The following is a 49742-nucleotide window of genomic DNA, read 5'->3' as shown; positions in this document are numbered from 1 at the left end:
ACCCTCGACCAGGGCCTCACCGACACCATCACCTGGTACCGCGACAACCGCACCTGGTGGGAACCCCTCCAGACCAAAGCCGAACTCCCCCGATGACCGGATGGCTGGTCACCGGCGCGGGCGGGATGCTCGGGCGGGACCTCACCGACGTGCTGGGCGCGACCGCGGGCGTGCGGGTGACCGCCGCGGCGCGGGACCGGCTGGACATCACCGACCCGGACGCGGTCGGTGCGGCGGTCGCCGGTCACGACGTGGTGGTCAACGCGGCGGCGTGGACCGACGTGGACGGCGCCGAGTCCGACGAGGCGGCGGCGACCCGGGTCAACGGCCAGGGGGCGCGGGTGCTCGCCGAGGCCTGTGCGAAGAGCGGCGCGGCGCTCCTCCAGGTCTCCACCGACTACGTCTTTCCCGGCGACGCGGCGCGCCCGTACCCCGAGGACGCCCCGACCGGTCCGGTGAACGCCTACGGACGCGGCAAGCTGGCCGGCGAGCGGGCGGTCCTCGACCTGCTCCCCGAACGCGGCTTCGTGGTGCGCACGGCCTGGCTGTACGGGGCGCACGGCCGCAACTTCGTCAGCACCGTGCTGGGTCTGGCGGCGCGCCTGGAGACCGTCGAGGTGGTCGACGACCAGCTGGGACAGCCGACCTGGTCGCGTGCGCTGGCGGTTCGGCTGGCCGAGCTGGGCGCCGCGGCGGCCGGCGGCCGGGCGCCCGCCGGGGTGTACCACGGGACCGCCTCGGGAGAGGTCAGCTGGTACGGGCTGGCGCGCGCGGCGTTCGAGCTGTCCGGGCTCGACCCGGAGCGGGTGCGGCCGACCACGTCCGACCGCTTCCCGCGGCCCGCGCCGCGCCCCTCCTACAGCGTGCTCGGCCATGACGGCTGGTCACGGGCGCGGTTGGGGCCGATGGCGCCGTGGCGGGAGCAACTCGCCGACGCACTGCCGATGGTGCGGCAGGCCGTCTCCGGCTCTGCCGGCGGGACCGCGTAACGCCCCTGTCCCCCATCGGACTTGGCATGACCTTTGCCGATCGTTTGCGCTGCCCGGGTGCCACCACTCCGAGTGTTGTCTGCACACTGACAAGCATGCAACTCGCGGCGCGTACACCCCACCTGTGCCTGCCCGTTGCACCTGCATCTCGAGTCCCGCGAGAAGGAGCAGCATGTCGGCAACGAAGCGTTTCACCGCCGTCTCAGCAGTAGCGGCCGCAGTCCTGTCCACCCTCGCCACCGCCCCCGTCGCGGTCGCGTCGGCCGACTCGGTCCTCCAGACCCCGCTCGCCGGCCACCACCTGGTGGGCCACGGCGGTCTGGTCCTGCACAGCACCAGCGGCAACTGGGCCGGTTACGCGGCCACCGGCAGTACGTTCAACAGCGTCTCCGCGAGCTGGGTGCAGCCCGCGGTGACCTGCGGCAGCGCCACCACCTACTCGTCGTTCTGGGTCGGCATCGACGGCGACGGCAGCAACTCCGTGGAGCAGACCGGCACCGAGGCCGACTGCTCCGGAGGCCGCGCGTACTACTCATCGTGGTACGAGATGTACCCGGCCTACCCGGTGAACTACAGCAACACCGTCAGCCCCGGCGACCACTTCACCGCGACGGTCTCGGCCAGCGGCAGCACCTTCACGCTGAAGCTGTCCGACACCACCAAGGGCTGGACGAAGACCACGACGAAGTCGTCGAGCAGCGCGAGCAAGGCCTCGGCCGAGGTCATCGCGGAGGCCCCGTCCAGCTCCAGCGGCGTGCTGCCGCTGTCGAAGTTCGGTACCGCCTCGTTCACCGGTTCCACCGCGAACGGCCAGGCGATAGGCAACTACAGCCCGGACAAGATCAACATGGCGACCGGCAGCACCACCAAGGCGACGACGTCGGCACTGTCCGGCGGCGGCAACTTCAGCGTCACCTGGAACCACAGCTGACCACGGCTCCCCGTCAGGGGCCGGCGACCCGCCGGCCCTGACCCGGACACCGGTGCGCCCGGCCGCCTCGCGGCCGGGCGCGCTGCCGTCGGCGCCGCCTGCCCGTGGCGCCTGCTGCCGCCGGTGGCGTCAGTCCGTCGCGAGACCGGTGATGACCGGCTCGCCGAGCGGGGCCGACTCGGCGGGGATGCCCGCGGTGCCCAGCGCCCCGGTGGCAAGTCCCACCGCGCGCTCCCCCGCGGCGGGCGCGGTGTCCGCCTCGACCTCCAGCTTCAGGCTGAAGGCGGGCGTGCCCGGATAGACGGTGAGGATGTCGAGGTGTTCCGCCTCGCCGAAGCCGGTGCCCTGCGGATCGGCCGGGCGCAGCGCCCGCACCAGCGCTTCGCGCGCCGCGTCGGAGGGCGCGTCGAGGAAGGTGCCCGGCACGGTGACGACGTAAGTGCTCATGCGGTGCGCCTGCCCGCCCTTGCCGCGGGAATGCACGGCTCACCCGACCGGTGGCTGCCCCCCCCGGGCCCAGGGGCGGCGGCCACCGGTCCTGTCGTGGTCCGTTTCGGGGCGATCTGGCCGGGTACCCGTCCGGACCGGAACGTCCTGGCCGGGATCGGGGCGGTGCCCGCCGAAGGCGGCCGACGCCGCGCCCGGGACCCGGCCGCGCACGACAGGAAGGTCACAACCCCATGGCAGACCAGGGAAGCAACAAGACCGGATCGGTCCGCGACGACGAGCTGAAGAGGGAGATGCAGGACGAACTCAAGGCGGGGCGCGCGGTGCGCCCCGGCCAGGAGTTCGGCCCCCGGCCCTCGGACCTGGACAGCCTGGCCGGCGCGGAGAGCGCGGCCGTGCCCAGCGGGGCGGCGCCGTCCGGGATGACTCCCCAGGACGTGCTCGTCCGCAGCGATCTGGCCCGGCACCTGGAGCGCGGCGTCTTCCCGGCGCACCGGTCCGCGCTGCTCGGCGCGCTCCACCGCCACCAGGCCCCTGACGCCCTGCTGGACCGCGTGTCCGCGCTGCCCCACCACGAGGAGTATCCGAACGTGCAGGCGGTCGTGCGGGCGCTCGGCCTCGGCGTCGAGGACCGGCGGGACTGACCGCCTCGCCGTCCCTGCGACCGCCGGCGGTCGCAGGGACGGCCGGCGCGACGACGGCCGGAGGGGGCTCCCGGCCCGCAGGTGCGGGCCGGGAGCCCCCTCCGGTGCGGACGACGGCGTCCCAGCCGCGGTCGGCGGGCACCCGCGCCGGGGCGAGCGGGCCGGCCAGGGTGGGCGGGGACGGCCCGCGGAGCGCGGGCCGCGGCGTTCCAGGCCAGCGGGGACGAAGGCCAGCGCCAGGGCGGAGGCGGCGCGGGCCGCGCCCACCCAGTTCGCCGAGGTGCAGTCGTGGCCCGCGGAGATCAACTGCCGGCCGCGGCGCAGGAGGTGCGGCGCCGTTGTGCCACGTGCCGATCGAGGACATCGCGCCCGGTGTGGTCCGCCTCGCCCGATCCGCGGACCACGACACCCCGCTGGTAGGGGAATCCGCCGACCTGGCCGAGTCGTGTGGGGGCCGGGCCGAGCCGCGCGCGGACGGCCCCGAGGGCGGCGCGGGACCTCGGGGCACCTCGACGGGCGTCGACGGGCGTCAGCTGAGGCCGAGTTGGCGCAGCATCCCCAGCTCGTCGCTGCTGCCCCAGCGCTCGACGAGCTTGCCGTCGCTGTCGAACCGGCTGATCTGCATGCCCCGGTACCTGACCGTCCTGCCGGTCGCCGGGTGGCCGAGCAACTCGCCCAGGTGCGTTCCGCTGATGGTGTAGGCGAAGGCCAACTCGTCGTCGGTGGCGAGCAGATGCTCCACCTCGACGTGCAGGTCGGGGAACGCGGTCCGGAGGTCGCCGAACATGGCCTTGTACCCCTCGGGTCCCGGCCCCTGGCCGGGGGCGGGATCGTGGTCGACGGAACCGGGGGCGACGATCCGGTCCAGGACGTCGAGGTCCCCGGTGGCGACGGCCTCGCCGAACGCGGTCTGTGCCGCGATGTTCATCTGCTGTGACATGGGCGCTCCTCGGTCGCGAGCCGGCCTCCGGCCCCCGCCCGGCGGCTGCGACATCGACGCAGTTGTGCCGTAATGCGACCGTACACCGGCCTCCGGGCCCCGGCATGTCGCGGCCCCGGCACTGGGTCGCCCTCGGGTCGGGGTCGGGGTCGGGCGCCGGGGCCGGGGCCGGCCGCCCGGCACCGGGCAGGCCCGGCATGAAGCTGTCGGAGCACGTGCGCACCGAGGCGGCGCAGAGGACCTGGCCTGGCTCTACCCCGGCCGGGACCCCGCCGAGTCCGCCGCCGGCTGGGCGACGGCCGCCGGGACGCGGGGCGGCGGGCCGGCGCTCGTCGTGCTGACGATGGGCGCGCGCGGCGCCCGCGCGTGGTGGCGGCACGGCACGGTGGCGCTGCCGGCGCCCCGGGTCACGGCGGCCGACACCGTCGGCGCGGGCGACGCCTTCACCGCCGCCCTGCTCAGCGGCCTGCTGGCGGCCGGCCCGCTGGGCGCGGGCGGCGCTCCCCGCGCGGCGCTCGCCGCCGCGACCGCGGGCCCCGACCTCGCCGCCCCGGTGCTGAACGCCCTCACGCTGGCCGCCCGCGCCGCCGCGATGACCTGCACCCGCGAGGGCGCGGACCCGCCCACCGCGGCGCAGCTCGCACCGTGACCGGCCGCGGCGCACCGGGCGCGCTGACCGGCCGCGGCCGGTCAGCCGGACAGCCGGACAGCCGCACCTGCGGGTCGCGCGGCGAGGGCCGCTCCAGCAGTCCGCGGTCGTCGCGGTCGCGCAGCGCGCGGTCGGAAGAAGGCTGCGCGGTAGGCGCGGGCCGCGGCGACGGCCTGCCGGGGGCTCGACGGCGCCGATGTTCGCCGCGACGGTCGCGGACGGCAGCCGCAGCCGCCGGGCGAGCTGCGGGAGGACCACCACCGCGTCGTCCGTACGTGCCGTGCGCCGCGCCCCGTACGGACAGCCCGGTGCGCGGGCCGGCGCTGCGGCGCCAGAGGGCGTCCCAGGAGCGAACCGTACGGCGGGTGTTGCCGTCCTTGCCGACCAGCAGGAACGGCCGCCGCAGGCCGTCCCCGCCGAGCGGCGGCAGATAGCCGTGGACGCCGTCCTCCTGGACGTAGGCGGTGACGCCGTCGAAGGTCGCCGCGGCGGCGATCCGCTGGTCGCCGTGTGCAGCCTGCAGTGCGGTGAAGCCGCCCGCCGACTGGCCGAAGGCGCCGGTGCGGCTCCACTCCAGCGCCGCGTGCAGCGGCGCCGGCAGCGCCGCGCGCAGCAGGTCCAGGACGCTGCGGACGTCGGCGGACCGGCGTCCACGGGTTTCCCTCAGCGGTGGCGCCACCCTCGCCGAAGGCGGACGGGGGCTGGGGGACGCCGCGCCGGACCGGCCGCCGGTCCGGCCGGTGAGGCCGGTGCGGCGGCCGCCGCACCGGGTGGGGATGCCGCGTGCGGACCCGCGCGATTCGGCGAGTCGGGGGGACTTGCCCGCCGTGGCGCATCGTGCCCCCCGGATGCGGGCACAAGCGCCACATGACGGAGATCGGCCTGCCCAGCGGTGTACGTGCCTGCCTGTTCGACCTCGACGGTGTGCTGACGCCGACCGCGCTGGTCCACGCGGCGGCCTGGAAGGAGATGTTCGACGACTTCCTGAGACAGCGCGACGGCGACGACTTCCGGCCGTTCGACGCGACCGCGGACTACGACGCCTACGTGGACGGCCGGCCGCGCGCGGACGGCGTGCGGACCTTCCTCGCCTCGCGCGACACCCAGCTGCCCGAGGGCGAGGAGGACGACCCGCCGGACGCGCAGACCGTGCACGGCCTGGGCAACCGCAAGAACGAGCTGGTCCTGGAGAAGATCCGGGTCGAGGGCGTGCAGGCGTATCCGGGGTCGGTGCGCTACGTGGAGGCGGTCAGGGCCGCCGGGCTGCGCACCGCCGTGGTGTCCTCCAGCGCCAACTGCCGGGACGTGCTGGTGTCGGCCGGCATCGAGCACCTGATGGAGGTGCGGGTCGACGGCACCACGATCAGGGAGCGGGGTCTGCGGGGCAAGCCCAAGCCGGACACCTTCCTGGAGGCCGCGCAGGACCTGGGCGTCGACCCCGCGCAGTGCGCGGTGTTCGAGGACGCGCTGGTCGGCATGGACGCCGGCCGGGCCGGCCGGTTCGGCTACGTGGTGGGCGTGGACCGGGTCGGGCAGGCCGAGGAGCTGCGCAAGCACGGAGCCGACACGGTCGTGACGGACCTCGCGGAGCTGATCGGAGTGCCCGCGTGATCACCGACCCGGCGTACGAGGTCGCGCCCTGGACGCTGCGCGAGAGCGAGCTGAACCTGGACCTGCTGCCGCAGAGCGAGTCGGTGTTCGCGCTGTCCAACGGGCACATCGGCTGGCGCGGCAACCTCGACGAGGGCGAGCCGAACGGCCTGCCCGGCTCCTACCTCAACGGCCTGCACGAGCTGCACCCGCTGCCCTACGCGGAGGCCGGCTACGGCTATCCCGAGTCGGGGCAGACGGTCATCAACGTCACCAACGGCAAGCTGATCCGGCTGCTGGTCGACGACGAGCCCTTCGACCTGCGCTACGGCACCGTCCGCAAGCACGAGCGCGAGCTGGACATGCGCGCCGGGGTGCTGCGCCGCAGCTGCGAGTGGGTGTCGCCGGCCGGCCGCGCGGTGCGGGTCACCTCGGTGCGGATGGTCTCCTTCAAGCAGCGGGCGGTGGCCGCCATCTCCTACGAGGTGGAGCCGCTGGACAGCCAGGTGCGGGTGGTGGTGCAGTCGGAGCTGGCCGCCAACGAGGAACTGCCGCGGCAGGCGGGCGACCCGCGGGTGGCGGCCGCGCTGGAGTCGCCGCTGCGGCCCGAGGAGCACTTCGCCGACGGCACCCGGCTGCGCCTCATCCACGCGACGACGCGCAGCGCGCTGCGGCTGGCGGTCGCCGCCGACCACCGGGTCAGCGGCCCCGAGGGCACCACGCAGATGTCCTCCGAGTCGACCGCCGACGTCAGCCGGCTGACGGTCACCTCGGTGCTGGAGGTCGGCCAGCGGCTGCGGCTGGAGAAGTTCGTCGGATACGGCTGGTCGGCCGCCCGCTCGCTGCCCGCGCTGCGGGACCAGGCGGACGCCGCGCTGGTCGGCGCCCGCGACACCGGCTGGCAGGGCCTGCTGGACCAGCAGCACGCCTACCTGGACGACTTCTGGGAGCGCGCGGACGTCGAGGTCGACGGCGACACCGAGATCCAGCAGGCGGTGCGGTTCGCGCTCTTCCACGTGCTGCAGAGCGGGGCTCGCGCCGAGGAGCGGGCCATCCCGGCCAAGGGCCTGACCGGCTCGGGCTACGACGGCCACACCTTCTGGGACGCCGAGACGGTGGTGCTGCCGCTGCTGGGCTTCACCGCCCCGCAGGCCGCCGCCGAGGTGCTGCGCTGGCGGCAGAACACGCTGCCCGCGGCGAAGACGCGCGCGTCCGACCTGGGCCTGAGCGGCGCCGCGTTCCCCTGGCGCACCATCAACGGCGAGGAGGCGTCGGGCTACTGGCCGGCGGGCACCGCGGCGTTCCACATCAACGCCGACATCGCGGACGCCGTGGTGCGCTACGTGGCGACCACCGGCGACACCGCTTTCGAGGCCGACACCGGGCTCGAACTGCTGGTGGAGACCGCCCGGTTGTGGCGTTCGCTGGGTCATCACGACCACGCCGGCGCCTTCCACGTCGACGGCGTGACCGGACCCGACGAGTACAGCGCGATCGCCGACGACAACACGTACACGAACCTGATGGCGCAGGCCAACCTGACCGCCGCGGCGGACGCGGCGGAACGCCATCCGCGCCACGCGGCGGCCTTCGGGGTCACCGACGAGGAGACCGCGGCGTGGCGGGACGCGGCGGCGGCGATGACGCTGCCGTACGACGAGGAGCTGGGCGTCCACGAGCAGTCCGCGGGCTACACCCGCCACCAGCGCTGGGACTTCGACGGCACCGCCGCCGACCGCTACCCGCTGCTGCTGCACTACCCGTACTTCGACCTGTACCGCAAGCAGGTGGTCAAGCAGGCCGACCTGGTGCTGGCGCTGTACCTGCGCGGCGACGCGTTCACGCCGGAGCAGAAGACCCGCGACTTCGCCTACTACGAGCCGATCACGGTGCGCGACTCCTCGCTCAGCGCGTACTGCCAGTCGGTGGTCGCCGCGGAGGTCGGGCATCTCGCCCTCGCCTACGACTACCTCGGCGAGACCGCGCTGATGGACCTGGAGGACCTGGAGAACAACGCGCGGGACGGCCTGCACATCGCCGCGCTTGCCGGCACCTGGACGGCGCTGGTGGCCGGCTTCGGCGGGATGCGGCTGTTCGACGGCGACTCGCTGCGGTTCGCGCCGCGGCTGCCGGGGGCGCTGAGCCGGCTGGCGTTCCGGCTGCTGTTCCGCGGCCGCAGGCTGCGCGTGGAGGTGAAGGAGACCACCGCCACGTACACGCTGGCGGACGGCGCGCCGCTGGAGATCCTGCACTACGAGAAGCCGTTCACGCTGACCGAGGGGACGCCGGTGGTGCGGGAGCTGCCGAAGGTGCCGCACCGCCCGCAGCCGCCGCAGCCGCCGGGACGCGCGCCGCTGCACCGCCCGCACCACAAGGGGTGACGCCAAGGGGTGACGGCCAAGAAGTGACGGCCGGCCCTGTCCCCGCGGCCGGTTCCGGCCGGGGGGACAGGGCCGGCCGGGCGCTCAGAGCCAGCCGCGGCGCTTGAACGTCAGGTACAGCAGGGAGACGGTCACGACCATCAGGCTGAGCGCCGCCGGGTAGCCCCAGACCTGGCCCAGCTCGGGCATGTGGGTGAAGTTCATGCCGTAGATCCCGGCGATCATCGTCGGGACCACGGCCATCGCGGCCCAGGCGGAGATCTTCCGCATGTCGTCGTTCTGCCGCACCCCGACCTGGGTGAGGTGGGCGGCCAGGATGTCGGTGAGCAGCCGGTCGAGGCCGTCCCCGGCCTCGTTGACCCGGCTCAGGTGGTCGGCGACGTCGCGGAAGAAGGGCCGGGTGCCGTCGCCCACGAACGGCGTGCCGCCCGCGGCGAGGCGGGCGAGCGGCTCGGCGAGCGGGTTGGCGGCCCGGCGGAACTCCAGCACCTGCCGCTTGAAGGCGTAGATCACGCCGGCCAGCCGGTTGGACCGGTAGGACTCGCCGCCGCCCGGCGCGAAGACCCGCTCCTCCAGCTCCTCGAGGTCGACCTGGAGGTCGGCCGCGATGTCGAGGTAGTCGTCGACGACCGAGTCGCAGATGGCGTAGAGCACAGCGCCCGGGCCGTGCCGCAGCAGCTCGGGGTGGTCCTCCATCCGCTTCCTGACCTCGGCGGCGGTGCCGGCCTCGCCGTGCCGGACGGTCACCACGAAGGACTCACCGGTGAAGACCATCAGCTCGGACGAGGTGACGGTGGCGGCGGCGTCGTCGTACGACAGCGGTTTGACCACGGTGAACAGCGCCTGCCGGTACACCTCGATCTTGGGCCGCTGGTGGGCCTTGAAGGCGTCCTCGACGGCCAGCGGGTGCAGGCCGAACTCGGACGCGAGCAGGTCCAGCTCGTCGGCGGTCGGCTCGCTCATGCCGATCCAGACGAAGGCGTCCTCCGTCTCGCGGGCCAGCGCGATCGCCTCGTGCGCGTCCTCAGGCGTGGCCGCCCGCCGCCCGTCGCGGTACACCGCGCAGTCCACGATCACCGTTCGCCTCCGTCCACCCCGTCGCCGCTCCTGCCGGACGCCTGCCCGCTCCGCCGCGGCGCATGACTTCGGCGGTTCCGGCCCACCCGTCCGGCTGCCGCGGCGACCGCCAGGGCGTCGGCGTGCGCCGGGACGCCGCGCGGGCATTGACAGGGTGACCGGCGAGCCCAAATATGGGAGCGCTCCCATGTGTGCGCACCCCCCACATCCCGCCTTCCGAAGGTGAGAACCGCCGTGCACCTGCCATCAGTCCGCCCCCGCCCGCCCCGCCGGGCCCGCCCGCGCGCCGCGCTGGTCACCGCCGCACTCGCCGGCTTCGCGCTCGTCGCCTCCGTGGCCGCCGGCGGCGCGCCCCACGCGAGCGCCGACCCCGGCGCCGCCGCGGTGGACGTGACCGTCAACGCCGCGGAGGGCCTGGGCACCATCCCGGCCACCGCGTACGGCCTCAACAGCGCGGTGTGGGACGCGCAGATGAACGCTCCCGACGTCCAGGACCTGCTGCAGTCGGCCCATATCGGCGCGCTGCGCTACCCCGGCGGCTCCTACGGGGACATCTACCACTGGCAGGACAACACCGCGCCCGGCGGATACGTCGCGCCCGGCACCGGCTTCGACGCGTTCATGGGCACCGTGCGCAAGATCGGCGCGCAGCCGATCCTGATCGCGGACTACGGCTCCGGGACACCCCAGGAGGCGGCCGACTGGGTGCGCTACGCCAACGTCACCAAGGGCTACGGCGCCAAGCTGTGGGAGGTCGGCAACGAGCTGTACGGCAACGGGCACTACGGCTCGGGCTGGGAGCACGACGACCACGCCGACACCTCCCCCGCCGCCTACGCGCGCCACGTCGGGGAGTACGCGGCGGCGATGAAGGCCGTGGACCCCTCGGTGAAGGTGGGCGCGGTGCTGACGCTGCCCGGCAACTGGCCGGACGGCGTGATGGCCGCCGGCGAGAGCGCCGACTGGAACCACACGGTCATCCCGCTCATCGCGGGCAAGGCCGACTTCGTGATCGTGCACTGGTACCCGGGCGGTTCGGACGCCGCGCAGATGCTCGGCGAGCCCTCGCAACTGTCCGGCGAGATGGCGCAGTTGCGGGACGAGCTGGACGCGGCAGGCGCGGCCGGCACACCCGTCGCGCTGACCGAGGTGAACTCCGAGGTCGACGAGGACACCCAGCCGAACGCCCTGTTCGGCGCGGACGTGTACGCCACCGCCCTGGAGAGCGGCGCGTTCACCGTCGACTGGTGGGACACCCACAACGGGCCGCAGTCGATCGGCACCGCGCCGGACGGGGCCACGGACTACGACGACTACGGGATCCTGTCGAGCGGCACCTGCGTGGGCAGCGTCTGCGAACCGCCGCTCGACACGCCCTTCCCGACCTACTTCGCCATCAAGATGATGAGCGAACTCGGCCGTCCCGGCGACCAGTTGGTCGGCGCCGGGACCAGCAGCCCGCTGGTCTCCGCGCACGCGGTGCACCAGGCCGACGGCGACCTGAGCGTCCTGCTCATCAACAAGGACCCGGCCGCGGCGCGCCAGGTGGCGCTGCACTACGCCGGGTTCACCCCCGACCCGGCCTCGGCTACGGTGGCGACCTTCGCCGACCTGGCCACCTCGATCGCCACCACGACCTCGGCCGGCGCCACCGGCTGGACGCTGCCGCCGTACTCGCTCACCACGGTGACGCTGCACCCGGCGTCCGGCACCGGGTCCGCGCTGTCCGCCCCGACCGCGGTGGCCGTCACCGCCGCGACGGACACCACCGCCACCGTCGCCTTCGCCCCGTCGACCGGCGGCGCGGCGACCCGATACGAGGTCTACCGGCAGTACGGCACGACCAGCGAGCTGCTGGGCAGCTCCACCGGCGGCCCGGTCACGGTCCGCAACCTGACGCCCGGCACCACGTACACCTGGAACGTGCTGGCGCGGGACGCGAACGGGCGGCTCTCCCGGCCCTCGGACCCCGTCACCGTGCGGACCGGCACCCCGGCGAACGCCCCGTGCAGGGTGAGCTTCCAGACCACCGCGGGCTGGGGGAACGGCTACAACGCGAACGTCACGCTCACCGACACCGGGCCCGCGCCGATCACCGGCTGGACGCTGGCCTTCAGGTTCCCGTCGGCCGGCGAGACGGTCAGCGGCTTCTGGAACGCCGAGGTCACCCAGCACGGCCAGGACGTGGTGGCCACCCCGGTGGACTGGAACGGCGAACTGGCGGCGAACGGCGGCAACTCGGTGAGCTTCGGCTTCACGGGCGCGAACAGCGGCGCCTACCCGCCGCCGACCGTGTTCACCCTGAACGGCTCGGTCTGCACGACGACCTGAGCGGGCACGACGACCTGAGCGGGCACGGCCGCCGGCGTACGGCGGCCGGACGCACGACGAGGCGGGCCCCTCCGGTCTCTCCGGACGGGGCCCGCCTGTGCCGCACTTCGAAAAACCGGCCGCCGGACGCTACCAGCGGTACCAGCGCCCCCGGCTGCCGCCGGTTCCCGTCCCGCGCATCACGAACCCGAGCAGCCAGACCACCAGCACGACGACAGCCACCCACCAGAGGATCTTCACGGCGAACCCGACGCCGAAAAGGATCAGAGCCAGCAGCAGCACCAAAAGCAATGGACCCATGGTTATCAACCTCCTGAGCTGCCGTTTGCCCCTGCCGGCCGCACCTATGCACGCGATTCGCGCGCGAGGGGAGGCGTCCGCGGCGGGCGGCTGCGATGATCCCCGCATGCTGCAGGTCTGCCTGAACGGCGCGCGCGAGCGGTCCGCGTGCGAAGCGCTCCCGGTGGCCGCCAGGGAACTGGGCGACGCCGCCGCGGAGGCGGTCGCCGCGGGGGCCGCGGACATCCATCTGCACCCCAGGGACGACGACGGCCGGGACACCATGGAACCGGCGTTCGTGGACGCGGCGGTGGCCGCGGTGCGGTCCGCCGCGCCCGGCGTCCCGGTCGGGGTGACCACCGGCGCGTGGACCGAGCCCGACCCGCTGCGGCGGGCCGCGCTGGTGCGGTCCTGGTCGGTGCTCCCCGACCACGCCTCGGTCAACTGGCACGAGGAGGGGGCCGAGGCGGTCGCCGAGGCGCTGCTCGACACCGGCGTGCGCATCGAGGCGGGCGTCTTCTCCGGCACCGACGCGGCGGCGCGGCTGCGCGCCTGGCCGCACGCGCACCGGGTGCTGCGGGTGCTCGCCGAGGTCACCGACCCCGACCCGGGCACCGCTCGGGACACCGCCTGCCGGCTGCTGGACGAGCTGGCAGGCGACAGGCGTCCCGCAGGGCCCGCGGGGCCGGCCGGCAGGCCTCGTCCGCGGCTGCTGCTGCACGGCGAGGACGGCGGCGCCTGGCCGGTGCTGCGGCTCGCGGCGGAACGCGGCCTCGACGCGCGGATCGGCCTGGAGGACGTGCTGCTGCTGCCCGACGGCGCGCCGGCCGCCGACAACGCGGCGCTGGTGCGCGCCGCGCTGCGCCTCATGGGGTGCGACGCGTCCGGGTCCAGGCCAGCAGCTGGTCGGCGGTCCAGGTGGTGAGGACGCGCTCGGCGGGGATGCCGGCCTCCTCGGCCCGCGCGCAGCCGTACCACTGCCAGTCGAGCTGACCCGGCGCGTGGGCGTCGCTGTCGATGCTGAACAGCGTGCCCGCGTCGCGGGCCAGCGCCAGGAGCCGCCGCGGCGGGTCCAGCCGGTGCGGGCTGCTGTTCAGCTCCACGGCGGTCCCGCCCGCGGCGCACGCCGCGAAGACGGCCTCGGCGTCGAAGGCCGACTGCGGGCGCTGCTTGCCCTCGCCGATCAGCCGGCCCGTGCAGTGCCCGAGCACGTCGACGAGCGGATTGGACGCGGCGGCGACCAGCCGGCGGGTGAAGGCGGGCGCGGCCATCCGCAGCTCGGAGTGGGCCGAGGCGACCACGACGTCCAGCCGGTCCAGCAGGTCGTCGCGCTGGTCGAGGGAGCCGTCCGGGAGGATGTCGCACTCGATGCCGGTGAGCAGGCGGAAGGGGGCGAGGCGGGCGTTGGCCTCCTCGACCGCGTCGAGCTGGCGCAGCAGCCGCTCCGCGGTCAGGCCGCGGGCGATCCTCAGCCGCGGACTGTGGTCGGTGAGCACCGCCCACTCGTGGCCGACGACGTCGCGCGCGGTGCGCGCCATCGCCTCGATCGGGCTGCCGCCGTCCGACCAGTCGGAATGGGTGTGGCAGTCGCCGCGCAGCGCGGCACGCAGCCGCGCGCCGCCCTCGGTGAGGGGGCCCGCCGTCTCCTCCTCCAGCCGGGCGAGGTAGCCGGGGACGGCGCCGGCCTCGGCCTCGGCGATGACCTGGCCGGTGGTGGCGCCGATGCCCGCCAGCGCGGTGTACGAGCCGTCCCGGCCCCGTGCCCGCCGCTCGTCGGCCGGCAGCGCGGCGAGCACGGCGGCGGCGTTGCGGAAGGCCCGGACCCGGTAGGCGGGCGCCCCCCGGCGTTCGAGCAGGAAGGCGATGCGTTCCAGCGCGTCGATGGGCTGCATGGTCAGCGCTGTTCCCCGTCGTGGCGCCCGCTAACGGGCGGGCGGCCCGGCGTCACCCGCCCGGCAGGCGGGCCCGGGGGCGGCCGCGGCCGCCCCCGGGCCGGGCGCGCGGGCTCAGACGTTGGGCACCTTCAGTGCGTCCCAGGTCTCCTTGCCGGGCGGCCACTTCAGCGCGGCGCCGGTCCAGCCCTTGTGGTGCTCGGTGTTGTACTTGCGCTGCCACGCCTCGTACGAGGCGACGTCGCCGGAGCCGATCACGTCCTTGTTCGCCGAGCTCGCGTAGTGGTTGCAGCCGACGGCGACCAGCCGGGCGTGCATCGCGGCGACGACGGGCGAGCGGCGGCCGAGGGTGAACCAGGCGACCCCGGGGAACGGCTCGTGGGCGGGGGCGGGCGTGCCCTTGGCCGCCCACGCCCGCAGGGCGGCCGTGTTCGCGAAGTTCGCCACGTCGCGGTCGAGGCCGCCGGTCTCGCTGTACTGGTGGATCGTCCAGTGGAAATCGACCCGCGGCCGGCCGGCCGGGGCGCCGGGGTCGGCGATCCACAGGCCGTCGCCGGCGAAGGACGTCGGGTCGCGGTGCAACCAGAAGTCGCGGTTGCAGTAGAGCAGGACGCGGTTGCGCGGGGCGGCGGCCTGGACGTGCTCGATCCAGGCGTCCTTCTGCGCTCCGGTGACGCCGGTGTCCTCCCAGTCCAGCGCGAGCACGTCGCCGGCCCGTGCCGCGGCGTGCTGCAGGAAGTACGTGGCCTGGGCGGTCATCGAACCGGGCCGCACGAAGTGGTAGTGGCCGACGACCAGGGAGTGCCGCCGGCCGGTGGCGATCTGGGCTGCGTGCCGGGGGTTGGCGTATCCGGTGCCCTCGGTGGCCTTCACCAGCACGAAGCCCAGACCGGTGGTGCTGTAGGTGTCGCTCTGGTAGGAGGCGACGTCGATTCCGCTGACGGTCATGTGGGCGGTCCTTGTCCCCGGGCACGGCCCGCGGGGGCGTCGCCGGATGGTTCGGTGGTTCGGTCGGAGCTAGTGGATCGCGCCGACGTCGAAGGTGTCGCCGCACACCACGGGGTTGGCGGTGGCCAGCGTCATCGCGTCGGTGGAGCCGGGCGGGTATGCCTTGAGGAAGGTGGGCTTGCGCCAGCAGCCGCCGTCCTTCACGCCCTGGTTGAGGGTGTGCAGGTCGGCCTCGACGGTCGCGCCGGGAGCCAGCCGCACGGGGGCGCCGCCGGCGCCCTGCCGGTCGGCCGGCCGTCCTATGACGCTGCCGTCGCCGCGGATGAGGGACACCCCGGGAAACCCGTCGAGGGTGCAGGTGCGGTGGCCGGTGTTGGTGAAGCGCAGCGGGTAGTAGACGTTGCCCGCGCCGGGGTCGCCGGTGCCCAGCCGCATCCGCAGCTCGGTGACCGTGCAGCGGGCGGAGGCGGCGTTCGGGGCGGCGGACCGGGTGGGCGCGGTGGCGCCGGGCGCGGTCCGCGGGGGCGCCGAGGTGGCGCTGGGCGGCGGATTCGTCGGCGACGGCTGCCCGGGGGTGGCGGACGCCGGGGACGTGCTGCTCGAACCGGCGGGCGAGACCGACGGTCCGTCGGCGTTGCCGCAGCCGGCGGCGGCCGCTGCCAGGAGCGTCACGGCCACCGCGGCCAGGGGCACGGAACGGTGGCGGCGCGGGGACGTCGGGAGGTGGTGCGACGAAGTACGCATACCCTTCGGCTACTCTTCCGCGGCCCGCTTCGAACCTCTGCCGCGGTGATTGTTGCCGATCCCGCACATTCGACGGACGACGGGCCGGGCGTGTCGCGAACACCCGTACGGATCAGGACTGTTCGTCCGATTTCGACGGCGTCTCGTTCTCCCGGCGCCTGCGCCGCACATGCCACACGACGAAGGCGGCGACCACGATGACCGCGACCACCACCGCGACGGCGGTGCCCGCGGTGCGCTCGACCTTCTGGTAGGCGGAGCCGGCGAAGTAGCCGAGGAGGGTGAAGCCGGTCCCCCACACGATGCCGCCGGCGGCGTTGAACAGCAGGAAGGTGCGGTAGGGCATGCGGGAGATGCCGGCCAGCGCGGGCATCATCGCCCGGAAGAAGGCGACAAACCGGCCGAGGAACACCGCGGCAGGTCCGCGCTTCCTGATCAGCTCCTCGGCGTGGCCGATGCGCTCGTGGTGCGAGCGCAGCGCCCGGGTCTCCAGGATGCGCGGCCCGAAGCGGCGGCCGACCTCGTAGCCGACGCTGTCGCCCGCCACCGCGGCGAGGGCCACCACCACGCACATCACCACGACCGAGACGTTGCCCTGGGAGGCGGCGACGCCGCCGAGCACCACGGCGGTCTCGCCGGGCAGCACGAAGCCGAAGAAGAGGGCGTCCTCGCAGAAGACCAGGGCGGCCACCACGCAGTAGACCGCGAGGCCGGACGATCGGGCGAGCCAGTCGGTGATCGCGTGCATCAGGGCGCCGGCCGGCTCACCTCACCGGACGGCGGCGGCCGCGCAGCAGCCGGTAGCCGAGGAGCAGGTCGGCGGCGAACACCAGAATGCCGATGACCAGCAGATAGCCGAGTCCGCCGGCCACCGCGCCGATCAGGCCGAGCACGAGGGCGACGATGATCAGCAGCAGGAAGAGCGTCATCGTCCCAATCCTTCCCCTGGCCGCCGCGCGGAGCGCCGCGGCGGCGTGGTGAGCGCCCACCGGGTCCCGCGCCGGCGGAGCGGGCGGGACCACGGCGGGTGCGGGAATCAGCGGCGCGCGAGCATGCGCACCCCGTCGGCGCCCGGCTTGTACGTGAGTCCGTAGTGCTGGAAGATCGCCTCCTCGTCCTCGACGGGCAGGACGTCGTCCGTGCCGATCGAGGGGGCGGACTTCACCAGCGTCCTGTCGTACGGGACGCGTACGTAGCCGGGTCCCGCGGTCACGTCGCCGACCGGCACGAACACCAGCCGGTGGCGGGTGGGCAGTCCGGTACGGACGGTGGCCATGGAGGGCTCGTCCGTACTGGTGTCCACGTAGACCGCCTCGAGAACACCGATCTTGTTGTCCGCCTCGTCGACCACGTCGTGGTCGCGCCATTCGCGGAGATCGGCCGGTCTGATCATCTCTGCCCTCCTCGTACGGCGCTGTGCGGACGCCCTGGTGCGATGTCCTCGCCGGTCGCCTTCCCCGAGCGGGTCCGGGTACGCGCCTCACCCCGCCGGTACTTCGTTGCGCTCGCCGCCCCAGAGGGTGTGGAAGGCGCCGTCGCGGTCGGTGCGCCGGTAGGTGTGGGCACCGAAGAAGTCGCGCTGGCCCTGGGTGAGGGCGGCGGGCAGCCGCTCGGCGCGCAGCGCGTCGTAGTAGGCCAGCGCGGCGGAGAAGCCCGGCACCGGCACGCCGTCGGCGACCGCGGCGGTGATCACCGCGCGCCAGTCGTCCTGGGCGGCGCCGATCTCCTCGGCGAACCGCTCGTCGGAGAGCAGGCTCGGCAGGTCGGGGCGGCCGTCGTAGGCGTCGGTGATGCGGTCGAGGAAGGCGGCCCTGATGATGCAGCCGCCGCGCCAGATCGCGGCCACCTTGCCGAGGTCGATGTCCCAGCCGTACTCGTCGCTGCCGGCCTGGATCTGGTGGAACCCCTGCGTGTAGGAGACGATCTTCGAGGCGTACAGCGCCTGCTCGACCTGGTCGGCGAAGGCCGCCGCCTCCTTCTCGCCCAGCGCGCTCCCGGTCGGCCCCGGCAGGTCGCGCGAGGCGGCCCGCAGGTCGGCGTGGCCGGACAGCGAGCGGGCGAAGACCGCCTCCGCGATGCCCGAGACCGGCACGCCGAGGTCCAGGGCGGTCTGCACGGTCCAGCGTCCGGTGCCCTTCTGCTCCGCCTCGTCGGCGACGACGTCCACGAAGGGGCGGCCCGTCGCGGCGTCGGTGTGGGCGAGGACCTCGGCGGTGATCTCGATGAGGTAGGAGTCCAGCCGCCCGGTGTTCCAGGTCCTGAAGGTCTCGGCGATCTGCCGCGGCTCGTACCCGGCCACCGAGCGCAGCAGGTGGTATGCCTCGGCGATGAGCTGCATGTCGGCGTACTCGATGCCGTTGTGCACCATCTTCACGAAGTGGCCGGCGCCGTCCGGGCCGATGTGGGTGGTGCAGGGCGTGCCGTCCTTGGCCTTGGCGGCGATCTGCTCCAGCAGCGGGCCGAGCGACTCATAGGACTCGGCGGAGCCGCCGGGCATGATGGACGGCCCGTTGAGCGCGCCCTCCTCGCCGCCGGAGATGCCGGTGCCGACGAAGTGGATGCCCTGCTCGCGCAGTTCCTTCTCGCGCCGCCGGGTGTCCTCGAAGTGCGCGTTGCCGCCGTCGATGATCACGTCGCCGGCTTCCAGCAGCGGCGCGAACTCGGCGATGACCGCGTCGGTCGGCTCACCGGCCTTCACCATGATCACCAGCCGCCGCGGCCGCTCCAGGGCGGCGACGAACTCCTCGGCGGTGCCGGTGGGGACGAAGACGCCCTCCTCGCCGTGCGCCTCCATCAGGGCGTCGGTCTTGGCCTTGGTGCGGTTGTGCAGGGCCACGGTGAACCCGTGGCGGGCGAAGTTCCGGGCGAGGTTGCTGCCCATCACGGCCAGCCCGGTGACGCCGATGTCCGCCGATCCGCTCATTGCCCGCTCCCGGGGTCGGTCCATGGTCCCGCTTCCGACAGTATGCGCACGCGGGCCGCGGCGGGCCTTCTCCCATACCGCCGAACGGGGTTCGCCGTGCCGGGCTCGCCGTGGAGGTCGCGGTCCGCTCGCGCCCGGCCGCGCTCAGCGGGCGCCGGCCGCCGGGTCCCCGGCGGGCAGCGCGAGCGTGGCGATGACGCGCTTGCCGACCGGCTCCGGGCGGACGTCGACCGCCTCGCAGACCGCCAGCACGATCTCCAGTCCGTGCCGGCCGACGACGGCGGGCCCCGTCCGCCCGATCGCCGGGAGCTCGCCGCAGGTGTCCCACAGGCTGATCTCCACCGACGCGCCGCGGATCTCCAGCGCCAGCGCGGTGGGGCCCGGCGCGTACTTGCACGCGTTGGTGACCAGTTCGCTGACCACCAGCTGCATGTCGGCCAGCAGCCGGTCCCGCGCGCCGCCGTACGCGGGCGGGCCGGCGCCGCGCTCCACGGCGTGCAGGAAGTCGCTGCAGAAGTCGCGCGCGGCCGCGATCGACTCGCTGCCCCCGTCGAAGGCGGCTCCGGCGCGCAGGGGCAGGCGCCGCGTCTGCGTCTGCGTCTGCCGGTGGATAGGGCCGCTCGCTGTCATGTACGCCATTCTGTCTCCCGCGTCCCCCGTCGCTGCCGCGTTCTGCGCCGACGCAGAAGCACCTACCCGGCGCGCCGCGGCCCATGCCTCCGCCGTTGCGCCGTACCCCGCGGGGGTGGTGCGCGGGCGTGCGGCAGCGCCGGGCACCTCGCGCCCAGGTGGCGGGCCGAGCGCCGCCCGCCACCTCGGGCGGGGGCGTGATCGGCCGGGCAGCGGGCAGCAGACCGGCATGATCACGCTCGGGGTGGAAGAGGAGTTCTTCCTGCTGGACGCGGAGACGGGGCTGCCCGCGCCACGGGTGGACGCGGTGCGGGCGGCGGCCGGCCTGCAGCCGGCCGCGGAACCGCACGAGGTCCAGGAGGAGCTGCTGCAGGCGCAGGTGGAGGTGGCCACGCCGGTGTGCCGGACGCTGGACGAGGTGGCCGGCCATCTGCTGCGGCTGCGGTACGCGCTGGGCGCGGCGGCCGAGTCGGCGGGCTGCCGGCTGGCCGCGTGCGGGGCCGCGCCGCTGGCGGCCGCGGAGCCCGTGCCGGTGTCCGGCGCGGCGCGGGCCGGTGCGACCCGCGAGCGCGCCGCGCAGCTCGCGGACGAGCAGCTGATCAGCGGCATGCACGTGCATGTGGCGGTCCCCGACCGGCCCACCGGGGTGGCGGTGCTCAACCGGATCCGGCCCTGGCTGCCCGTCCTGGTGGCGATGTCCGGCAACTCGCCGATCTGGCACGGCAAGGACACCGGCTTCGCCAGCTGGCGCACGATCGTCTTCGACCGCTGGCCGGTGAGCGGTCCTCCCCCGGTCTTCGCCGGCGCCGCCGACTACGACACCAGGATCCGCGACCTGGTGGACACCGGCACGGTGCTGGACCGCGGCCAGGTCTACTGGCAGGCCCGGCTGTCCGACCGGTATCCGACCATCGAACTGCGCCTGCTCGACGCGCAGTCGCGGGCCGACGAGGCGACGTTGTTCGCGGGCCTGGCGCGGGCCCTGGTGGCCACCGCGCTGCGCGAGCACGCCGCCTCGATCCCGTACGTGAGCATGCCGCAGGAGCTGCTGCAGCTCGCCGACTGGCATGCGGCGCGGTACGGGCTGACCGGGACGCTGATCGACGGCGAGGGGCGGCGCGGCCAGGCCCGCGACGTGGTGGCGGGCCTGGTGAACCATCTGACGCCGGCGCTGGACGCGGCGGGCGACACCCGGCAGGTGCTGGCGCTGGTGCACCGGCTGCTGGCCGAGGGCGGCCCGGCGCAGCGCCAGCGGCGGGTGTTCGCCGAGTCGGGCATGCCGGGGCTGCTCGACCTGATCACCGAGCAGACGGCCGCCGTCGGCCGCTGACCGGCCGCCCGCGACGCCACCTGTTTGCCCTGCCGCGGTTGCGGGCGGCGCCGGCGGCTGTGTGGACTGGGAGCGCGCTGTCCAAGATCGCTGACGGAGAGAGCCAGGTCATCGTATGCAGAAGTGGGCCGGTCATCCCTTTCCGCTGGGGGCCGATCACGACGGCTCCGGCACCAACTTCGCCCTGTTCTCCGAGGTGGCCGAGCGCGTCGACCTGTGCCTGGTGGACCAAGCGGGGCGCGAGGAGCGGGTCGCGCTGGAGGAGGTCGACGGATTCATCTGGCACGCGTACCTGCCGGACGTCGGCCCCGGGCAGCGGTACGGGTTCCGGGTGCACGGCCCCTACGACCCGGCCGCCGGGCACCGGTGCAACCCCGCGAAGCTGCTGCTCGACCCGTACGCCAAGGCGATCGACGGCCAGGCCGACGGGCATCCGGCGCTGCTCGGCTACCGGCTGGACGACCCGGACCGCCCCGACGGCGCGGACAGCCTGCCGCACACGATGCTCTCGGTGGTCGCCGACGCGTCCTTCGACTGGGGCGACGACCGGCCGCTGAAGCGCCCGTACCACGAGTCGGTGATGTACGAGGCGCACGTGCGCGGGCTGACCCGCCGGCATCCGGCGCTGCCGCCGGAGCTGCGCGGGACGTACGCGGGGCTGGCGCATCCCGCGGTGCTCGACCACCTGACCGGGCTCGGCGTCACGGCGGTCGAGCTGATGCCGGTCCACCAGTTCGTGCAGGACGGGCACCTGCTGGACCGGGGCCTGCGCAACTACTGGGGCTACAACACGATCGGGTTCTTCGCCCCGCACAACGGCTACGCGGCGACCGGCGGCCGCGGCGGGCAGGTCGCCGAGTTCAAGTCGATGGTCAAGGCGCTGCACACGGCCGGCATCGAGGTCATCCTCGACGTCGTCTACAACCACACCGCGGAGGGGAACGAGCGCGGCCCGACGCTGTCCTTCCGCGGCATCGACAACGCCTCGTACTACCGGCTGGTGGACGACGACCCGGCGCACTACTTCGACACCACGGGCACCGGCAACAGCCTGCTGATGCGGCACCCGAACGTGCTGCAGCTGATCATGGACAGCCTGCGCTACTGGGTGACCGAGATGCACGTGGACGGCTTCCGCTTCGACCTGGCGGCGACCCTGGCGCGGCAGTTCCACGAGGTGGACCGGCTCTCCGCGTTCTTCGACCTGGTGCAGCAGGACCCGGTGGTCTCCCGGGTCAAGCTGATCGCCGAGCCCTGGGACGTCGGCGACGGCGGGTACCAGGTCGGCAACTTCCCGCAGCTGTGGAGCGAGTGGAACGGCGAGTACCGCGACAGCGTCCGGGACTTCTGGCGCGGCGCGCAGGGCGCGCTGCCGGAGTTCGCCTCCCGGCTGACCGGCTCGGCCGACCTGTACGAGGGCGACAACCGGCGGCCGCGGGCGGGCGTCAACTTCGTCACCGCCCACGACGGGTTCACGCTGCGCGACCTCGTCTCGTACAACGAGAAGCACAACGACGCCAACGGCGAGGACGGCCAGGACGGCGCCGACGACAACAGGTCGTGGAACTGCGGCGTGGAGGGCCCGACCGACGATCCCGCGGTTCTCGCGCTGCGGGCCCGCCAGCAGCGCAACCTGCTGGCGACGCTGCTGCTGTCGCAGGGCGTCCCGATGATCTGCCACGGCGACGAACTGGGCCGCACGCAGGGCGGCAACAACAACGCCTACTGCCAGGACAACGAGGTCTCCTGGGTCGACTGGGGGGCGGACGGCGGGGTGGACTGGGAGGCGGGGCGGCGCCCCGGCCTCAGCGGGCTGCCGGACTTCGCGCGGCGGATGATCGCGCTGCGCCGCGAGCACCCGGTGCTGCGCCGCCGCCGCTTCTTCCGCGGCCGCCCTGCGCACGGCACGTCAGGGGTGGCGGACCTGACCTGGCTGCGACCGGACGGCCGGGAGATGACGGACGAGGACTGGGAGCGCGGCGACGCGCACGCGGTGGCGGTGCACCTGGACGGCGACGGGATCGCCGAGCCGGACGCCCACGGCTCGCAGGTGCGGGACGAGTCGATCCTGGTGCTGTTCAACGCGCACTGGGAGCATGTGGCGTTCCGGCTGCCGGGCGTCGCCTTCGGGGCGCGCTGGCAGGTCGAGGTCGACACGGCCGACGAGACGCAGCCGGGCGGCGCCCGGCCGGACGGGCGGCCGGACGGGCGGCCGGACGGGCGGCCCGGCGCGGGCGGGAGCACGGGCGCGGGCGGGCAGGTCTTCGCCGCGGGCGAGTCGGTGAAGGCGCAGGCGCGGTCGCTGGTGGTGCTGGTCAGCGCGTAGGGCCGCCGGCGCGGCGGGCGCGGGGCTCAGGTGGGCGCCGCCCGGCGCCGGGGTCAGGAGGCGTCGGTGCGCGGGAAGACGAACTCGTCCAGCACCATGCCGAGGGCCGCGGCGGCCGGGATGGCGACCAGGCCGCCGATGATGCCCAGCAGCGAGCCGCCGGCCAGCACCGCGACCACGGTCACCACCGGGTGCACGTTGACCGCGAACTTCATGGCGCGCGGCATGATCAGGTAGTCCTCCGCGACCCGGAAGGCGATGTAGAAGAGGGTCGTGGCGACGGCGACCGGCAGCGACACCGACAGCGCGGCCAGGCTCACCACCACTCCCCCGACGGTCGAGCCGACCACCGGGATCAGGTCCATCAGCGCCACGAAGAAGCCCAGCGCGGCCGGGTACGGCAGGTCGATCGACTCGCACCACACGAAGGTGGCCAGGCCGGCGATCGCCGAGGTGGCGATGTTGCCGAGCATGAACCGGCCGACCCGGCCGAGGACCTCCTCGGTGATCCGCCGGGCGCGCTCCCGGCGGGTGCCGGGCACGAAGCGGTAGCTGAACCGCTTGATCGCGGGCAGCGCGGCCATCATGTAGAGGGTCACCGTGATCACGATGACCGTCGAGGCGAGCGCGTTGACCACCAGCTGCCCGGCGCCCAGCACGCCGCCCGCCACGTCGGACGCGCCGCCGCCGGAGCCGAGTTGCGCCCTGGCCTTCTCGATGACGTGGTAGCGGTCCTCCAGCCGGCCGAGGGTCGAGTGGTGGTCGTGCAGCTGCCGCCGCCAGCGCGGCACGCCCTTGGTGAGCGCGGAGACCGCGGCCGTCACCGGCGGGATGACCAGGGCGACGAATCCGGCCAGCACCGACGCGAAGCCCAGCACCACCAGGGCGACCGACCAGCCTCGGGCCAGTCCGCGCCGGCACAGCCAGGCGACCACGGGTTCCAGGCTGACCGCGATGAAGAAGGCGAGCATCAGCAGCGTCAGCAGCTCGCTGATCTGCAGCACGGTCTGCACCAGGAGCCAGGCCAGGATCGCGCCGAGCCCGGTGCCGAAGCCGACGGCGAACCAGGAGCGGTCGCCGGGGGCGGCGGCGAGGGCCTGCTGCAGCCGGCGCGCCGGGCCCGGGTCGCCGGGGCGGTCGGGACCGGCCGCGAGGCCGGCGGTGGCGCCGGACCCGGCGTCAGCCGTGGGGGCGGGCGCAGGGGCGGGCGCGGTGACCGCCGCGGCGGTCACCGCGTCGGCCGGTGTGTCGGTCATGGCGGTGTCTCCTCCGGGCGATGGACCGCGTCTGCCCGCACAACGGCCGTGACCGGCCGACGTCACCGCCGTGACCGCCAGTCAGGTGGCGCGCGCCCTCGCCGGGCGCGCCACCATCGGCCGGCCGCGCGCCGCCGCTCCCCCCGGCCGGCCGAGCGCTCAGGGCGCCGGGCGCTCCCCGCCCGGGTCCGCTTCCGCCTGCTCCTTGAGCAGCCGCAGCCGCTCGTCCCAGCTCTCGGCGAGGTGCGTCATCCAGGACGCCGCCGCGAGCAGCGGCTCCGTCCGCACGGTGAAGAGCACCTCGCGGCCCGAGCGCCGGGCGGTGACCAGGTGGGAGCGTTCGAGCACCCCGAGGTGCTGGACGACGGCCTGCCGGGAGACGGTGACCTCGGCCGCCAGCGCGGTCGCGCTGGACGGCCTGCGGCCGGCCAGCAGGTGGAGCAGCTGGCGGCGGGTGGGGTAGGCGAGCGCGCCCAGCACGCTGTCGAGGTACGGGGGCGCCGTCATGCCGCCTGTGCGAGAGTGCGCAGCTCCCCCAGTTCCAGCTGCCGGCCCTCGGTGCTGCCGGTGCGCCCCTGCTCCTTGACCTCGTCGGGCGCATCGAGCGAGGGCGAAGCCGCTCTCCGTGACGGTCACCCGCACCGCGCCGTCGTCCAGGGCGGCGACGTCGAACTCGTCGAGCGTGCTGCGCCCCGCCCCCGGGTCCGCGCCGGGGAACTCGCTGGCCCAGCGGAAGGCGGCGTAGGTGCGCGGGTCCAGGCGGTCGCTTGCACTTCGACGGTGACACGGCGTTGCGGCGATGTGCAAGCATCTGCCTGCACATCGCTCAGCGGCTGCCTCCCCGGCCGGGGCCGTACAGGTCGCGGTAGGACGGGAAGACGCCGCCGGGGCCCGCCACGGTCTCGGCGGACAGGACGGCGTGCAGCACCGCGCGGGTCAGCACGTCGGCGCCCGCGGCGAGGATCTCGTTGACCGCGCCCGCCTCGACGTGGACGCCGAACGCCGGGTCGGCCGGGGCCGGCCGGTCCTGCGGCAGCAGCGGCCGCGCGCCGGTGGCCACCGCGAAGACGGTGTCGCCGTCGGAGAGCAGGTGCACCGGACGGACCGCGCGGGCCAGCCCGTCGTGGGCGGTCCCGGCCAGCTTCTGGGCCTGCGCGCGGGTCAGCGCCGCGTCGGTGGCCACGACGGCGAGGGTGGTGTTGAACGGCCCCGGGGCCGGGTGGAGCGGTCCCGGCGCGTGGCCGCCGTCCCCGCCGGCGGCTCCCTCGGCGCCGGTCCCGCCAGCGCCCGCCGCCGCCTGGGCGGCAGCCAGCCGCTGCCGGGCGCGCGCCACCGCGTCCGGTGGCAGCGGGCTGCCGTCGAACCCGAACTCCCCGGCCCAGCCGGCGAGGGCCCCCCACAGCGCCCCGGTGGCCGGATCGGCGACCGCGCCCGCGGCGTTCACCACGACGAGCGCCGCGACGGTGGCGCCGGAGCCGAGCACCGTACTCGCCGACCCGACACCGCCCTTGAGGCCGCCGGCCACCGCGCCGGTGCCCGCGCCGACGCCGCCCTGCGGCACCGGCTCGCCGGGGCCGCTGGCCGCGGCCGCCTCCACCGCTTCCCGGCCCATCGCGGCGTCCGGCCTGGCCCGCCAGTCGCCGCCGCGGCCGAGGTCGAACAGCGCCGCTGCCGGGACCACCGGCACGACCCGGCCGGGGCCGCCGACCGGGAAGCCGCGGCCCTGCTCCTCCAGCCACGCCACCACGCCGGACGCCGCGTCGAGCCCGTACGCGCTGCCGCCGGTGAGCACCAGCGCCTCGACGCGCTGGACCAGGTTGCGCGGATCGAGCGCGTCGGTCTCGCGAGTGCCGGGACCGCCGCCGCGCACGTCCACCGCCGTGACCGCGCCGCCCTCGGGCGCGAGCACCACGGTCACGCCGGTCAGCCAGCCGTCGCCGGCGCGCTGGGCGTGGCCCACCCGCAAGCCGGCCACATCCGTGAGGCCGTTCGCGGGCCCCGGCCGCTCCCGGTCCGGCCCCTGCCCCGGTTCCGGCCCCGTCACGTGCCCGCCCCGCTCGCGTCCGTGCCCGCCGCTCATGCCCCGCCGTCCCTTCCGCCGGGCCGGCGCGGCCCGCAGCAGGGACGATCATCGCGTGTGCGGCGGGTCGGCGGCGGGCTACAGGGCCGAGCGCTGCACCGCGTCCTCGCCGGCCTCCAGCAGGGTGGCGGCGGCGCCGACGATCAGCGGGTCGGGGGTGCCGACCACCTCGTCGTCGCGGTCGGTGTAGTCGAAACGGGCCAGGACGCTGCGCATCGCCTCGACCCGGGCCCGCTTCTTGTCGTTGCTCTTGACCACCGTCCAGGGCGCGTGCTCGGTGTCCGTCTCCTGGAACATCGCCACCTTGGCCTCGGTGTACTGGTCCCAGAGGTCGAGCGAGGCCAGGTCCATCGGGCTGAGCTTCCACTGCCTGACCGGGTCGACCTGGCGGATGGTGAAGCGGGTCCGCTGCTCGTCGCGGGAGACCGAGAACCAGAACTTCACCAGGTGGATGCCCTCGTCGACGAGCATCCGCTCGAACAGCGGCGCCTGCCGGACGAACCGCTGGTACTCCTCGTCCGAGCAGAATCCCATCACCCGCTCCACGCCCGCCCGGTTGTACCAGGACCGGTCGAAGAGCACGATCTCGCCCGCGGTCGGCAGGTGCGCGACGTAGCGCTGGAGGTACCACTGCCCGCGCTCGCGCTCGGTGGGCTTCTCCAGCGCGACGACGCGGGCGCCGCGCGGGTTGAGGTGCTCGATGAAGCGCTTGATGGTGCCGCCCTTGCCGGCCGCGTCGCGGCCCTCGAAGACGATCACGATCCGCTGGCCGGTCTCCTTGACCCAGTTCTGCAGCTTCAGCAGCTCGATCTGCTGCAGCCGCTTGTGCCGCTCGTACTCCGGCCGCTCCATCCGCGCGTCGTACGGGTAGTTCTCCCGCCAGGTGTCGACCTGGCTGCCGTCCGGGCGGATCAGCACCGGGTCGTCCTGGTCGGTGTAGTCGACGCGCAGGCCGGCCGAGAGCGGCTGCCCGCCCTCGGCGTCCACCACCGCCGGCGCGGCCTCCGTGCCGGTCACCGCTCCGTCGCCCGCACCCGTGCTCGCGCTCACGTGTCTCGTCCGCCTTCCGCCGCCGCCTAGTGGAACTGGGGAATGATCAGGTACAGCCCGTACAGCACCGCGCCCGCGCAGGCCGCGAAGCAGGCGGCCGCGCCCACCAGCGGCACGGTGGCGCCCGCGCCCTGCTCGCGTGCCTCTTCCCGCTCGGCCAGCGCCCACACCCCGAGGGCGAAGACCACCACCACGCCGACGGTGGCCCCGATGCTCACCGAGGCGACCTCACCGAGGGCTCCCCATTTCACGTTCATCAGATCTCCCAGTCTGCTGCAGGTGACTCGTGGGTGCCGGAGCCGCCTGCGGCCGGACGTGCGCCCCGCCGGCGGCTCGGACGGCGGTGACTCAGACCGCCGCGCCGGCCGGGGACGCGGGACGCAGCCGCGTGGTGGGGGCGCTGTTGACGTTGTCGGCGTGCACCGGGTTGCGCCGCGACAGCACCACGATGACCAGCGCCACGGCCACGGCGGCCAGCGCGATCAGCACGGTGCCCGCGGTGCCGCCGTGCACCACGACGCCTGCGGCCAGCGCGCCGACCGCCGCGGCGGCGGGCAGCGTCACAAGCCAGGCCAGCGCCATCTGGCCGGCGGTGCCCCAGCGCACCTCGGCGAGCCTGCGGCCGATGCCCGCACCGAGGATGCCGCCGGAGCAGACCTGCGTGGTGGACAGCGCGAAGCCGAGGTTGGCGGAGGTCAGGATGACGGCGGTGGCGGCGGACTCGGCGGCGAAGCCCTGGGGCGACTCGATGTCCACGATGCCCTTGCCCATCGTCCGGATGATCCGCCAGCCGCCGATGTACGTGCCGAGGGCGATCGCGGTGCCCGCGGTGAGGATCACCCAGACCGGCGGCCCCGCGTCGTGGCCGAGCGCGCCGCAGGAGATCAGCGCGAGGGTGATCACGCCCATGGTCTTCTGCGCGTCGTTGGTCCCGTGCGCGAGCGAGACCAGCGACGCGGAGGCGATCTGGCCGGCCCGGAAGCCCTTGGAGACGGTGCCGGGCCTGGCCCGCCGGGTGATCCGGTACGCGAGGTACGTCGCGCCGAGGGCGGCCAGCCCCGCGACCAGGGGCGACGCGACCGCCGGTATGAGGATCTTCTCGACCACCTTGTCGAAGTGGACGCCGTGGCGCCCCGCGCCCACCCATACGGCGCCGATCAGGCCGCCGAACAGCGCGTGGGAGGAGCTGGAGGGAAGCCCGAGCAGCCAGGTGCTGAGGTTCCACAGGATCGCCCCGACCAGGCCGGCGAAGATCATGCCCGGAGTGACCAGGGTGTCGTCGACGATGCCGCCGGAGATGGTTTTGGCCACCTCGGTGGAGAGGAAGGCGCCGACCAGGTTCAGCGCCCCACTGATGGCCACAGCCACCTTCGGGCGCAGCGCGCCGGTCGCGATGGAGGTGGCCATCGCGTTGGCGGTGTCGTGGAACCCGTTCGTGAAGTCGAAGGCCAGCGCCGTGACGATGACCATTGCCACAAGGAAGGTGATGTGGTCCATCGCCCCAGGGAAGCAGGGGCAGGCGTACGGGCAGGGACATGCGCGTGAAGGTGCGGTACGCGTGGGCGGCCATTGGCAGCGCGGCGCCGGACGCGCGGCGGGATGGTGCCGGCGGTGCGCGACGGCGGGGCGCGGGCCCTCAGCGGGCGCCGGGCGGGGCCGCGAACACGGTGGGCGGGATGCCGAAGGCGTCCAGCTGGGAGCGGAGTTCGGCCTCCTGCTCCGGTGTGACGGCGATCCACAGCGCCGTTCCGGTGTCGCTCGCCGAGAAGATGCCGCGGCCTCCCGACGAGCCCTCGGCGTGGATGGTGTGCGCGGCGAGGTCGAGCAGCACCGCGAACTGCGCGTCGTCGCGCACGTCGATGTCGATCCCCATGCCGGGGTCGGCGCGCCGTCTGCGGGTGCCGGCCGCCACCTCCTGCCGGGCCAGAGCCAGCGCCTGCTCGTACGAGGGCAGCACCTCGGGCGGCCAGAAGTCGCCGCTGTAGGCGTCGACATGGGCCGCGTCGAGGGCGGGGCGCAGCACGGTGAGCGCCGCCCGGTGCGCGCGCACGACGTCGGCGCGGCCCAGCGCGCCCACCAGGACGAGTTCGCGCGGCGGCCGCCCGGCCGGCGCGAGGCGCGCGGGTGTGCCGGCGCACCCGCGCAGCCACGGCACTCGCGAGCGGTTGCGGCCGCCGAACAGCAGCAGCCACAGGATCGTGACCGGTCCCAGGATCAGCGCGAGGAAGCTCCAGTCCGCCGCGCTGGCGCCGCGGCGGGGCGCGACGCGGGCCGCGACGACACTGGCGGCGATGTTCACGGCCACGCCGAGCGCGATGAGCGGGTAGTGCACGGCTGGTGCGTCTCCCTCCGGGTCGACGTGCGGGCCTCTGCCCGCGGGGTGGGTCAGCGGTCCCGGTATCGGGACCGTCGAACGCGGACGAGTACCGCACCGCGGTCGGCGGACCATATCAGCAGGTGAGGGGCGTACCCGAGGGCGGGAGGCGCAGCGAGCGGGAACCGGACCGGCCACCGCGGCCGGAGGGATGGGCGGACCGCATTCCCACGCGGGGCCCGGCGGGTCGTGCGGCGCCGGGACGGCGCACCGGACCACTCGGCGCGGCTCGCGCCGAGAAGCGCGTCCAGCCCCCGCGGACGCCGGCGGTGCCCCGCGCGGCGGTCGCACGGCGGCGCCGGGGCGCGGGGAGACCCGGCGGGTCAGTGCCCGGAGGTGGCCTTCAGGCCGACGACGGCCACCAGCAGCAGGGCCACGAAGAAGATCCGCGCGGCGGTCGCGGGCTCGCCGAGCAGCAGCATGCCGACCAGGGCGGCGCCGGCCGCGCCGATGCCCACCCACACGCCGTAGGCGGTGCCGATGGGCAGCGACCTGGCGGCGCGCGACAGCAGCAGCATGCTCGCGACGATGCCGGCGGCGGTGAACACGCTCGGCCAGAGCCGGCTGAAGCCTTCGGTGTACTTCATGCCGATGGACCACGCGACCTCGAGCAGGCCGGCGGCGACGATCAGGATCCATGCCATGGCGGCACCTCCGTGGGTTTCGTGCTTACGGGGGTGCGTCGTCTTGTCAGGGTCCCGGTACGACGCGCTCGTCGGGTCACTTCCCACGCTAGCAAACCGGCCGACACCTCCGACGTCACAGCGATGTCAGACGCGTCACCCGGACTTTTCGGCCGCCAGGGGCGGACTTGTCCGCCCAGTCATCCGAACTATGGGACCGCACAGGGGGATTGGCGCGGCCCGGGAGCGGCGCTACAGTCCAGGCTCCGGGCCTCCCGCCGCCCGTCACTCCCCCCACTCGCCCCTCCCTCCCACTGGAGACACCGTGCGACGACACGTGCACGCTCCGCGCCGCCGGGCCCTGCTCGCGGCCGCGGCGCTCACCCTCGGGACGACCCTCCTCGCCCTGCCCTCTCCCGCCGCGTCGGCGGCCGCCCCGGACGGCTGGACCGGCACCTGGTCGGTGTCCCCGCAGTCCGGCGGGCCCTCGTACGGCGGCCAGACGCTGCGGCAGATCGTGCACACCGGCATCGGCGGCGCCTCGGCGCGGCTGCGCGTCTCCAACGTCTTCGGCTCCTCGCCGCTGACCGTGCGGGACGTGCACCTGGCCCGGCGCACCGCGGGCGCCGCGGTCGACACCGCGACCGACCGCGCGGTGACCTTCGGCGGCCAGACCGCGGTGACGGTGCCGGCCGGCCAGTCGGCGGTCAGCGACGCCGCTGCCTTCACGGTGGCCGCGCAGTCCGACGTGGCGGTCAGCTTCTACCTGCCGAACGCCACCGGCCCTGCGACCTACCACCAGCAGGGCACCCAGACCAACTACGTGGCGAGCGGCGACGTCAGCGCCGCCGGGACCCTCAACAACCCGAGTACCACCGGAAGTTACGCCTTCCTCAGCAACCTGGACGTGCAGAACGCCGCGGCGCAGGGCGCGGTGGTCGCCTTCGGCGCCTCGATCACCGACGGCGTGGCCTCGGCGCAGGACTCCAACCGCCGCTGGCCGAACGACCTCGCCGCGCGGCTGGCCGCGGGCGGCCGCACCGTCGGCGTCCTCAACCAGGGCATCAGCGGCAACCGGCTGCTCGCCGACGGCGCGGGACCGAGCGCACTCAACCGCTTCGACCGCGACGTGCTGGGCCAGCCCGGGGTGCGCTGGGTGATCTTCTCCGACGATCCGCTCAACGACCTGGGCGGCGCGAACCCGCCGACCGGCGCCCAGCTGATCGCCGGGCTGCAGCAGCTGATCTCCCGGGCGCACCAGGCGGGCGTGGCCTTCCTGTGCTCGACGCTCACCCCGTTCGAGGGCGCCGGCTACTGGACGCCGGCCGGCGAGACCGGCCGGGAGGCGCTCAACGCCTTCGTGCGCGGCGCCGACAGCGGCTGCGACGGGGTCGTCGACCAGGACACCGCCACCCATGACCCGGCGCACCCCACCCGCTACCTGCCGGCGTACGACAGCGGCGACCACCTGCACCCCGACGAGGCGGGGCTGCAGGCGATCGCGGACGCGGTGAACCTGAACCTGTTCGGCGCGCAGCCGCCGACGGGCTCCTTCGTGGCGCTGCGCTCCCACGCCAACGGCAGGTACGTGACGGCGGAGAACGCCGGGGCCTCGGCTTTGATCGCCGACGGCGACGCGGCGGGCGCGTGGCAGCAGTTCGACGAGGTCAACGAGGGCAACGGGCTGATCGCCCTGCGCGCGCACGCCGACGGCATGTTCGTCACCGCCGAGAACGCGGGCGCCGCGCCGCTGATCGCCAACCGCGCCGCGGCCGCGCTGTGGGAGACGTTCCAGCTGGTCCAGAACCCCGACCACAGTGTCAGTCTCAGGGCGCAGGTGAACGGCAGGTACGTCACCGCGGAGAACGCGGGCGCCGCGCCGCTGGTCGCCAACCGCGACGCGGTCGGCCCGTGGGAGGAGTTCGACCTGGTCCAGCCGTGACCGCGCTGGGCGCGGCGGGCAGCCAGGCCGGGCGGCGCACGGCGGTCACGGCGGCGGTCAGAGATGTAACGAGCCGAAACGTTTTCCGCAACACGCGACGCGTCACCGCAAGCCGCCGAGGTGGCCGCGCGTCGGTATCCGCACCCGGCAGGGCTGCACAGGGCAGTCGTGGACGGATAGGGTGCCCGCATGAAACGAGAGCGTGAAACACGTGCCTAGGCCGCAGGGTTCACGGGCGACCGTGCGGGCCATCGCCGCCGAGGCCGGCGTGTCCATCGCCACCGTGTCACGCGTGATGAACGGGCACGCCCACGTCGCCCCGGAGACGCAGGAACGGGTGCGCAAGGCGGTCGCCCGGCTGGGCGCGCCCGCACCGGCCAGACGCGGCAGCGCGGGCGGCGCGATCTACGTGCGCTGCCCGTACGTGCTGACCGACTACTTCGGCGTGATCGTGTCCTCGATCGCCGAGACGCTGGACCTGTACGGCCGCCGCCTGGTGCTCAGCGCGGGCGACGCGGCCCGGGACCTCCAGGTGCTGCCGGGGCTGCCGGGCGATCCGGGCATCGCGGGCGCGGTGCTGATCGTGCCGCCCGAGCCGGAACGGGAACTGGAGGTCCTGCGGGAGCAGGACTTCCCGTTCGTGGTGGTCGATCCGCGCACCCCGCTGCCCCGCGACATCGCCTCGGTCTCGGCGGCCAACCTCACCGCGGCCCGCAGCGTCACCGCGCACCTGGTGCAGCTGGGCCACCGCAGGATCGGGGTGATCGGCGGCCCCGGCGACTGGCTGGCCAGCCAGTCCCGGCTCGCCGGGCACAACTCGGCGCTGGCCGACGCGGGCGTGCTGCCCTCCCCCGAACTGCTGCGCAGCATCGAGCCGACCGCGGACTGGGGCTACGGCGCGGCCTCCGAGCTGCTGGAGCTGCCCGAGCCGCCGACCGCCCTGGTCGCCTTCAACGACAAGGCGGCGGTCGGCGCGCTCAGGGCGGCGTACGAGCGCGGCCTGCGGGTGCCGGAGGACCTGTCGATCACCGGTTTCGACGACATCGACCTGAGCCGCAGCACGGTGCCGCGGCTGACCACGGTGCGCCAGCCGCTGGAGGAGATGGGCCGGATGGCGGTGTCGCTGCTGATGCGGCTGCTCGACCGGCACACCGTGGACACCCTGCACGTGGAGCTGGCCACCCACCTGGTGCTGCGCGGGTCCACCGGACCGGCGCCGCGGCGCTGAGGCGCGCGCCCCGCTGACGGGCGGCCGCCGGCCCGCCTACCGCAGGTCGATGTCGCGGCCGTGCTCGGACTCGGGCCGGGGGCCGAGGATGCGGCGCTCGGCGCCGGTGATCGGCACGTCGTTGATGCTGGCCTCGCGGCGGGACATCAGGCCGTCGGCGTCGAACTCCCACTGCTCGTTGCCGTAGGAGCGGAACCACTCGCCGGACGCGTCGTGCCACTCGTACTGGAACCGCACCGCGATCCGGTCGTCGCCGAACGCCCACAGGCTCTTGCGCAGCGCGTACTCGTGCTCGCGCTCCCACTTGGCGGCGAGGAAGGCGACGATCTCGGCGCGTCCGGTGAGGAAGGCGTCGCGGTTCCGCCAGACGGAGTCCTCGGTGTAGGCCAGGCTCACCCGGTGCGGGTCGCGGCTGTTCCAGGCGTCCTCGGCGGCCTGCACCTTCTGCCGGGCGCTCTGCTCGGTGAACGGCGGCAGCGGGGGGCGTTGTTCGGGCATCGGCGCTCCAGCGGCGTGGTGGGGGGACGGAGGGGAACGGACTGCGGTGGCGGGGACTGCGGTGGCAAGGACTGCGGTGGCAAGGACTGAGATTGCGGGGACTGCGGTCGCGGCGGGTCAGGCGGCCGGGTGGCGGGTGACCGGCGGGTTGTGCGGATACCGGATGGTGCCGGCGCCGCGCACCGGCATGACCGTACGCACCACGCGGCGCGGGGTGAAGCCGACGCGGCGGCCGGTGCCCCCGTCGTCGCCCGGCGCTCCCGGCTCGGTCCACTCGACCACGGCCTCGCCGGACAGCTGCAGCGCCGTGCCGGTCCCGAAGTCGGGGAACAGGAGTGCGGCGGAGCCGTCGGCGGCGATGTTGCCCAGGCTGTTGAACATGTTGTTGCCCGGGTAGTCCGGCCACCACACCCGGCCGTCCGCCACCCGTACGAACCCGGGCTCGCCGCCCCGGTGCGAGGCGTCGGCGCCACGGGTGGGGTGCTCGGTGCCGAGGAAGAAGGTGTCCGCGGCGCGGATCAGCCCGGCGTCGGCCTCGTCCAGCGTGTCGTGGCGCTCGGCCGCCCGCGCGGCGCTCCCCCGTCCCGGCAGCACCTCACGGCGCTGGATGTACTGCGGGCAGTTGCCGTACGCCTGCTCGGCGGCGACGCAGAAGCCGGTGGGACCGGTCGCGGCCACCGTGCCGTTCACCCGGAACCTGCGGCGGCGGGCGAAGTCGACGGCGATCAGGCCGACCTGTCCGCCGCGCTCCGGGCCGCCGCCCAGCGGACCGTCGGACGCGGGCAGGGCCAGCACGTCGAGGGTGGCGTCGTCGACGACGTCCAGGAACCCGGCGGGGCCGGAGAGCGGCACGGTCCACAGCAGTCCCGCCGCGTCCCTGGCGGTGAGCGCGGCCAGTTCGCGCCCGGCGAGGAACTGCCGCGCCCCGCCGGTCAGCGCCGGAGCCGCCAGCATTCCGGTCAGCCGGGCCGCCTGCAGCCGTACGCCGGCGCGCTGCTGTACGGCCAGCTCGCCGTCGTGGAAGCCGGTCCCGTCCGTGCGCATGACACCACACTCCTCACGATGAGAGACCTTGTCGAGCATGAGTCACCCACGGAGAGCGTCGCGCGCGCCACCGCGGCTGTCAAATGGGTCCCGCGTTGCGCAACCATTAGGGCGGGGTTACGGTGGCGTCGATGGACACCAGCGAGCCCCAGCCGACCGCCGCGCCGCCGACCACGGCGCCGCCGACCACGGCACCCCTGCACGGCGAGCCGCTGCCGGTGGAGCTGATGAACACGGTCTGGGCGGGCCGCGACGGAGTGCACGACGCGCTGGGCGACACCGCGGACCTCGCGGCGTGGCTGCGGGCGGTCGAGCCGCGCCTGCCGGACGGGCTCGGCGCTCGCAGCGAGGCAGGGACAGGGGACCAGGCCGGGACCGGGCGGCGGGCGCGGCCCTCGCCCGGCCGGCCGGACGCGCTGTCGGCCTCGGCCGGGCTTCCCGGCCTGCTCGCGGAGTTCCGGCGGCTGCGGGACGCGTTGCGGCGGCTCGCCGCCGAGGCGACCGCGGACGACCGGCCGGCCGCGCACGCCGCGAACGGCCGCCTGGACCTTCCGGCCGCCGTCGCGCACCTCAACGAGGCCTGCGGCTTCGCGCCGGCCTCCTCCTACCTGGTGTGGTCACCGGACGGGGGCGGAGCCGCACTGCGCGGGCTGCACTCGCCGTACCCGGCCGCGGCGGCCGCGCTGTCGGTCGTCGCCGAGCAGGGCGTGGCGCTCTTCGCCGGGGAGGGGCGGGCGCAGCTGGGGGCCTGCCACGCGCCCGGCTGCGTCCTGTACTTCCTGCGGACCCCTCCGCGCCGCGCCTGGTGCTCGGCCGCCTGCGGCAACCGGGCCCGGGTGGCCCGCCACTACCACCGCCATCACGATCCGCGCCCGCACGGGCGCTGAGCGTCCCGCGCCGTCGCGCCGGACGGACGTCAGGGCGCGTCGTGCGGGAGCGTGCACCAGACGGTGTGGCCCTGGTCGTCGGCCTGGACGCCCCACGCGGCGCAGATGCTCTGCACGATGAGCAGGCCGCGGCCGCGGACGTCGAGCGTCTCCGCGGGTCCGGGGGCGATGTCGGCGCCGTCGCCCTTGCCGCGCACCTCTATCCGCACATGCCGCTCGCCGGCGTGCACCGCGCAGCCTATGGTCGCGCTGGGGGTGTGCCGCAGCGCGTTGGTGAACAGCTCGCTGATCAGCAGGGCCGCGCTGTCCTGTGCGTCGGCGCCGCAGCCGCGGTGGGTCAGATGGGCGCGCACGAAGGACCTGGCCGCGGCGACGGAGCCCGCGTGGGCGGGCAGCACGAAGGCCAGGTGCGGCGAGAAGGCCGCGGGCCGGAACGTCATGTCGGTGAGTGCCACGGGTTGAGTCCTCGGGGTGAGGGAGGTACCGCGCCCGGTCCCGCCGGGGCGTGCACGGTGAAAGCGTGGGGGTCCCTCCCGGGTGCGGACCCCCACGCTGCGACCCGCCGGCGCTGGTTCGGGACATCGGGGCAGGGCCGCAGGAGAAGGCCCGTGCCCCGGGTGCGCCCGGCTGCCGGCTGCCACGCATGTGTGAACGCGGTCACGGACCCACTATGATCCCCGACATCCACAAAGAGCAAGAGACTCTCTGATAATTTCAGCAAGTCGCATCCGAGCTGTGGCTGTCACCGGCTCGGTGGCAGACTGCACTCCATGATTGCCGTACGAGGAGGGGACGGGCCGTGACCGCTGCCCACTCGGCGAATGCCTCGACCATTCGTCTGATGGTGCTGGGCCGGCGGCTGCGCGACCTGCGGGTCGCCGCCGGGAGGTCCTTCGAGGACGCCGCGCTCCTCCTCGACGTGGCCCCGCTGACGATCCGTCGGATGGAACTGGCCAGGGGGCGGTGGAAACTCCCCTACGTCAAGACGCTGTTGGACGACTACGGCGTGCCCGAGGACGAGGCGAGGACGTTCATCGCGCTGGTGCGCGAGGCCAACCAGCCAGGCTGGTGGCACCGTTACCGCGACGCGCTGCCCAACTGGTTCAGCGGCTACGTGAGCCTGGAGGAGGCCGCGAGCCTGATCCGGGCGTACGAGCCGCACTACGTCCCCGGCCTGCTGCAGACCGAGGACTACGCACGGTCGGTGCTGCGCCGTGGAGTTCACGACCAGGCGGAGGAAGTGGAGCGCCGGGTGGCGCTGCGGATGGAGCGTCAGCGGCTGCTGACCGGGGCCGAGCCGCCCGAACTGTGGGTGGTGATGGACGAGACCGTGCTGCGCCGCCCGATGGTGCCGCGCGAGGTGCTGCGGGCGCAGGTGGACCGGCTGATCGACCTGCTGGACCTGCCCAACGTCAAGCTGCAGATCATGCCGTTCGAGATCTGTGCGCACGAGGGCATGTACGGGCCGTTCCACATCTTCCGGTTCCCGCACGAGGAAATCTCGGACGTCGCGTACGTCGAGAACCTCGTCGGCGCCGTCTACCTGGACGAGTACGACGACGTCACCAACTTCCAGGCGGCCCTCGACCGGATGTGCACTCAGGCGCTTCCGGTGCAGCGCGCCGAGGCATTCCTCACCGGCATTCGTAAGGAGCTTTGAGCACGTGTACCGCATACACAACGCCGTTAGGGAGCTGGGCACGGAAGGCTGGCACAAGCCGTGGAGCGGTAGCAACGGCGGCAGTTGCGTCGAGGTCAGAAAGCTGCCCGACGGCCGTTACGCGGTCCGCCAGTCCACCGACCCCGAGGGCCCCGCACTCGTCTTCACCCACACCGAACTCGACGTGTTCGCCCGGGGCTGGGAGGCCGGCCAGGCGACCCTGGCCGCCTCCTGAGCGCGCCCCGGCCCCCGGACCGCAAGCCTCAGTCAGCAGATCGAAGCCCGTCGCAGTGAACCCCGAGCCCACAGCAGTGAAGCAGGAGGAACAAGCAGATGTCGGACGGCATGGCCTGGACGCACCGGCCCGCGGGTTACCAACCGCCTGAGATCGACACCACCGTGCCCCACTCGGCGCGGGTGTACGACTACATCCTGGGCGGCAAGGACAACTACCCGCCGGACCGCGAGGCGGCCGAGCAGATGCTCGCGGGGTGGCCGGAACTGCGGCTGTCCATGCGGGAGAACCGCACCTTCATGCACCGCGCGGTGCGGCACCTGGCCGAGCAGGGCATCGACCAGTTCCTGGACATCGGCACCGGGATTCCCACCTCGCCCAACCTCCACGAGGTCGCCCAGAGCGTCATCCCGGGCGCCCGGGTGGTCTACGTGGACAACGACCCCATCGTGCTGGCCCACGCCGGCGCGCGGCTGAACAGCACCCCCGAGGGCCGGATCGCCTACCTGCACGCGGACATGAAGGACCCGGCCGCGGTGTTCGCCGCGCCGGAGGTCGCCGAGACCCTCGACCTCGGCCGCCCGGTGGCGCTGTCCATCATCGCCGTGCTGCAGTTCGTCACCGACGACGCGCAGGCGTACGGCCTGGTCAAGGAGTACCTGGACCGGCTGCCGGCCGGCAGCTACCTGGTGCTGTCCACGGTCACCATCGACTCCAGCCCGAAGCCGATCGGCGACGTGGTGGCGGAGTACACCCGGCGCGGCATGCCGGCCCGCAACCGCACCAAGGCCCAGGTCGAGGCGTTCTTCGACGGCCTGGAGCAGATCGACCCGGGCGTGGTGCTGGTGCACAGGTGGCGGCCGGAGCCCGGTACCGAGGGCCGGGTCAAGGACTCCGAGGTGGCGATGTACGGCGGCATGGGGTTCAAGGGCTGACCGGGGCGTCCTCGCCGGGCCGGTCGGTGAGCTCCCTGACCACCCGGGCGGGGTTGCCCACCGCGAGGACGCCGGGCGGCAGGTCCCTGGTGACCACCGACCCGGCGCCCACCACGGTGCCGGCGCCGATCGTGACGCCCGGGCAGACGATGACGCCGCCGCCGAGCCACACGTTGTCGCCGATGGTGACCGGCAGCGCCTTCTCCCAGCCGGCCCGGCGCCGCTCGGCGTCCATTTCGTGGGTGGGCGTGAGGAGTTGGACGTTGGGGCCGATCTGGACGTCCGCGCCGACGGTGATCGGCCCGGCGTCCAGGAAGACGGCGCCGAAGTTCACGAAGGTCCGCGCGCCGATGGTGATGAGGTAGCCCTAGTCGCACTGGAACGGCGGCCGGATGTGGGCGTGTTCGCCGAGCGACCCGAGCAACTGCTCCAGCGCCTTGCGCTGTTCCGCCGGTTCGGTCGCCGAGTTGAGGGTGTGGCACAGCTCCACCCGCCGCACGGTGTCCGCGCCCAGCTCCTCGTCGTCGGCGATGTACCACTCGCCCGCCAGCATCAGCCGCTTGTTGTCGCCCATGGGCCCAGTCTGGCCCATGGGCGCCGCGGCGCCCATGGCGTGAATGCGCCGGGAGCCCGCCCGGAGGTCCGGGCGGGCTCCCTGGCCGGGAACGGGTGCGGTCAGCCGGCCGCGATCTCGACGTGCTGCGGGTAGAACGCGACGTGTCCGGCGATCGCGTCCACCGCGTCGTACGGCTTCAGGTATGTCCACACGGCGTCGCCGATCTCGCCGTCCGGGCCGACCAGCGCGTAGTACGACGCGTCGCCCTTGTACGGGCAGTAGGTCTGCGACTCGGTGGGCCGCAGGGCGCCCTCGGCGACGTCCTCGTACGGGATGTACTGCACCGGCGGGTAGGTGCTCTCCTGCAGGGTCAGCGCGCGGGTGGTGTCCGCGACGACGCGCCCGCCGGCCCGCACCACGAGGCGGCCGGGGGTCTGCTCGACGGTGATGGGGTGGTCGGGTCCCGGCGTCTTGACGGGGCGTGCCATGGGGTCCTCCGTGGGATGCGGGAGGCCGCGGCAGCCGTGCTGGGCCGCTGCCGAGCCTGGGGTTCGCTGCCGCCCGGCTCCGGGCGCCTTTCGTTGGTCAACCGGTCCCCGGCGTCAGGCATTCCCCGTCCGGTGCGGCGCGGCGCTGTCGCCGAGGCCGGACAGCCGCCGCTGGACCTGCAGCAGGTACTCCTTGCGGTGCAGCGGGTCGGGTTCGGTGCGGGCCCGCTGCGGGACGGCGCCGCGCACCGGCTCGTAGCGGTCGAAGGCGCTCTCCAGCACGCCCTCCCCGCTGGTGAGGGTGGGCAGTCGCAGCTCCAGGCCGTGCACCAGGGCGGCCGGGATGTCGCCTTCCAGCAGGAAGGAGTCGCCGTGCGCCGCCGAGGTGCGCGGCACCGCGCCGAGCCGGGTCAGGGCGGGCAGCACGGTGCCGAGCAGGGCGGCCGGGATCTCCAGCCGGAAGCGGTGCACGGGCTGGTGGACGACGGTGCCGGCCTGCCGCAGCGCGGCCGCCAGCACCAGCGGGGTGAGGTGGCGGAAGTCGCCCGAGGTACTGGACATGCTCTTGTCGAAGACCGCGTGGGAGTGGCTCTGCCGGGCCGAGTAACCGGAGTGGGTCACGGTGACCACGCAGTCGGTCACCCGCCAGCCGTGCAGGCCCTGCTCCAGGGTCTCGGTCACGGTCTCCTCCACGGCGGTGAAGAAGGAGTACGGCATCGAGCCCAGTTCGACCTCGCGCCGCAGCTCCACGCCGCTGCCGGCCGGCGCGGGCTCGATCCGCAGGCCGACGGTGGCGAGGAAGGGGTTGCCGTCCTTCTTGATCACCTCGAACGCGGAACCGGTTCCGGCCACCCGCTCGATGTGCAGGGTGGTGGTCTCCCGGAACTCCGCCGCGACGCCGAACTCGGCGGCCAGCGTGGCCTCGATGACCTCCTTCTGCACCTCGCCGTAGAGCGACACCGCGATCTCCCCGGCGGCCGCGTCCCGCCGCAGGTCTATCAGCGGGTCCTGTTCGGCGAGCAGGCCGAGCGCGGCGTGGAGGGCAGCGCGGTCGGCGGCGTTGCGCGCGGCCACCACGGTCTCCAGCGTGGGCGGCGGGAACTGCCGGTCGCCGCCCGCCGGTTCCGGCGCCTCGCCGAGGGTGTCGCCGATGCGCACCCCGGTCAGGCCGCGCAGGGTGGCGATGCGCCCGGCGGTCACCTCGTCGCGCGGGGTCAGGACGCCGTCGTCGAAGACGGCGATCGCGGTGACCTTCTCCTCGGCGACGAGCGCCCCCTCGCGGTGCACCGGCAGCCGGTCGCGGAGGCGCACGGTGCCGGAGCTGAGCCGCACGTAGGCGACCTTCTCCCCCGCCGCGCCGCGCTCGATCTTGAAGACGCCGCCGGCCACCGGGCCGCGCGGGTCGCCGCCGGGCGCGGGCAGCAGCTCGGCGACGCCGGCGGCGAGCGCGTCCACGCCCGCCCCGGTGACGGCCGAGCCCGCGTACACCGGGTGCACCAGCGCCCGGCCGGTCTGCACTGCCAGCTCGCCGCGCAGCCTGCCGTACGGCACGGCGCTCTCGTCGTCGACATAGGCGGCGAGCAGCCGGTCGTCGTGTGCGGCCAGCACGTCGAGCAGCCGCGCGGTGAACGCGCCGTCCGCCGCGGTGTACGGGACGGTGCGCGCGGCGCGGCCGCCCTCGCCCACCGCGGCGACCATCGGCACGGCGTCCGGGGTGAGCCTGCCCGCCACCGCGTCGAGGGTGCGGGCGAGGTCCGCGCCGCGCCGGTCCAGCTTGTTGACGAAGATCAGCGTCGGGATGCGCAGCCGCCGCAGGGTGCGCATCAGCACCCGGGTCTGCGGCTGGACGCCCTCGACCGCGGAGACCACGAGCACCGCGCCGTCGAGCACGCCGAGCACCCGTTCCACCTCGGCGATGAAGTCCGGGTGGCCGGGGGTGTCGACGAGATTGACGGTGGTCCCGCCGAGGGTGAAGGACACCACGGCGGACTTGATGGTGATGCCGCGCTGCTTCTCCAGCGCGAGCGTGTCGGTGGTGGTGCTGCCCGCGTCGACGCTGCCGACCCGGTCGATCACTCCGGCGGCGTACAGCAGCCGCTCGGTGAGGCTGGTCTTACCTGCGTCGACGTGCGCGAGAATGCCGAGATTGAGCGATTGCACGAACGGTCATGTCCTCGAGATAGGGAGTTGTTCCTGTCTGAGCGGGCATGACGGAACCGCGCATGATCATTGCTCCTCGGTCGGCAGCGGGTGCACGGCCGACTACAGCAGAGACGTCCGATCGCGGGCAACGGGATTTCGCCGCGGCGCGGGGCGCCGCCGTTCCTCCTCCGTGCGGCTACTTCCGGGCGACCTTGCGGTTGGCGCGCAGCCACTCCCTGTTCATCGCCGTGATCGAGGTGAGCGGGATGCCCTTGGGGCAGGCGGTGGCGCACTCGCCGGTGAGGGTGCAGCCGCCGAAGCCCTCGGCGTCCATCTGCGCGACCATGTCGAGCACCCGGGTCTCCCGCTCGGGCGCGCCCTGCGGGAGGGCGCCCAGGTGGTTGACCTTGGCCGAGGTGAACAGCATCGCCGAGCCGTTCGGGCAGGCGGCCACGCAGGCACCGCAGCCGATGCACTCGGCGTGCTCGAAGGCCCGGTCGGCGTCCGGCTTGGGGACGGGGGTGGCGTGCGCCTCGGGCGCCGCGCCGGTGGGGACGCTGACGTAGCCGCCGGACTGGATGATCCGGTCGAAGGCGGAGCGGTCCACGACCAGGTCGCGGACGACGGGGAAGGCGGCCGCGCGCCACGGCTCGACGTCGATGGTGTCGCCGTCCCGGAAGGAGCGCATGTGCAGCTGGCAGGCGGTGGTGCGCTCCGGGCCGTGCGCCTGGCCGTCGATGACCAGGCTGCACGCGCCGCAGATGCCCTCGCGGCAGTCGTGGTCGAAGGCGACCGGGTCCTCGCCCTCCAGCGTCAACCGCTCGTTGAGGGTGTCGAGCATCTCCAGGAAGGACATGTCCGGCGAGACGCCGTCCATCTCGTACTCCCGCATGGCGCCGGGCGCCTCGGTGTTCTTCTGGCGCCAGATGCGCAGGGCGATCCTCATGCGTAGCTCCGCTGGGTGGGGTGGACGTAGTCGAAGACGAGGTCCTCGCGGTGCAGCACCGGCGGGTTGCCGGTGCCGGTGAACTCCCAGGCGGCCGCGTACCCGAACGCCTCGTCGTCGCGGGCCGCCTCACCGTCCGGGGTCTGGGACTCCTCACGGAAGTGGCCGCCGCAGGACTCGGCCCGGTGCAGGGCGTCCAGGCACATCAGTTCGGCGAGTTCGAGGTAGTCCACGACGCGGTTGGCGCGTTCCAGCGACTGGTTGAACTCCGCCTCCGTGCCCGGCACCGTGATCCGCCGCCAGAATTCCTCGCGGATCAGCGGAATGCGCTCCAGCGCCTCGCGCAGCCCCTGCTCGGTGCGGGCCATCCCGCAGAACTCCCACATGAGTTCGCCGATCTCCCGGTGGAAGGAGTCCGCGGTGCGGTCGCCCCGCACGTTCACCAGCCGCCGCAGCCGCTCCCGCACCTCCTCGACCGCTTCGAGGACCGCGGGGTCGGCCGGATCGACCGTCGGCAGCGCGGAGTTGCGGGCCAGGTAGTCGTTGAGCGTGGCGGGCAGCACGAAGTAGCCGTCGGCCAGGCCCTGCATGAGCGCGGAGGCGCCGAGCCGGTTGGCGCCGTGGTCGGAGAAGTTGGCCTCGCCGATCGCGAACAGGCCGGGCACGGTGGTCTGCAGGTCGTAGTCCACCCACAGGCCGCCCATGGTGTAGTGCACCGCGGGGTAGATCCGCATCGGCACCTCGTACGGGTCCTCGGCGGTGATCCGCTGGTACATCTCGAAGAGGTTGCCGTACTTCTCCTCGACCGCCCCGCGGCCCGTCCTGGCGATGGCGTCGGCGAAGTCGAGGTAGACGCCCTGGCCGCCGGGGCCGACGCCGCGGCCCTCGTCGCAGACCTTCTTGGCGGCGCGCGAGGCGATGTCGCGGGGCACCAGGTTGCCGAAGGACGGGTAGATCCGTTCGAGGTAGTAGTCGCGCTCGTCCTCGGGGATCAGTGCCGGCGGCCGGGTGTCGCCCGCGGTCGCCGGCACCCAGATCCGGCCGTCGTTGCGCAGCGACTCGCTCATCAGGGTGAGCTTGGACTGGTGCTCGCCGCTGCGCGGGATGCAGGTCGGGTGGATCTGGGTGAAGCACGGGTTGGCGAAGTACGCGCCGCGCCGGTGCGCCCGCCAGACGGCGGTGGCGTTGGAGTTCATGGCGTTCGTCGACAGGTGGAAGACGTTGCCGTAGCCGCCGGTGGCGAGCACCACGGCGTCCGCGGTGTGCGTCGAGATCTCACCGGTGACCAGGTCGCGGGCGACGATGCCGCGGGCCGCGCCGTCCACCACGACCAGGTCGAGCATCTCGGTGCGCGGGTGCATCTCCACGTTTCCCGCGGCGATCTGCCGGGACAGGGCCTGGTACGCGCCGAGCAGGAGCTGCTGGCCGGTCTGGCCGCGGGCGTAGAAGGTGCGGGAGACCTGGACGCCGCCGAAGGAGCGGGTGTCGAGCAGGCCGCCGTACTCGCGGGCGAAGGGCACGCCCTGCGCGACGCACTGGTCGATGATCTCCACGGAGATCTGGGCGAGGCGGTGCACATTCGACTCGCGGGCGCGGAAGTCGCCGCCCTTGACGGTGTCGTAGAACAGCCGGTGGATCGAGTCGCCGTCGTTGCGGTAGTTCTTGGCGGCGTTGATGCCGCCCTGGGCGGCGATGGAGTGCGCCCGGCGCGGGGAGTCCTGGTAGCAGAACTGCACGACGTGGTAGCCCTGTTCGGCCAGGGTGGCGCCGGCCGAGCCGCCGGCCAGGCCGGTGCCCACCACGATGACGGTGTGCTTGCGGCGGTTCGCGGGGTTGACCAGCTTGGCGGTGAAGCGGCGGGTGTCCCAGCGGTCGGCGATCGGCCCCCCCGGGGCACTGGTGTCGGCGATCGGTGCGCCCTCGGTGTACTGCGGACGCGTGTGTCGCGGGTCTGCGGACGGCGTTGGGGTGTTCAACTCGACTCCCTCGGTGGGTCGTTCAGCGGCCGGTCAGTGGACGACGCCGGCCATGACGCCGACCGGGACGGCGATGAAGCCGGCCGTCAGCACCAGGGCGAGCCCGTTGGCGGTGGCCTTCAGCGCCCGGTCCCGGGTGGCGCTGCCCGCGCCGAGGGTCTGGGCGGCGCTCCAGAAGCCGTGCCGGATGTGCAGCCCGAGGGCGAGCATCGCGACGATGTAGATGACGTCGCCGTACCAGGTGTGGAAGGTCGCGACGACGTTCTGGTACGGGTGTCCCGGCTCGGCGTTGCGGTTGACGGTGAGGGTGGTCAGGTCCAGCAGGTGCCACACCAGGAACAGCGCGATGATCACACCGCCCCAGCGCATGGTGCGGGTCGCGTAGCTGGCCCGCGCCCTGCGGTGCTGGTAGCCGACCGGGCGGGCCCGCAGGTCGCGGCGGCTGAGCTGGTAGGCGCACACGCCGTGCGCGACCACCGAGGCGACCAGCAGCACGCGGATGATCCACAGCGCCCACTCGTAGTGCAGGAAGGGCTCCCCGAGGGTGCGCAGCCAGTGCGCGTAGCCGTTGAAGGTGCCGGGGCCGAAGAAGATCTTGAGGTTGCCGAACATGTGGGCGGCCAGGTAGAGCAGCATGACCAGGCCGCTCGCCGCCATGATCGTCTTCTTGCCGACGGTGGAGTCCCACACCGTCCGCGCCATGGACGGACGCTGGTCCGTACGGGTTGCCAGTGCCATGCACCCGACCGTAGGACCACGGATGGCCAGTGGTCCAAGACATGATCAGGCTCGTGTCCATAGCCGCTGTCTATGGCGGCCGTATGCTGGGAGCGTGCAGTTCCAGCAGCTGGCCTACTTCGTGGCCGTCGCGGACGCCCGCCACTTCACCCGGGCCGCCGAGGCGGTGCACGTCTCGCAGCCCTCGCTCTCCCAGCAGATCGGAGCGCTGGAGAAGGAGCTGGGCGCACCCCTGTTCAGCCGGGCGCGGGGCAACATCGCGCTGACCGACGCGGGCGAGGCGCTGCTGCCGCTGGCCCGGCGGATCCTCGCGGACGCGGACACCGCCCGCCACGAGGTGCTGGAGCTGGCGCAGCTGCGGCGCGGCCGGGTCCGGCTGGGCGCGACACCGAGCCTGTGCACCGGCCTGCTGCCCGACGCGCTGCGCGACTTCCACGGCCGCCACCCGGGCGTCCGGCTGCTGCTGGACGAGGGCGGATCGCACGATCTGGTGCGCCGGCTGGCCCGCGGCGCGCTGGACCTGGCGCTGGTCGTGCTGCCGCTGCCCAGTCCTTCGCCGGCGCTCACCACCGTGGAGCTGTTCCAGGAGGACCTGGTGGCGGTCTCCGCCGCCGACGCGCCGGCGCCGCGCTCGCCGCTGCGGATCGCCGACCTCGAAGGCCGGCCGATGGTGATGTTCCGGCACGGCTACGACCTGCGCGACCTCACGCTCGCCGCGTGCAGGGCGGCGGGCTTCGAGCCGTACTGCACCGTCGAGGGCGGTGAGATGGACGCGGTCCTGGGGTTCGTCAGGGCCGGGCTCGGCATCGGCGTGGTGCCCGCGATGGTCGCCGCCCGCGCCGGGGCGGAGCTGCGCGTCACCCCACTCGCCCGGCCGGGGCTGCGCCGCACGGTCGCGCTGGCGCACCGCAGCGACGTCGCTCCGCCGCGGGCCGCGCGGGCGCTGCAGGAGGTGCTGCTGGCCGCTGCCCGCCAGGCGGTGACGAGCAGCGGGCTGCGGCCGCCCGGCGCCGGGCCCTGAGACCCGGCGCCGGACGGTCAGGCGGAGGCACGCTCAGCACCCGCGGGGCCCGACGGGCCGTCCGCCGCGTCGGGCGCGGAGCCCTCCCCGACCGGCGCCCGCCCCGCGCGGACCGGTTCCCCAGCCGCCGGCTCCGCGCCGCCCGACGTCCCCGCCCCGGCAGGCGATGCGGCCGCCGGCCGCATCGCCGGCAGCAGGACGGCGGCGAGCACCATGGCCGCCAGCGCGAAGCAGGCCGCGGCGAAGAACGCGTGGTGGAACCCCGAGGCACGGGCCGCCCGCAGGGCGCCGGGGCCGGGGTGCGCTCCGGCTCCGGTCATCAGGTCGCCGATGCGGGTGAGGGCGAACGTGGAGATCACGGCCACGCCGAGGGCGCCGCCGGCCTCCTGGCTGGTGTTGATCAGCCCGGCCGCCACCCCCGACTCCCGCTCGCGCACTCCGAGGGCGGCCGCGATCTGCAGCGGCACGAAGGACATCCCCAGGCCGATCCCGACCATCAGGAACGGCGGCAGCACGTCCGCCGCGTAGCCGGCGTGCACCGGCAGCCGGGCGAGCAGCAGCAGCCCGCCCGCGCCGAGCGCCAGCCCGGCGACGAGCACCGGCCGGGCCGGGACCTTGGCGATCAGCCCGGAGGCGACGCCGGCGCCCACGCCCACCGACAGGGCCAGCGGGACGTACGCGAGCCCGGTCCTGAGCGCGTCGTAGCCGAGCACCTGCTGCATGAAGAGGCTGGCGAAGAAGAACAGCGTGACCATCGCCCCGAAGGTGAGCACCGCGGTGATGTTGGCGGTGCGCAGCGCCGGCAGCCGGAACATCCGCAACGGCAGCAGCGGTGCGGCGGAGCGCAGTTCGACGACGACGACGGCCGCGAGCAGCGCCGCCGCGCCGGCCAGCCCGCCGATCGTCCTGCCGCTCGACCAGCCGGCGGTGACCGCCTGGTCGAGGGTGTGGATGAGCAGCAGCAGGCCGGCGGTGAGGCTGACCGCACCCGCGGCGTCGAACCGGCGCCCGGCGCCGCCTGAGCGGCTCTCGGGCAGCACGAAGGGCGCGGCGATCACCGCGAAGACGGCGATCGGCACGTTGATGAAGAACACCCAGCGCCAGCCCGGGCCCTGGGTGAGCAGGCCGCCGAACAGCACGCCGAGCACCGAGGCGACGCCGGCCAGCGCCCCCCAGACGCCCAGCGCCCTGGTGCGCGCGGCCGGCTCGGTGAAGGTGGTGGTGAGGGTGGACAGGGCGGCGGGGGCGGTCAGCGCGGCGCCGAGGCCCTGCACCCCGCGGCAGGCGATGAGCAGTCCCGCGGAGTGCGAGAGCCCGGCGGCCAGGGACGCGGCGCCGAACAGCGCCATGCCGGTCTGCAGCAGCCGGCGCCGTCCGAGCGTGTCGGCGAGCCGCCCGCCGAGCATCAGGAAGCCGCCGAGCACCGTGCCGTACGCGGTGACGACGAACTGCAGGTCGCCGTCGCGCATGCGCAGGTCGGCCTGGATGGAGGGCAGGGCGACGTTCACGATCGTCAAGTCGAGGTAGACCATCGACTGGACGACGCACAGGAAGGCCAGGATCAGGCCGGGCCCTGCGGCCGGGGTGCGGGAGGCGCGCCCCCGCGGCGAATCTGCGGCAAGTGTCATGCGGCCGACGCTAACAACGTGTTTATAGTAGGTACCTAGAAGATAGTGACTACCCAGGAGGACGGCATGACGCGCACCCTCGGTGCTCCCACCGCCGGCGGCCGGGGCATCACCGCGGCGCTCGTGCCCGTGGAGTGCGAGGTGACGCCGCTGCTGGACGTCGCGTTCAGCCGCTGGACCACGCCGGTGCTGTGGACCCTCAACGAGTTCGGCCGGCAGCGGTTCGTGGAGCTGGAGCGGCGGCTGGGCACGATCACCCCGAAGGTGCTCACCCAGCGGCTGCGGCAGCTGGAGCGGGACGGCCTGGTCACCCGCACCTACCACCCCGAGGTGCCGCCCCGGGTGGAGTACGAGATCAGCGAGCTGGGCCGCACCCTGGGACCGCTCTTCGCGGGCATGGCGTCGTGGGCGAAGGACCACATGGACGCCGTCGAGTCGGCGCGCCGCAGCTACGACGAGGAAGGGAAGCCGGGTCGGTGAGGCATGCCGGCCCCGGCGGCGACTCCTGTCCGGGGCGGAAGTGACCGGTGCGCAGCCGGTCCGGCAGGTGCGCGCCTGGAAGCCGGCGGTGCGCGGCATCGACGAGGTGCTGCACGCGCGGTTCACCGACCACGCCTATCCGCTGCACACCCACAGGACCTGGGACCTGATGATCCTGGACGACGGGGTGGTCGACTTCGCGCTGGACCGGCGCAGGCACGGCGCCTGGGACGCCAGCCGGGTGGTGCTGCTGCCGCCGGGGGTGCCGCACGACGGCCGGACGGTGCGGCCGAGCGGTTTCCGCAAGCGGGTGCTGTACCTGAGCACGGACGTGCTGCCCGAGCGGCTGGCCGGGGCGGCGGTGGCCGGTCCCGTGCTCGGCGATCCGCAGCTGCGCCGGCAGATCCACCGGCTGCACGCGGCGCTCGCGCACCGGGACGACGCGCTGGAGGGCGAGTCGCGGCTGGCCTTCGTCCGCGAACGGCTGCTGGCGCGGCTGGAGACCGACCGGCGGGTGCGCCCGCCGGGGCGCGAGGGCGACCGGCTGGCCGCGCGGCTGCGCGAACTGCTGGACGCCCGGGTCGCCGACGGCCTCTCGCTGGACGAGGCCACCGGCATCCTGCACGCCCATCCGACGCACCTGATCCGCTGCTTCAGCCGGGCCTACGGGCTGCCGCCGCACACCTACCTGACCGGCCGCCGGATCGACCTGGCCCGCGGCATGCTGCTCGCGGGCGCCCGGCCCGCGCAGGTGGCGGCCGCCGTCGGCTTCTACGACCAGGCGCACTTCAGCCGGCACTTCAGCCGGCACATGGGAGTGCCGCCGGCCCGCTTCGGCGAGGGGCGGGGGGGGGGCCGGGGGGGGGCGCCCCCCCCCCGCCGGCGCCCCCCCCCCCCCCCGGGC

The 49742-nt window shown here is 74.3% G+C and carries 49 protein-coding genes, 1 pseudogene and 1 riboswitch; of the genes and pseudogenes, 19 read left to right on the top strand and 31 right to left on the bottom strand.

Features of this window, described 5'->3' with window-relative positions; all coding sequences use genetic code 11:
- Positions 1 to 92: 92 nt before the first annotated feature.
- Positions 93 to 989 (top strand): dTDP-4-dehydrorhamnose reductase, encoded by an 897-nt coding sequence (rfbD, locus tag V2S66_RS32120; protein WP_330800305.1) that lies wholly within the window; start codon positions 93 to 95, stop codon positions 987 to 989.
- A gap of 172 nt (positions 990 to 1161) precedes the next feature.
- Positions 1162 to 1920 (top strand): G1 family glutamic endopeptidase, encoded by a 759-nt coding sequence (locus V2S66_RS32115; protein WP_330800304.1) that lies wholly within the window; start codon positions 1162 to 1164, stop codon positions 1918 to 1920.
- A 129-nt stretch (positions 1921 to 2049) separates the two neighbouring features.
- On the opposite strand, the gene V2S66_RS32110 is transcribed toward V2S66_RS32115, so the two are convergent.
- On the bottom strand, positions 2050 to 2367 hold the full coding sequence (locus V2S66_RS32110) for a hypothetical protein (RefSeq protein WP_330800303.1): 318 nt from the start codon (positions 2365 to 2367) through the stop codon (positions 2050 to 2052).
- Between the two features lie 233 nt (positions 2368 to 2600).
- On the opposite strand from V2S66_RS32110, the gene V2S66_RS32105 reads away from it, so the two are divergent.
- Positions 2601 to 3011: a DUF2795 domain-containing protein gene (locus V2S66_RS32105; protein WP_330800302.1), complete on the top strand. Its 411-nt coding sequence runs from the start codon at positions 2601 to 2603 to the stop codon at positions 3009 to 3011.
- Positions 3012 to 3540: 529 nt separating this feature from the next.
- On the opposite strand, the gene V2S66_RS32100 is transcribed toward V2S66_RS32105, so the two are convergent.
- Positions 3541 to 3951: an ester cyclase gene (locus V2S66_RS32100; RefSeq protein ID WP_330800300.1), complete on the bottom strand. Its 411-nt coding sequence runs from the start codon at positions 3949 to 3951 to the stop codon at positions 3541 to 3543.
- A gap of 343 nt (positions 3952 to 4294) precedes the next feature.
- On the opposite strand from V2S66_RS32100, the gene V2S66_RS32095 reads away from it, so the two are divergent.
- On the top strand, positions 4295 to 4600 hold the full coding sequence (locus tag V2S66_RS32095; protein ID WP_330800313.1) for a PfkB family carbohydrate kinase: 306 nt from the start codon (positions 4295 to 4297) through the stop codon (positions 4598 to 4600).
- Here V2S66_RS32095 and V2S66_RS32090 read toward each other — a convergent pair.
- Positions 4518 to 5279 (bottom strand): alpha/beta hydrolase, encoded by a 762-nt coding sequence (locus V2S66_RS32090; RefSeq protein WP_330800299.1) that lies wholly within the window; start codon positions 5277 to 5279, stop codon positions 4518 to 4520. The genes V2S66_RS32095 and V2S66_RS32090 overlap by 83 nt on opposite strands.
- A gap of 188 nt (positions 5280 to 5467) precedes the next feature.
- On the opposite strand from V2S66_RS32090, the gene V2S66_RS32085 reads away from it, so the two are divergent.
- Positions 5468 to 6211 carry a beta-phosphoglucomutase family hydrolase gene (locus tag V2S66_RS32085; protein WP_330800298.1) on the top strand — a complete coding sequence of 248 codons (744 nt, stop codon included), beginning with the start codon at positions 5468 to 5470 and terminating at the stop codon, positions 6209 to 6211.
- Positions 6208 to 8571, top strand: coding sequence for a glycoside hydrolase family 65 protein (locus V2S66_RS32080; RefSeq protein WP_330800297.1), 2364 nt, complete (start codon positions 6208 to 6210; stop codon positions 8569 to 8571). The genes V2S66_RS32085 and V2S66_RS32080 overlap by 4 nt, the downstream gene beginning before the upstream one ends.
- 84 nt (positions 8572 to 8655) lie before the next feature.
- Here V2S66_RS32080 and V2S66_RS32075 read toward each other — a convergent pair whose 3' ends face one another.
- The gene (locus V2S66_RS32075) at positions 8656 to 9648 is read right to left on the bottom strand and encodes a magnesium and cobalt transport protein CorA (RefSeq protein WP_330800296.1); all 993 of its coding nucleotides are present in this window, start codon (positions 9646 to 9648) and stop codon (positions 8656 to 8658) included.
- Positions 9649 to 9882: 234 nt separating this feature from the next.
- Here V2S66_RS32075 and V2S66_RS32070 point away from each other — a divergent pair, with 234 nt between their 5' ends.
- Positions 9883 to 11979 (top strand): cellulose binding domain-containing protein, encoded by a 2097-nt coding sequence (locus V2S66_RS32070; RefSeq protein WP_330800295.1) that lies wholly within the window; start codon positions 9883 to 9885, stop codon positions 11977 to 11979.
- Positions 11980 to 12108: 129 nt separating this feature from the next.
- Here V2S66_RS32070 and V2S66_RS32065 read toward each other — a convergent pair whose 3' ends face one another.
- Positions 12109 to 12279 (bottom strand): hydrophobic protein, encoded by a 171-nt coding sequence (locus V2S66_RS32065; RefSeq protein WP_330800294.1) that lies wholly within the window; start codon positions 12277 to 12279, stop codon positions 12109 to 12111.
- Between the two features lie 106 nt (positions 12280 to 12385).
- On the opposite strand from V2S66_RS32065, the gene V2S66_RS32060 reads away from it, so the two are divergent.
- Complete coding sequence (locus V2S66_RS32060; protein WP_330800293.1) at positions 12386 to 13183, top strand: 3-keto-5-aminohexanoate cleavage protein; 798 nt, start codon at positions 12386 to 12388, stop codon at positions 13181 to 13183.
- Here the strand turns inward: V2S66_RS32060 and V2S66_RS32055 are convergent.
- The 8 genes from V2S66_RS32055 to V2S66_RS32020 all read right to left on the bottom strand — a co-directional run bounded on the left by V2S66_RS32055 (position 13125) and on the right by V2S66_RS32020 (position 19395).
- Positions 13125 to 14150 carry a PHP domain-containing protein gene (locus V2S66_RS32055; RefSeq protein ID WP_330800292.1) on the bottom strand — a complete coding sequence of 342 codons (1026 nt, stop codon included), beginning with the start codon at positions 14148 to 14150 and terminating at the stop codon, positions 13125 to 13127. The genes V2S66_RS32060 and V2S66_RS32055 overlap by 59 nt on opposite strands.
- Before the next feature lie 114 nt (positions 14151 to 14264).
- A complete protein-coding gene (locus V2S66_RS32050; protein ID WP_330800291.1) occupies positions 14265 to 15098 on the bottom strand; it encodes a GH25 family lysozyme in 834 nt (277 codons plus the stop codon).
- A 69-nt stretch (positions 15099 to 15167) separates the two neighbouring features.
- Positions 15168 to 15776 carry a DUF4232 domain-containing protein gene (locus V2S66_RS32045; RefSeq protein WP_330800290.1) on the bottom strand — a complete coding sequence of 203 codons (609 nt, stop codon included), beginning with the start codon at positions 15774 to 15776 and terminating at the stop codon, positions 15168 to 15170.
- 178 nt (positions 15777 to 15954) lie between these two features.
- Positions 15955 to 16590 (bottom strand): DedA family protein, encoded by a 636-nt coding sequence (locus V2S66_RS32040; RefSeq protein ID WP_330800289.1) that lies wholly within the window; start codon positions 16588 to 16590, stop codon positions 15955 to 15957.
- A 16-nt stretch (positions 16591 to 16606) separates the two neighbouring features.
- The gene (locus tag V2S66_RS32035) at positions 16607 to 16771 is read right to left on the bottom strand and encodes a hypothetical protein (RefSeq protein ID WP_330800288.1); all 165 of its coding nucleotides are present in this window, start codon (positions 16769 to 16771) and stop codon (positions 16607 to 16609) included.
- Positions 16772 to 16878: 107 nt separating this feature from the next.
- Complete coding sequence (locus V2S66_RS32030; protein WP_330800286.1) at positions 16879 to 17235, bottom strand: PRC-barrel domain-containing protein; 357 nt, start codon at positions 17233 to 17235, stop codon at positions 16879 to 16881.
- Positions 17236 to 17322: 87 nt separating this feature from the next.
- Positions 17323 to 18765 (bottom strand): NADP-dependent phosphogluconate dehydrogenase, encoded by a 1443-nt coding sequence (gene gndA, locus V2S66_RS32025; RefSeq protein ID WP_330800285.1) that lies wholly within the window; start codon positions 18763 to 18765, stop codon positions 17323 to 17325.
- A gap of 144 nt (positions 18766 to 18909) precedes the next feature.
- Complete coding sequence (locus V2S66_RS32020) at positions 18910 to 19395, bottom strand: ATP-binding protein (RefSeq protein WP_330800283.1); 486 nt, start codon at positions 19393 to 19395, stop codon at positions 18910 to 18912.
- Between the two features lie 229 nt (positions 19396 to 19624).
- On the opposite strand from V2S66_RS32020, the gene V2S66_RS32015 reads away from it, so the two are divergent.
- Positions 19625 to 20725 (top strand): carboxylate-amine ligase, encoded by a 1101-nt coding sequence (locus V2S66_RS32015; RefSeq protein WP_330800281.1) that lies wholly within the window; start codon positions 19625 to 19627, stop codon positions 20723 to 20725.
- A 115-nt stretch (positions 20726 to 20840) separates the two neighbouring features.
- Complete coding sequence (gene glgX, locus V2S66_RS32010; RefSeq protein WP_330800280.1) at positions 20841 to 23051, top strand: glycogen debranching protein GlgX; 2211 nt, start codon at positions 20841 to 20843, stop codon at positions 23049 to 23051.
- A 53-nt stretch (positions 23052 to 23104) separates the two neighbouring features.
- Here glgX and V2S66_RS32005 read toward each other — a convergent pair whose 3' ends face one another.
- The 8 genes from V2S66_RS32005 to V2S66_RS31970 all read right to left on the bottom strand — a co-directional run bounded on the left by V2S66_RS32005 (position 23105) and on the right by V2S66_RS31970 (position 30455).
- Entirely contained in the window at positions 23105 to 24307 is a 1203-nt protein-coding gene (locus V2S66_RS32005; protein WP_330800278.1) for an AI-2E family transporter, read from the bottom strand.
- A 159-nt stretch (positions 24308 to 24466) separates the two neighbouring features.
- Positions 24467 to 24814: an ArsR/SmtB family transcription factor gene (locus V2S66_RS32000; protein WP_330800276.1), complete on the bottom strand. Its 348-nt coding sequence runs from the start codon at positions 24812 to 24814 to the stop codon at positions 24467 to 24469.
- A 319-nt stretch (positions 24815 to 25133) separates the two neighbouring features.
- The gene (locus tag V2S66_RS31995; protein ID WP_413966528.1) at positions 25134 to 26273 is read right to left on the bottom strand and encodes a P1 family peptidase; all 1140 of its coding nucleotides are present in this window, start codon (positions 26271 to 26273) and stop codon (positions 25134 to 25136) included.
- Positions 26274 to 26465: 192 nt separating this feature from the next.
- Entirely contained in the window at positions 26466 to 27374 is a 909-nt protein-coding gene (ppk2, locus tag V2S66_RS31990; RefSeq protein ID WP_330800310.1) for a polyphosphate kinase 2, read from the bottom strand.
- An 89-nt stretch (positions 27375 to 27463) separates the two neighbouring features.
- Positions 27464 to 27694 (bottom strand): hypothetical protein, encoded by a 231-nt coding sequence (locus tag V2S66_RS31985; protein ID WP_330800274.1) that lies wholly within the window; start codon positions 27692 to 27694, stop codon positions 27464 to 27466.
- 91 nt (positions 27695 to 27785) lie between these two features.
- Entirely contained in the window at positions 27786 to 28934 is a 1149-nt protein-coding gene (locus V2S66_RS31980; protein WP_330800273.1) for an inorganic phosphate transporter, read from the bottom strand.
- A 139-nt stretch (positions 28935 to 29073) separates the two neighbouring features.
- The gene (locus V2S66_RS31975) at positions 29074 to 29769 is read right to left on the bottom strand and encodes a hypothetical protein (RefSeq protein WP_330800272.1); all 696 of its coding nucleotides are present in this window, start codon (positions 29767 to 29769) and stop codon (positions 29074 to 29076) included.
- Between the two features lie 365 nt (positions 29770 to 30134).
- Positions 30135 to 30455 carry a DMT family transporter gene (locus tag V2S66_RS31970; protein ID WP_330800271.1) on the bottom strand — a complete coding sequence of 107 codons (321 nt, stop codon included), beginning with the start codon at positions 30453 to 30455 and terminating at the stop codon, positions 30135 to 30137.
- A gap of 32 nt (positions 30456 to 30487) precedes the next feature.
- Positions 30488 to 30553, bottom strand: a riboswitch (guanidine-III (ykkC-III) riboswitch).
- Between the two features lie 206 nt (positions 30554 to 30759).
- On the opposite strand from V2S66_RS31970, the gene V2S66_RS31965 reads away from it, so the two are divergent.
- Both V2S66_RS31965 and V2S66_RS31960 read left to right on the top strand, forming a co-directional pair.
- Positions 30760 to 32376: a GDSL-type esterase/lipase family protein gene (locus tag V2S66_RS31965; protein WP_330800269.1), complete on the top strand. Its 1617-nt coding sequence runs from the start codon at positions 30760 to 30762 to the stop codon at positions 32374 to 32376.
- Positions 32377 to 32587: 211 nt separating this feature from the next.
- Positions 32588 to 33604: a LacI family DNA-binding transcriptional regulator gene (locus tag V2S66_RS31960; protein WP_330800268.1), complete on the top strand. Its 1017-nt coding sequence runs from the start codon at positions 32588 to 32590 to the stop codon at positions 33602 to 33604.
- Positions 33605 to 33640: 36 nt separating this feature from the next.
- Here the strand turns inward: V2S66_RS31960 and V2S66_RS31955 are convergent, their stop codons facing one another.
- Positions 33641 to 34102: a nuclear transport factor 2 family protein gene (locus V2S66_RS31955; RefSeq protein WP_330800267.1), complete on the bottom strand. Its 462-nt coding sequence runs from the start codon at positions 34100 to 34102 to the stop codon at positions 33641 to 33643.
- Between the two features lie 117 nt (positions 34103 to 34219).
- Entirely contained in the window at positions 34220 to 35146 is a 927-nt protein-coding gene (locus tag V2S66_RS31950) for a pyridoxamine 5'-phosphate oxidase family protein (protein ID WP_330800265.1), read from the bottom strand.
- Between the two features lie 131 nt (positions 35147 to 35277).
- Between V2S66_RS31950 and V2S66_RS31945 the strand changes: the two genes are divergently transcribed.
- Positions 35278 to 36033 (top strand): CGNR zinc finger domain-containing protein, encoded by a 756-nt coding sequence (locus V2S66_RS31945; RefSeq protein WP_330800264.1) that lies wholly within the window; start codon positions 35278 to 35280, stop codon positions 36031 to 36033.
- A gap of 29 nt (positions 36034 to 36062) precedes the next feature.
- Here the strand turns inward: V2S66_RS31945 and V2S66_RS31940 are convergent, their stop codons facing one another.
- Entirely contained in the window at positions 36063 to 36488 is a 426-nt protein-coding gene (locus tag V2S66_RS31940) for an ATP-binding protein (protein ID WP_330800262.1), read from the bottom strand.
- 344 nt (positions 36489 to 36832) lie between these two features.
- On the opposite strand from V2S66_RS31940, the gene V2S66_RS31935 reads away from it, so the two are divergent.
- From V2S66_RS31935 to V2S66_RS31925, 3 genes are all read left to right on the top strand, one after another.
- Positions 36833 to 37693 carry a helix-turn-helix domain-containing protein gene (locus V2S66_RS31935; RefSeq protein WP_413966527.1) on the top strand — a complete coding sequence of 287 codons (861 nt, stop codon included), beginning with the start codon at positions 36833 to 36835 and terminating at the stop codon, positions 37691 to 37693.
- Between the two features lie 4 nt (positions 37694 to 37697).
- Positions 37698 to 37928, top strand: a complete 231-nt coding sequence (locus V2S66_RS31930) for a DUF397 domain-containing protein (protein ID WP_330800261.1) — start codon at positions 37698 to 37700, stop codon at positions 37926 to 37928.
- Positions 37929 to 38026: 98 nt separating this feature from the next.
- On the top strand, positions 38027 to 38863 hold the full coding sequence (locus V2S66_RS31925; RefSeq protein WP_330800260.1) for an SAM-dependent methyltransferase: 837 nt from the start codon (positions 38027 to 38029) through the stop codon (positions 38861 to 38863).
- Here V2S66_RS31925 and V2S66_RS31920 read toward each other — a convergent pair.
- From V2S66_RS31920 to V2S66_RS31895, 6 genes and pseudogenes are all read right to left on the bottom strand, one after another.
- A pseudogene (locus V2S66_RS31920) lies at positions 38853 to 39437 on the bottom strand (sugar O-acetyltransferase). The gene V2S66_RS31925 and the pseudogene V2S66_RS31920 overlap by 11 nt on opposite strands.
- Before the next feature lie 101 nt (positions 39438 to 39538).
- Complete coding sequence (locus tag V2S66_RS31915; protein WP_330800259.1) at positions 39539 to 39907, bottom strand: DUF427 domain-containing protein; 369 nt, start codon at positions 39905 to 39907, stop codon at positions 39539 to 39541.
- Positions 39908 to 40021: 114 nt separating this feature from the next.
- Entirely contained in the window at positions 40022 to 42067 is a 2046-nt protein-coding gene (locus tag V2S66_RS31910; protein ID WP_330800258.1) for a translation factor GTPase family protein, read from the bottom strand.
- 178 nt (positions 42068 to 42245) lie between these two features.
- Entirely contained in the window at positions 42246 to 42995 is a 750-nt protein-coding gene (locus V2S66_RS31905; RefSeq protein WP_330800256.1) for a succinate dehydrogenase/fumarate reductase iron-sulfur subunit, read from the bottom strand.
- Positions 42992 to 44971: a fumarate reductase/succinate dehydrogenase flavoprotein subunit gene (locus tag V2S66_RS31900; RefSeq protein WP_413966526.1), complete on the bottom strand. Its 1980-nt coding sequence runs from the start codon at positions 44969 to 44971 to the stop codon at positions 42992 to 42994. The genes V2S66_RS31905 and V2S66_RS31900 overlap by 4 nt, the downstream gene beginning before the upstream one ends.
- Positions 44972 to 45004: 33 nt before the next feature.
- Positions 45005 to 45709 carry a succinate dehydrogenase cytochrome b subunit gene (locus V2S66_RS31895; RefSeq protein WP_330800255.1) on the bottom strand — a complete coding sequence of 235 codons (705 nt, stop codon included), beginning with the start codon at positions 45707 to 45709 and terminating at the stop codon, positions 45005 to 45007.
- Positions 45710 to 45803: 94 nt separating this feature from the next.
- Between V2S66_RS31895 and V2S66_RS31890 the strand changes: the two genes are divergently transcribed.
- Entirely contained in the window at positions 45804 to 46730 is a 927-nt protein-coding gene (locus tag V2S66_RS31890) for a LysR family transcriptional regulator (RefSeq protein WP_330800254.1), read from the top strand.
- A gap of 17 nt (positions 46731 to 46747) precedes the next feature.
- Here the strand turns inward: V2S66_RS31890 and V2S66_RS31885 are convergent, their stop codons facing one another.
- The gene (locus V2S66_RS31885) at positions 46748 to 48358 is read right to left on the bottom strand and encodes an MFS transporter (RefSeq protein ID WP_330800253.1); all 1611 of its coding nucleotides are present in this window, start codon (positions 48356 to 48358) and stop codon (positions 46748 to 46750) included.
- A 66-nt stretch (positions 48359 to 48424) separates the two neighbouring features.
- On the opposite strand from V2S66_RS31885, the gene V2S66_RS31880 reads away from it, so the two are divergent.
- Together V2S66_RS31880 and V2S66_RS31875 are read left to right on the top strand one after the other, a co-directional pair.
- The gene (locus V2S66_RS31880; RefSeq protein WP_330800252.1) at positions 48425 to 48838 is read left to right on the top strand and encodes a winged helix-turn-helix transcriptional regulator; all 414 of its coding nucleotides are present in this window, start codon (positions 48425 to 48427) and stop codon (positions 48836 to 48838) included.
- 40 nt (positions 48839 to 48878) lie between these two features.
- The coding region (locus V2S66_RS31875; protein ID WP_330800251.1) for a helix-turn-helix transcriptional regulator at positions 48879 to 49742 on the top strand (864 nt) is incomplete at its 3' end.

Source organism: Actinacidiphila polyblastidii, assembly GCF_036353415.1.
GTDB classification, from domain to species: domain Bacteria; phylum Actinomycetota; class Actinomycetes; order Streptomycetales; family Streptomycetaceae; genus Actinacidiphila; species Actinacidiphila polyblastidii.
The sequence above is the reverse complement of the archived record's forward strand: the minus strand, read 5'-3'. Positions and strand labels throughout refer to the sequence as shown.

What these genes read in the sequence shown, in the direction of transcription:
- V2S66_RS32005 (WP_330800278.1), bottom strand. Translation starts at nt 24,307, where the DNA reads ATGACCGACACACCGGCCGACGCGGTGACCGCCGCGGCGGTCACCGCG.
- V2S66_RS31945 (WP_330800264.1), top strand. Translation starts at nt 35,278, where the DNA reads ATGGACACCAGCGAGCCCCAGCCGACCGCCGCGCCGCCGACCACGGCG.
- V2S66_RS31985 (WP_330800274.1), bottom strand. Translation starts at nt 27,694, where the DNA reads ATGAACGTGAAATGGGGAGCCCTCGGTGAGGTCGCCTCGGTGAGCATC.
- gndA (WP_330800285.1), bottom strand. Translation starts at nt 18,765, where the DNA reads ATGAGCGGATCGGCGGACATCGGCGTCACCGGGCTGGCCGTGATGGGC.
- V2S66_RS31955 (WP_330800267.1), bottom strand. Translation starts at nt 34,102, where the DNA reads ATGCCCGAACAACGCCCCCCGCTGCCGCCGTTCACCGAGCAGAGCGCC.
- V2S66_RS32115 (WP_330800304.1), top strand. Translation starts at nt 1,162, where the DNA reads ATGTCGGCAACGAAGCGTTTCACCGCCGTCTCAGCAGTAGCGGCCGCA.
- V2S66_RS32000 (WP_330800276.1), bottom strand. Translation starts at nt 24,814, where the DNA reads ATGACGGCGCCCCCGTACCTCGACAGCGTGCTGGGCGCGCTCGCCTAC.
- V2S66_RS32105 (WP_330800302.1), top strand. Translation starts at nt 2,601, where the DNA reads ATGGCAGACCAGGGAAGCAACAAGACCGGATCGGTCCGCGACGACGAG.
- V2S66_RS31950 (WP_330800265.1), bottom strand. Translation starts at nt 35,146, where the DNA reads ATGCGCACGGACGGGACCGGCTTCCACGACGGCGAGCTGGCCGTACAG.
- V2S66_RS31885 (WP_330800253.1), bottom strand. Translation starts at nt 48,358, where the DNA reads ATGACACTTGCCGCAGATTCGCCGCGGGGGCGCGCCTCCCGCACCCCG.
- V2S66_RS32065 (WP_330800294.1), bottom strand. Translation starts at nt 12,279, where the DNA reads ATGGGTCCATTGCTTTTGGTGCTGCTGCTGGCTCTGATCCTTTTCGGC.
- V2S66_RS31970 (WP_330800271.1), bottom strand. Translation starts at nt 30,455, where the DNA reads ATGGCATGGATCCTGATCGTCGCCGCCGGCCTGCTCGAGGTCGCGTGG.
- V2S66_RS32035 (WP_330800288.1), bottom strand. Translation starts at nt 16,771, where the DNA reads ATGACGCTCTTCCTGCTGCTGATCATCGTCGCCCTCGTGCTCGGCCTG.
- V2S66_RS31915 (WP_330800259.1), bottom strand. Translation starts at nt 39,907, where the DNA reads ATGGCACGCCCCGTCAAGACGCCGGGACCCGACCACCCCATCACCGTC.
- V2S66_RS32060 (WP_330800293.1), top strand. Translation starts at nt 12,386, where the DNA reads ATGCTGCAGGTCTGCCTGAACGGCGCGCGCGAGCGGTCCGCGTGCGAA.
- V2S66_RS32095 (WP_330800313.1), top strand. Translation starts at nt 4,295, where the DNA reads ATGGGCGCGCGCGGCGCCCGCGCGTGGTGGCGGCACGGCACGGTGGCG.
- rfbD (WP_330800305.1), top strand. Translation starts at nt 93, where the DNA reads ATGACCGGATGGCTGGTCACCGGCGCGGGCGGGATGCTCGGGCGGGAC.
- glgX (WP_330800280.1), top strand. Translation starts at nt 20,841, where the DNA reads ATGCAGAAGTGGGCCGGTCATCCCTTTCCGCTGGGGGCCGATCACGAC.
- V2S66_RS31980 (WP_330800273.1), bottom strand. Translation starts at nt 28,934, where the DNA reads ATGGACCACATCACCTTCCTTGTGGCAATGGTCATCGTCACGGCGCTG.
- V2S66_RS32085 (WP_330800298.1), top strand. Translation starts at nt 5,468, where the DNA reads ATGACGGAGATCGGCCTGCCCAGCGGTGTACGTGCCTGCCTGTTCGAC.
- V2S66_RS31880 (WP_330800252.1), top strand. Translation starts at nt 48,425, where the DNA reads ATGACGCGCACCCTCGGTGCTCCCACCGCCGGCGGCCGGGGCATCACC.
- V2S66_RS32055 (WP_330800292.1), bottom strand. Translation starts at nt 14,150, where the DNA reads ATGCAGCCCATCGACGCGCTGGAACGCATCGCCTTCCTGCTCGAACGC.
- V2S66_RS31905 (WP_330800256.1), bottom strand. Translation starts at nt 42,995, where the DNA reads ATGAGGATCGCCCTGCGCATCTGGCGCCAGAAGAACACCGAGGCGCCC.
- V2S66_RS32040 (WP_330800289.1), bottom strand. Translation starts at nt 16,590, where the DNA reads ATGCACGCGATCACCGACTGGCTCGCCCGATCGTCCGGCCTCGCGGTC.
- V2S66_RS32100 (WP_330800300.1), bottom strand. Translation starts at nt 3,951, where the DNA reads ATGTCACAGCAGATGAACATCGCGGCACAGACCGCGTTCGGCGAGGCC.
- V2S66_RS32030 (WP_330800286.1), bottom strand. Translation starts at nt 17,235, where the DNA reads ATGATCAGACCGGCCGATCTCCGCGAATGGCGCGACCACGACGTGGTC.
- V2S66_RS31925 (WP_330800260.1), top strand. Translation starts at nt 38,027, where the DNA reads ATGTCGGACGGCATGGCCTGGACGCACCGGCCCGCGGGTTACCAACCG.
- V2S66_RS32015 (WP_330800281.1), top strand. Translation starts at nt 19,625, where the DNA reads ATGATCACGCTCGGGGTGGAAGAGGAGTTCTTCCTGCTGGACGCGGAG.
- V2S66_RS32020 (WP_330800283.1), bottom strand. Translation starts at nt 19,395, where the DNA reads ATGACAGCGAGCGGCCCTATCCACCGGCAGACGCAGACGCAGACGCGG.
- V2S66_RS31895 (WP_330800255.1), bottom strand. Translation starts at nt 45,709, where the DNA reads ATGGCACTGGCAACCCGTACGGACCAGCGTCCGTCCATGGCGCGGACG.
- V2S66_RS32050 (WP_330800291.1), bottom strand. Translation starts at nt 15,098, where the DNA reads ATGACCGTCAGCGGAATCGACGTCGCCTCCTACCAGAGCGACACCTAC.
- V2S66_RS32110 (WP_330800303.1), bottom strand. Translation starts at nt 2,367, where the DNA reads ATGAGCACTTACGTCGTCACCGTGCCGGGCACCTTCCTCGACGCGCCC.